Annotated in this window: 56 protein-coding genes (1 of these 56 only partly in view); 22 read left to right on the top strand and 34 right to left on the bottom strand. The window is 73.6% G+C overall.

The window, feature by feature from the left end; genetic code table 11:
* From AC1WTP_RS23775 to AC1WTP_RS23760, 4 genes are all read left to right on the top strand, one after another.
* A protein-coding gene (locus AC1WTP_RS23775) for a hypothetical protein (protein ID WP_481651481.1) crosses the window boundary here: on the top strand, positions 1 to 589 show its 3' portion. It extends 212 nt beyond the left edge of the window; 589 of the gene's 801 nt are visible here — the last part of the coding sequence; its start codon lies beyond the left edge, outside the window; the stop codon is at positions 587 to 589.
* A gap of 61 nt (positions 590 to 650) precedes the next feature.
* Entirely contained in the window at positions 651 to 992 is a 342-nt protein-coding gene (locus AC1WTP_RS23770; protein WP_481651480.1) for a YkvA family protein, read from the top strand.
* A gap of 57 nt (positions 993 to 1049) precedes the next feature.
* Positions 1050 to 1454 (top strand): pyridoxamine 5'-phosphate oxidase family protein, encoded by a 405-nt coding sequence (locus AC1WTP_RS23765; RefSeq protein WP_481651479.1) that lies wholly within the window; start codon positions 1050 to 1052, stop codon positions 1452 to 1454.
* A gap of 353 nt (positions 1455 to 1807) precedes the next feature.
* Complete coding sequence (locus tag AC1WTP_RS23760) at positions 1808 to 2485, top strand: C39 family peptidase (protein WP_481651478.1); 678 nt, start codon at positions 1808 to 1810, stop codon at positions 2483 to 2485.
* A gap of 10 nt (positions 2486 to 2495) precedes the next feature.
* Here AC1WTP_RS23760 and AC1WTP_RS23755 read toward each other — a convergent pair whose 3' ends face one another.
* The gene (locus AC1WTP_RS23755; RefSeq protein WP_481651477.1) at positions 2496 to 3812 is read right to left on the bottom strand and encodes an FUSC family protein; all 1317 of its coding nucleotides are present in this window, start codon (positions 3810 to 3812) and stop codon (positions 2496 to 2498) included.
* 121 nt (positions 3813 to 3933) lie between these two features.
* On the opposite strand from AC1WTP_RS23755, the gene AC1WTP_RS23750 reads away from it, so the two are divergent.
* The gene (locus AC1WTP_RS23750) at positions 3934 to 4533 is read left to right on the top strand and encodes a hemerythrin domain-containing protein (protein ID WP_481651476.1); all 600 of its coding nucleotides are present in this window, start codon (positions 3934 to 3936) and stop codon (positions 4531 to 4533) included.
* Positions 4534 to 4611: 78 nt separating this feature from the next.
* On the opposite strand, the gene AC1WTP_RS23745 is transcribed toward AC1WTP_RS23750, so the two are convergent.
* On the bottom strand, positions 4612 to 4794 hold the full coding sequence (locus AC1WTP_RS23745) for an antitoxin (protein ID WP_481651475.1): 183 nt from the start codon (positions 4792 to 4794) through the stop codon (positions 4612 to 4614).
* Positions 4795 to 5124: 330 nt separating this feature from the next.
* Between AC1WTP_RS23745 and AC1WTP_RS23740 the strand changes: the two genes are divergently transcribed.
* Positions 5125 to 6237, top strand: coding sequence for an AI-2E family transporter (locus AC1WTP_RS23740; protein ID WP_481651474.1), 1113 nt, complete (start codon positions 5125 to 5127; stop codon positions 6235 to 6237).
* 23 nt (positions 6238 to 6260) lie between these two features.
* Here AC1WTP_RS23740 and AC1WTP_RS23735 read toward each other — a convergent pair whose 3' ends face one another.
* On the bottom strand, positions 6261 to 6926 hold the full coding sequence (locus tag AC1WTP_RS23735) for a dienelactone hydrolase family protein (RefSeq protein ID WP_481651473.1): 666 nt from the start codon (positions 6924 to 6926) through the stop codon (positions 6261 to 6263).
* A 161-nt stretch (positions 6927 to 7087) separates the two neighbouring features.
* Between AC1WTP_RS23735 and AC1WTP_RS23730 the strand changes: the two genes are divergently transcribed.
* Positions 7088 to 7267 (top strand): hypothetical protein, encoded by a 180-nt coding sequence (locus tag AC1WTP_RS23730; RefSeq protein ID WP_481651472.1) that lies wholly within the window; start codon positions 7088 to 7090, stop codon positions 7265 to 7267.
* A 63-nt stretch (positions 7268 to 7330) separates the two neighbouring features.
* Here AC1WTP_RS23730 and AC1WTP_RS23725 read toward each other — a convergent pair whose 3' ends face one another.
* From AC1WTP_RS23725 to AC1WTP_RS23680, 10 genes are all read right to left on the bottom strand, one after another.
* The gene (locus AC1WTP_RS23725; RefSeq protein ID WP_481651471.1) at positions 7331 to 9703 is read right to left on the bottom strand and encodes a glycoside hydrolase family 65 protein; all 2373 of its coding nucleotides are present in this window, start codon (positions 9701 to 9703) and stop codon (positions 7331 to 7333) included.
* A complete protein-coding gene (locus AC1WTP_RS23720) occupies positions 9700 to 10452 on the bottom strand; it encodes a beta-phosphoglucomutase family hydrolase (protein WP_481651470.1) in 753 nt (250 codons plus the stop codon). Before AC1WTP_RS23720 ends, AC1WTP_RS23725 begins: the two co-directional genes overlap by 4 nt.
* 58 nt (positions 10453 to 10510) lie before the next feature.
* Positions 10511 to 10975: a DUF4442 domain-containing protein gene (locus tag AC1WTP_RS23715; RefSeq protein ID WP_481651469.1), complete on the bottom strand. Its 465-nt coding sequence runs from the start codon at positions 10973 to 10975 to the stop codon at positions 10511 to 10513.
* Between the two features lie 83 nt (positions 10976 to 11058).
* Complete coding sequence (locus tag AC1WTP_RS23710) at positions 11059 to 12120, bottom strand: hypothetical protein (RefSeq protein WP_481651468.1); 1062 nt, start codon at positions 12118 to 12120, stop codon at positions 11059 to 11061.
* A 66-nt stretch (positions 12121 to 12186) separates the two neighbouring features.
* Positions 12187 to 13494 carry an ABC transporter ATP-binding protein gene (locus AC1WTP_RS23705; RefSeq protein WP_481651532.1) on the bottom strand — a complete coding sequence of 436 codons (1308 nt, stop codon included), beginning with the start codon at positions 13492 to 13494 and terminating at the stop codon, positions 12187 to 12189.
* A 145-nt stretch (positions 13495 to 13639) separates the two neighbouring features.
* On the bottom strand, positions 13640 to 15850 hold the full coding sequence (locus AC1WTP_RS23700) for a bifunctional glycosyltransferase/CDP-glycerol:glycerophosphate glycerophosphotransferase (RefSeq protein WP_481651467.1): 2211 nt from the start codon (positions 15848 to 15850) through the stop codon (positions 13640 to 13642).
* Between the two features lie 16 nt (positions 15851 to 15866).
* Positions 15867 to 17855, bottom strand: coding sequence for a DUF5941 domain-containing protein (locus AC1WTP_RS23695; protein ID WP_481651466.1), 1989 nt, complete (start codon positions 17853 to 17855; stop codon positions 15867 to 15869).
* A complete protein-coding gene (locus tag AC1WTP_RS23690) occupies positions 17852 to 18598 on the bottom strand; it encodes an ABC transporter ATP-binding protein (protein ID WP_481651465.1) in 747 nt (248 codons plus the stop codon). Before AC1WTP_RS23690 ends, AC1WTP_RS23695 begins: the two co-directional genes overlap by 4 nt.
* Complete coding sequence (locus AC1WTP_RS23685) at positions 18599 to 19426, bottom strand: ABC transporter permease (RefSeq protein ID WP_481651464.1); 828 nt, start codon at positions 19424 to 19426, stop codon at positions 18599 to 18601.
* Between the two features lie 70 nt (positions 19427 to 19496).
* Positions 19497 to 20867 carry an L-serine ammonia-lyase gene (locus AC1WTP_RS23680; protein ID WP_481651463.1) on the bottom strand — a complete coding sequence of 457 codons (1371 nt, stop codon included), beginning with the start codon at positions 20865 to 20867 and terminating at the stop codon, positions 19497 to 19499.
* A 322-nt stretch (positions 20868 to 21189) separates the two neighbouring features.
* Here AC1WTP_RS23680 and AC1WTP_RS23675 point away from each other — a divergent pair, with 322 nt between their 5' ends.
* Positions 21190 to 21399, top strand: a complete 210-nt coding sequence (locus tag AC1WTP_RS23675) for a PspC domain-containing protein (RefSeq protein ID WP_481651462.1) — start codon at positions 21190 to 21192, stop codon at positions 21397 to 21399.
* Between the two features lie 660 nt (positions 21400 to 22059).
* Here AC1WTP_RS23675 and AC1WTP_RS23670 read toward each other — a convergent pair.
* The 7 genes from AC1WTP_RS23670 to pdxH all read right to left on the bottom strand — a co-directional run bounded on the left by AC1WTP_RS23670 (position 22060) and on the right by pdxH (position 28201).
* Positions 22060 to 22824, bottom strand: coding sequence for a DUF4230 domain-containing protein (locus AC1WTP_RS23670; protein ID WP_481651461.1), 765 nt, complete (start codon positions 22822 to 22824; stop codon positions 22060 to 22062).
* 178 nt (positions 22825 to 23002) lie between these two features.
* The gene (locus tag AC1WTP_RS23665) at positions 23003 to 24172 is read right to left on the bottom strand and encodes an acyl-CoA dehydrogenase family protein (protein WP_481651460.1); all 1170 of its coding nucleotides are present in this window, start codon (positions 24170 to 24172) and stop codon (positions 23003 to 23005) included.
* Between the two features lie 44 nt (positions 24173 to 24216).
* Positions 24217 to 24522, bottom strand: coding sequence for a type II toxin-antitoxin system VapB family antitoxin (locus tag AC1WTP_RS23660; protein ID WP_076470742.1), 306 nt, complete (start codon positions 24520 to 24522; stop codon positions 24217 to 24219).
* Positions 24523 to 24711: 189 nt separating this feature from the next.
* Positions 24712 to 25314 carry a nitroreductase family protein gene (locus AC1WTP_RS23655; RefSeq protein WP_481651459.1) on the bottom strand — a complete coding sequence of 201 codons (603 nt, stop codon included), beginning with the start codon at positions 25312 to 25314 and terminating at the stop codon, positions 24712 to 24714.
* Positions 25315 to 25325: 11 nt separating this feature from the next.
* Positions 25326 to 26255, bottom strand: a complete 930-nt coding sequence (locus AC1WTP_RS23650; RefSeq protein WP_481651458.1) for an aldose 1-epimerase family protein — start codon at positions 26253 to 26255, stop codon at positions 25326 to 25328.
* 18 nt (positions 26256 to 26273) lie between these two features.
* A complete protein-coding gene (locus AC1WTP_RS23645) occupies positions 26274 to 27542 on the bottom strand; it encodes an MFS transporter (RefSeq protein ID WP_481651531.1) in 1269 nt (422 codons plus the stop codon).
* A gap of 29 nt (positions 27543 to 27571) precedes the next feature.
* Positions 27572 to 28201, bottom strand: coding sequence for a pyridoxamine 5'-phosphate oxidase (gene pdxH / locus AC1WTP_RS23640; protein ID WP_481651530.1), 630 nt, complete (start codon positions 28199 to 28201; stop codon positions 27572 to 27574).
* Positions 28202 to 28485: 284 nt separating this feature from the next.
* Between pdxH and AC1WTP_RS23635 the strand changes: the two genes are divergently transcribed.
* The 3 genes from AC1WTP_RS23635 (at position 28486) to sepH (ending at position 32310) form a co-directional block, all read left to right on the top strand.
* The gene (locus AC1WTP_RS23635) at positions 28486 to 29592 is read left to right on the top strand and encodes a citrate synthase 2 (RefSeq protein WP_447136498.1); all 1107 of its coding nucleotides are present in this window, start codon (positions 28486 to 28488) and stop codon (positions 29590 to 29592) included.
* A gap of 325 nt (positions 29593 to 29917) precedes the next feature.
* Positions 29918 to 31045, top strand: coding sequence for a phosphoserine transaminase (gene serC, locus AC1WTP_RS23630; protein ID WP_481651457.1), 1128 nt, complete (start codon positions 29918 to 29920; stop codon positions 31043 to 31045).
* A gap of 185 nt (positions 31046 to 31230) precedes the next feature.
* Positions 31231 to 32310 carry a septation protein SepH gene (sepH, locus tag AC1WTP_RS23625; RefSeq protein WP_481651456.1) on the top strand — a complete coding sequence of 360 codons (1080 nt, stop codon included), beginning with the start codon at positions 31231 to 31233 and terminating at the stop codon, positions 32308 to 32310.
* A 139-nt stretch (positions 32311 to 32449) separates the two neighbouring features.
* Here the strand turns inward: sepH and AC1WTP_RS23620 are convergent, their stop codons facing one another.
* Complete coding sequence (locus tag AC1WTP_RS23620; RefSeq protein ID WP_481651455.1) at positions 32450 to 33493, bottom strand: sodium:calcium antiporter; 1044 nt, start codon at positions 33491 to 33493, stop codon at positions 32450 to 32452.
* Between the two features lie 249 nt (positions 33494 to 33742).
* Between AC1WTP_RS23620 and AC1WTP_RS23615 the strand changes: the two genes are divergently transcribed.
* Positions 33743 to 34729 (top strand): aldo/keto reductase, encoded by a 987-nt coding sequence (locus AC1WTP_RS23615; protein ID WP_481651454.1) that lies wholly within the window; start codon positions 33743 to 33745, stop codon positions 34727 to 34729.
* A 7-nt stretch (positions 34730 to 34736) separates the two neighbouring features.
* Here AC1WTP_RS23615 and thpR read toward each other — a convergent pair whose 3' ends face one another.
* The 5 genes from thpR to AC1WTP_RS23590 form a co-directional block, all read right to left on the bottom strand.
* Positions 34737 to 35315 carry an RNA 2',3'-cyclic phosphodiesterase gene (gene thpR, locus AC1WTP_RS23610; protein WP_481651453.1) on the bottom strand — a complete coding sequence of 193 codons (579 nt, stop codon included), beginning with the start codon at positions 35313 to 35315 and terminating at the stop codon, positions 34737 to 34739.
* Positions 35316 to 35322: 7 nt separating this feature from the next.
* Positions 35323 to 35832 carry a hypothetical protein gene (locus AC1WTP_RS23605; protein WP_481651452.1) on the bottom strand — a complete coding sequence of 170 codons (510 nt, stop codon included), beginning with the start codon at positions 35830 to 35832 and terminating at the stop codon, positions 35323 to 35325.
* Between the two features lie 121 nt (positions 35833 to 35953).
* Positions 35954 to 37237: an MFS transporter gene (locus tag AC1WTP_RS23600; RefSeq protein ID WP_481651451.1), complete on the bottom strand. Its 1284-nt coding sequence runs from the start codon at positions 37235 to 37237 to the stop codon at positions 35954 to 35956.
* Between the two features lie 74 nt (positions 37238 to 37311).
* Positions 37312 to 37761: a MarR family winged helix-turn-helix transcriptional regulator gene (locus tag AC1WTP_RS23595; RefSeq protein WP_447136505.1), complete on the bottom strand. Its 450-nt coding sequence runs from the start codon at positions 37759 to 37761 to the stop codon at positions 37312 to 37314.
* A gap of 117 nt (positions 37762 to 37878) precedes the next feature.
* Positions 37879 to 39357: an NCS2 family permease gene (locus AC1WTP_RS23590; RefSeq protein WP_481651529.1), complete on the bottom strand. Its 1479-nt coding sequence runs from the start codon at positions 39355 to 39357 to the stop codon at positions 37879 to 37881.
* A gap of 88 nt (positions 39358 to 39445) precedes the next feature.
* On the opposite strand from AC1WTP_RS23590, the gene AC1WTP_RS23585 reads away from it, so the two are divergent.
* A complete protein-coding gene (locus AC1WTP_RS23585) occupies positions 39446 to 39697 on the top strand; it encodes a DUF2530 domain-containing protein (protein ID WP_447136507.1) in 252 nt (83 codons plus the stop codon).
* Positions 39698 to 39715: 18 nt separating this feature from the next.
* Here AC1WTP_RS23585 and AC1WTP_RS23580 read toward each other — a convergent pair whose 3' ends face one another.
* A complete protein-coding gene (locus AC1WTP_RS23580; RefSeq protein ID WP_481651450.1) occupies positions 39716 to 40555 on the bottom strand; it encodes a DUF3027 domain-containing protein in 840 nt (279 codons plus the stop codon).
* 86 nt (positions 40556 to 40641) lie between these two features.
* Between AC1WTP_RS23580 and AC1WTP_RS23575 the strand changes: the two genes are divergently transcribed.
* Together AC1WTP_RS23575 and AC1WTP_RS23570 are read left to right on the top strand one after the other, a co-directional pair.
* A complete protein-coding gene (locus AC1WTP_RS23575) occupies positions 40642 to 42255 on the top strand; it encodes an MFS transporter (protein ID WP_481651449.1) in 1614 nt (537 codons plus the stop codon).
* Complete coding sequence (locus tag AC1WTP_RS23570; protein ID WP_481651448.1) at positions 42252 to 42902, top strand: futalosine hydrolase; 651 nt, start codon at positions 42252 to 42254, stop codon at positions 42900 to 42902. The genes AC1WTP_RS23575 and AC1WTP_RS23570 overlap by 4 nt, the downstream gene beginning before the upstream one ends.
* A gap of 19 nt (positions 42903 to 42921) precedes the next feature.
* Here AC1WTP_RS23570 and AC1WTP_RS23565 read toward each other — a convergent pair whose 3' ends face one another.
* Positions 42922 to 43722 carry a GNAT family N-acetyltransferase gene (locus AC1WTP_RS23565; protein ID WP_481651447.1) on the bottom strand — a complete coding sequence of 267 codons (801 nt, stop codon included), beginning with the start codon at positions 43720 to 43722 and terminating at the stop codon, positions 42922 to 42924.
* A gap of 709 nt (positions 43723 to 44431) precedes the next feature.
* Here AC1WTP_RS23565 and AC1WTP_RS23560 point away from each other — a divergent pair.
* Positions 44432 to 45280, top strand: a complete 849-nt coding sequence (locus AC1WTP_RS23560) for a 1,4-dihydroxy-6-naphtoate synthase (protein ID WP_481651446.1) — start codon at positions 44432 to 44434, stop codon at positions 45278 to 45280.
* Here the strand turns inward: AC1WTP_RS23560 and AC1WTP_RS23555 are convergent.
* Both AC1WTP_RS23555 and AC1WTP_RS23550 read right to left on the bottom strand, forming a co-directional pair.
* Positions 45241 to 45627 carry a cold-shock protein gene (locus tag AC1WTP_RS23555; protein ID WP_088997128.1) on the bottom strand — a complete coding sequence of 129 codons (387 nt, stop codon included), beginning with the start codon at positions 45625 to 45627 and terminating at the stop codon, positions 45241 to 45243. The two genes, AC1WTP_RS23560 and AC1WTP_RS23555, sit on opposite strands and share 40 nt — an antisense overlap.
* 28 nt (positions 45628 to 45655) lie before the next feature.
* Positions 45656 to 46279 (bottom strand): HAD family hydrolase, encoded by a 624-nt coding sequence (locus tag AC1WTP_RS23550; RefSeq protein WP_481651445.1) that lies wholly within the window; start codon positions 46277 to 46279, stop codon positions 45656 to 45658.
* Between the two features lie 83 nt (positions 46280 to 46362).
* Here AC1WTP_RS23550 and AC1WTP_RS23545 point away from each other — a divergent pair, with 83 nt between their 5' ends.
* The gene (locus AC1WTP_RS23545; protein WP_481651444.1) at positions 46363 to 48840 is read left to right on the top strand and encodes a helicase-associated domain-containing protein; all 2478 of its coding nucleotides are present in this window, start codon (positions 46363 to 46365) and stop codon (positions 48838 to 48840) included.
* A 7-nt stretch (positions 48841 to 48847) separates the two neighbouring features.
* Here AC1WTP_RS23545 and AC1WTP_RS23540 read toward each other — a convergent pair whose 3' ends face one another.
* Positions 48848 to 49084: a hypothetical protein gene (locus AC1WTP_RS23540; protein ID WP_481651443.1), complete on the bottom strand. Its 237-nt coding sequence runs from the start codon at positions 49082 to 49084 to the stop codon at positions 48848 to 48850.
* 129 nt (positions 49085 to 49213) lie between these two features.
* Complete coding sequence (locus AC1WTP_RS23535) at positions 49214 to 50086, bottom strand: L,D-transpeptidase family protein (protein ID WP_481651442.1); 873 nt, start codon at positions 50084 to 50086, stop codon at positions 49214 to 49216.
* A gap of 176 nt (positions 50087 to 50262) precedes the next feature.
* Here AC1WTP_RS23535 and AC1WTP_RS23530 point away from each other — a divergent pair, with 176 nt between their 5' ends.
* The 4 genes from AC1WTP_RS23530 (at position 50263) to AC1WTP_RS23515 (ending at position 52985) form a co-directional block, all read left to right on the top strand.
* The gene (locus tag AC1WTP_RS23530; RefSeq protein WP_481651441.1) at positions 50263 to 51942 is read left to right on the top strand and encodes a DNA repair helicase XPB; all 1680 of its coding nucleotides are present in this window, start codon (positions 50263 to 50265) and stop codon (positions 51940 to 51942) included.
* A gap of 66 nt (positions 51943 to 52008) precedes the next feature.
* Positions 52009 to 52200 carry a type II toxin-antitoxin system HicA family toxin gene (locus AC1WTP_RS23525; RefSeq protein ID WP_481651440.1) on the top strand — a complete coding sequence of 64 codons (192 nt, stop codon included), beginning with the start codon at positions 52009 to 52011 and terminating at the stop codon, positions 52198 to 52200.
* Positions 52201 to 52216: 16 nt separating this feature from the next.
* Positions 52217 to 52660, top strand: coding sequence for a hypothetical protein (locus AC1WTP_RS23520; protein WP_481651439.1), 444 nt, complete (start codon positions 52217 to 52219; stop codon positions 52658 to 52660).
* Between the two features lie 88 nt (positions 52661 to 52748).
* Positions 52749 to 52985, top strand: a complete 237-nt coding sequence (locus tag AC1WTP_RS23515; protein ID WP_481651528.1) for a hypothetical protein — start codon at positions 52749 to 52751, stop codon at positions 52983 to 52985.
* Positions 52986 to 53130: 145 nt separating this feature from the next.
* Here AC1WTP_RS23515 and AC1WTP_RS23510 read toward each other — a convergent pair whose 3' ends face one another.
* Positions 53131 to 54090: a zinc metalloprotease gene (locus AC1WTP_RS23510; RefSeq protein ID WP_481651438.1), complete on the bottom strand. Its 960-nt coding sequence runs from the start codon at positions 54088 to 54090 to the stop codon at positions 53131 to 53133.
* A gap of 379 nt (positions 54091 to 54469) precedes the next feature.
* Between AC1WTP_RS23510 and AC1WTP_RS23505 the strand changes: the two genes are divergently transcribed.
* The gene (locus AC1WTP_RS23505; RefSeq protein ID WP_481651437.1) at positions 54470 to 54697 is read left to right on the top strand and encodes a hypothetical protein; all 228 of its coding nucleotides are present in this window, start codon (positions 54470 to 54472) and stop codon (positions 54695 to 54697) included.
* A 24-nt stretch (positions 54698 to 54721) separates the two neighbouring features.
* On the opposite strand, the gene AC1WTP_RS23500 is transcribed toward AC1WTP_RS23505, so the two are convergent.
* Positions 54722 to 55477: a TIGR03089 family protein gene (locus AC1WTP_RS23500; RefSeq protein ID WP_481651436.1), complete on the bottom strand. Its 756-nt coding sequence runs from the start codon at positions 55475 to 55477 to the stop codon at positions 54722 to 54724.
* Between the last annotated feature and the right edge of the window lie 107 nt (positions 55478 to 55584).

Here is a 55584-nt window from a genome sequence, read left to right as displayed (position 1 = left end):
GGAGGTCGCGGTGGCGGCCGAGCGGGCGACCGCCACCGCCCAGCGCCGCCGGGCCGAGTGGCTGGCCGCGCAGGAGGAGGTCGAGCAGGCCTGGCAGGCGTACGAGGCCGCCGAGGCGGACGTCCGACGGCTGGCGGCGGCCGCGGCCCTGCCGCTGCCCCGCACCGCCCGCACCCCCGCCGAGTACGCCGACCGCGAGCGCTTCCTGCACCGCGCCGCGCTGGACGCGTACTGGCGGCGGGAGCTGTCGGTGGATCAGCTCAGCGATGTCTTCGCCCACCGCAACGGCTGGGACCCGCGGCGGCACCCGGTCGAGCAGGAACTGGTGCTGCGCCGGGCGATCCGGGACAACCTGCTCGCCCGGCAGGAGGCGGCCCGGGAACGGGAGCAGGCCGCCTGGCGGGCCGCCGAGCTGGCCGTAGCCGCCGCGCGCAGCCTGCGGGAGGAGGCGTTCGCCGCGACCGACCGCCGTCCGGAGGAGGCCCCGTCGCTGCTGCCGCTGACCGAGGGCCCGCGCACGTCCGCGATCGAGCAGACCCGGGAGCTGCCCCCGGTCGCCCGGGGTCGGGCGGCGGCGGCCGCGTACTGAACCCGGCGCGGTTCGCTCCCCGACCGGTGCGGGGGTGGGCGGGCCGGGCTAGCGTGAGGGTATGTCCCGTGAGGCGTGGCTCATCGCGGTGGTCGTCGGCGTCCTGGTGGTCGCCATGCTCATCGGCGCCGTGTGGCTGGCCGTCCGGGTGGTCCGGGCCCGGCGGCTGCTCGGCGATCTCGGCGGGGGCGGCAAGGTCGCCTTCTACGGCGCGCTGGTCTACGCCATCTTCCCGGTGGACCTGCTCCCCGACCCGATCTACCTCGACGACATGGGCGTGCTGGCCGGCGCGTTGATCTACCTCACCCGGCTGGCCGCCAAGCGCCGGGCGGCGACCCGGCCGCTGCCCGGCCAGCCCGGCACCCCGCCCGGTCCCGGCCGGGTCCGTCGCCCCGTCTCCTGAGCCGCGCCCGGCGCCGCATGTCATGATCGGTGCCGCACCGCGAGACAGGGGACGGGCATGCCGGCGCATCGGTTGGACCTTCGGGACGAGCGGGTCGTCGCGTTCTGCCGGGAGCGACACCTGGCCACGCTGACCACCCTGCGCGCGGACGGCACCCCGCACGTGGTACCCGTCGGGGTCACCGTCGACCCGGAGGCGGGTCTGGCCCGGGTGATCACCAGCGGTGGCTCGCACAAGGCCCGTCAGGTCGCCGCCGCCGGCTCCGAGGGGGCGCCGGTGGCCGTCTGCCAGGTGGACGGACGCCGCTGGCTGACCGTGGAGGGGCGGGCGGTGGTCCGGTCGGAACCCGACGCCGTCACCGAGGCCGAACGCCGGTACGCCGAGCGCTACCGGACGCCGCGGGCGAATCCGGAGCGGGTGGTCATCGAGATCTCGGTGACCCGGGTGCTGGGCGCGCTCTGACCGGGTCGCACCGCCCGACCCGGATCACCGCCTGACCGGCGAGTCCGACGTCCCCTACCGCGCTTCCGCGTCCCGGTCGCGCCCGTTGACCGGAGCGTGCCCGTTTGGGGGGTTCACCGACGGCTTCCCGGCACCCCGGAATCCTGCCGCTGCTGCCGCTGTTGCACCTGGTCGTACTGCCGGGGCGCCCACCGACCGAGCGGAATGCCGGTCGGAGCAGGGCCGTTACACCCCCCGGTACGCCCGTGGCCGACCGGCCCGGGCCTGCCCGGATCCCTTGAGCCGAGCGCCTTTCCCGGTGCACGCGGCGCCGGTTTCCCGGAGCCGACAACCCCCCGATTGGAGCCCGACCCATGAACCCGATCCTGAAGAAGAGCGGTCTGTCCGTCGCCGGGCTGCTGGTGGCCGGCGGGTGCGTCGCGGGCCCCGCGATGGCCGCCCAGGCCGCGCCGGCCGAGACCACCCCGGTCGCCTCGCCGCACAGCGACAAGGGCGGCCGCGCCGACAAGGGCGGTCGCGCCGACAAGCGCGCCGAGCGCACCGTCGGCATCGAGTACCAGGCGCAGCCCAACTTCTACTACTGTGGCCCCGCCGCGACCCGGATCGCACTGTCCGCCCAGGGCAAGGCGCTGTCCCAGGACGAGGTCGCGAAGCGGCTGGGCACCACCGAGGCCGGCACCGACTCGGCGCTGGACACCACCCGGGTGCTCAACGAGCTGACCGGCGGCCGGTACAAGACCACCGAGATCCCCGGTTCGGTCGCCAAGCCGGAGGAGGTCGACCGGCTGCGTGTCGACGTGCTGGACGCGCTGGACGCCGGCCGGCCGGTGGTGGCCAACGTCAAGGGCACCGCGGTGGACACCGAGGGCAACCCGCACTCGTACGAGGGTGGCCACTACCTGACCCTGGTGGGCTACCGCGACGGCGGTGACCTGATCCGGGTCGCCGACCCGGCCAGCCCGCTGGCCGAGTACTGGATGACCCTGGAGAAGGTCGCCAACTGGATCGCCGAGCGCGGCTACTCGTCCTGACCTGGACGGATCAGCGGGCCGGTCTCCCCCTGGCGGGGAGGCCGGCCCGTCCGCGTCGGCCGTGCCGGCGCGTTCGCCGGGCACGGCCGGACGACTTCGGCCGCACCCGGCGTTCCAGCCGGCCCCGGGCGAGTGGCCGCCGGGCGAACTCGCCGGCGCCGGCGGCCTGCCGGACCAGCCGATTGGCCTCGTCCGGCTCGCACCCGATCGACCGGAGCAGGTCGCTCGCGGCGGTACGCAGGTCGGTCACCACGGTGTCGCCGAAGTTGCCGACCCCCTCGGCCCAGGCCCGGCCGGCCAGTTCGGCCGCCTCCAGCACCAGTTGCCGGCTGCGCTCGGGCGATTCGCCGCGCTGGCACTCCCGCCGCAGTTCGCGGATCGCGTTCGCGAACCGGGACACCGCGTCCGCCAGCTCGACCGGCGCGTGTTCGCCGTACTGGAGCAGCGTGGCCGACCGGCGGGCCATCGCCCGACTGTCGAGCACCATCCGCTCCAGATGCTGGGCGCTGCGGGCGTAGCGGTGGAAGTCCTGCCGCCGGTGCCACCGGGCCGGCGCCACCGTGACCACCTCCTCGGCACCGCTGAGCGACTCGTTCAGCCGCCCGATGTCGGCGTCCAGGCCGCGCATCTGGTCCAGGGCCCGCACGATCCGGTCCGGGTCCCGCCGGGCGAGGCCCCGGGCCACCTCGTGCAGCTGCTCGGTGATCTGCGTGAAGATCGGCGCGGCGGCCCGGTCCAGCACCCGCAGCGGGTTGACCGGCAGCAGCAGGGCCACCACCAGCAGGCCGACCACGCTGCCGATCAGCGCGTCGAGGATCCGGGGCACCTCCAGGTTGCGCTCGGACGGGGAGAGCGTGGCGATCAGCACGGCGGTACCGCCCGCCTGACCGACCAGGGAGCCGCTGCGGCCGGCGACCAGCAGCGCCGCCGCGATCGCCAGCGTGACCACCAGGCCGGTCTGCCACGGGCCGAACCCGAGCCAGTACAGCAGCACGTCGCCCACGATGATGCCGAGCGCCACCCCGACCAGCAGCTCGAACGTCCGCTGGGCGCGCTGCCCGATCGCGGAGGCGATGGTGCCGACGGCGGCGGCCGGGGCGAAGACGTGCGGGCCGGCGCCGAGCAGCTTCTGCGCGAGCAGCGCGGCCAGCGCGGCGGCCAGCCCCGCCTGGAGGGCGATCATCACGGTGACCTCCAGCTGCCGCAGCCGCAGCCGGCCCGCCCGCGCGCCGCGCTCCCAGGCCCCGGTCACCACCCGGCCGCCCCGCTCCCCGACCGCGTCCAGCGGAGACCGGACCGAGTCGCCCGTCGGGCGGTTGTCGGTCATGGCGGCGGTTACCCGCGCCGGAGCGGGTGAATCGCGCGGTGCCTCGTGGTGGATTCACCCGTCCGCCCGCGGGTACCAGCCCGGTCAACCGACCGTTTCCGCAACCGGTAAGGGGCCAACCATGACCGAGGCACAGACCACCGGTCAGGACGTCGTCGACGTACTGACCGCCGACCACCGCGAGGTCGAGACGCTCTTCGTCGAGCTGGAGAGCCGGCAGGGCACCCCCGAGCACCGCCGGCAGCTGGCCGACGTGGTGATCGCCGAGCTGGTCCGGCACGCCGTCGCCGAGGAGATGTACGTCTACCCGGCCGCGCGCAGGGCGCTGCCGGACGGCGACCAGCTCGCCGAGCACGAGATCGCCGAGCACTCCGACGCCGAACGGACCATGAAGGAACTCGAGTCGGTGGATCCCTCCGACCCCCGCTTCGACGAGCTCCTCGCCCACCTGACGGGCACGATCCGCCACCACATACGGGACGAGGAGGGCGACCTGTTCCCCCGGCTGCGCGCCGCCGTGGCCAAGGAGGAACTGGTGGAGTTGGCCGGCAAGGTGACGGCGGCCAAGAAGGCCGGGCCGACCCGGCCGCACCCGGCCGCCCCGGACCACCCGCCGGCCAACAAGCTGCTCAACCCCGGTGCCGGCCTGGTCGACCGGATGCGCGACGCGCTCAGCAGCCGGCCCACCTCGATGGCCGAGCTGCGCGACCGGCAGAGCTGACCGCGCCGGCACCGCCGCGCTCGGGAAAGGACGGTCCCGGGCCGCCGACCACGAGGCGACCCGGGACCGGTCGGGCTGTCAGCGGACCTGGTCACCCTCGCCGGTACGCGCCTGGGCCTGGTCGACGCCCTTGTCGATCTGTTCGTCGTACTTGCCGCCGGTGCGCTGGTCGGCCATCTCGCCGCCCTTCTCCATCCCCTGGTCGACCTGCTTGTCGTGCTTGTCGGCGAGGTCCTTGGCCTTGTCCGTGAAGTCGCTCATCGGGGAATCTCCTCCGGTCGGGGTCGAACCTTCTGCCTTCCCCGTGGCCTGGGCACAAACGCCGCCGGCGGGGCCGGACCTCCGCGGGCGCCCTGGAGCTGATGTCGCAGCCGATCCACCACCGGACCGTCGGGCGACGTCGCAGACCGGTCAGCCGCAGCAGCAGCGGCCACACGCCCGGGACGGACCCGAGCGCGGTGACCGACCCGCGCCCCCCGGACCAGGGCGCGGAACGGCGCGCCGGCCACCGCCGGGCGGCCTAGCGTGGGCACGGGTGTCGGACGGACGCCGGCCGGGTACCGACCACGCCGGAGATCGAGGAGGGCCGACGTGAGTGACGACGGTGCCGGGCGTACGCCCGAGGAGACGACGGGCCGGGACGCCAGCCCCCGGCAGGCCTGGGCGGCGCTGCCGTGGCTGGTCCGCTCGGCGGTGGTCTGGAGCGCCTGCCTGGTGGTCGTCGCCGCCGGGCTCTACCTGCTCGGCCGGATCGCGGTACTGCTAGCGCCGCTGGCCATCGCGCTGGCCGCGACCGTGTTCCTGACCGCGCTGCTCGACCCGGTGCTGCTCCGGCTGCGCCGGCTCCGCCTGCCGCCCGCGCTGGCCGCCCTGCTCACCGTGCTGCTGCTGCTCGGCATCCTGGTCGGGGTCGGCGTGCTGGTGTGGAACCTGACCGCCAGCCAGTTCAGTGAGCTGAGCGAGGAGCTCCAGCGCGGCCTGCAACGCACCCGGGACTTCGTCACCTCCACCCTCCCGGTCAACGACCAGCAGCTCGACCGGCTCATCGGGCAGGCCCGCCAGGCACTGAGCCAGGGTTCGGTGGACCCGGTGGCCGGCGCGCGGACCGTCGGCGAGGTGCTCGGCTCCGCGCTGCTCGCGCTGGTGCTCCTCTTCTTCCTGCTCAAGGACGGCCGGTCGATGTGGCACTGGGTGCTGACCCGGACGACCGGACCGAACCGGGCGGTGACCGCCGAGGCCGGCCGGGTCGGCTGGCGCACGCTGGGCGCGTACAGCCGGGGGACGATGATGATCGCGGCGATCGACGCGATCGGCATCGGGCTAGCCCTGGTGGTGCTCCGCGTGCCGCTCGCCCTGCCGCTCGCGCTGATCACCTTCATCGGCGGGTTCGTGCCGATCATCGGGGCCACCGTGGCCGGCACGGTGGCGGTGCTGGTGGCGCTCGCGGCCAAGGGGCCGGTCACCGCGCTGCTCACCCTGGCCGCCGTCATCGCCGTGCAGCAGATGGAGGGCAACCTTTTGGAGCCCCTGATCATGAAGCGGCAGGTCCGCCTGCATCCGGCGGTGATCCTGGTCGCGGTCACCGCCGGCACGCTGGTCGCCGGGATCGCCGGCGCCTTCGTCGCGGTGCCGATCACGGCCGTGGTCTGGCGGATCGTGGAGACGGTCCAGGAGCACCGCGACGCCCGCCCGGCCACGGGCTGACCGCCGCCCCGCGCCGGCCGAGGTCAGGACGGGATCGGGTGGCCGAGATGGGTGGTGAACCAGTTGGCCGCGGAGTCGGCCACCTGCTCCATCGTGCCGGGCTCCTCGAAGAGATGGGTGGCGCCGGGGACGACCCTCAGCTCCGCGGTGTCCGGGAGTGCCGCCTGGGCCTGCTCGTTCAGCGTGATCACCTGCTCGTCGAGGCCGCCGACCAGCAACAGCGTCGGAGCGCGTACCTGGCCCAGGGCCGGCCCGGCCAGGTCGGGCCGGCCGCCCCGGGAGACCACCGCGCCCACCAGGTCGGGTCGGGCCGCCGCGGCGACCAGGGCAGCGGCGGCCCCGGTGCTGGCGCCGAAGAGGCCGATCGGCACCGGCCCGAAGGGTCGCTCGACGGCCAGCCAGTCGACGATGGCCGCCAGCCGGCCGGCGAGCATGTCGATGTCGAACCGCAGCTCGGCGGTGCGGGCGTCCAGTTGGTCCTCGGTCGCGGTGAGCAGGTCGACCAGCACGGTGCCGAGTGCCTGCCGGTTGAGCACGTGCGCCACCGCGACATTGCGGGGGCTGTGCCGGGAACTGCCACTGCCATGTGCGAAGAGCACCACCCCGGTGGGTTCCGCCGGAATGAGCAGATCGGCGGTGAGCTCGACCTCCCCCGCCGGGATCGTCACCTCGCTGCTGCGCACGTCCATCTCGACCTCCACCCCGCCGGCCGGTCCGCCGGCTGCGCCAGCGGGCTTACCCGGCGGTGCCCGCCGCACTCCGGCGTTTGCCGGCGGGGTGGTCGGGTAGCCGACGGGCGACCGCAGACCGTACCGGCGCGAGGGCGCCCCGACGGATCGCGAGGATCGCCATGGCGCAGCAGCAGCGAGGGTCCCGACCGCAGAGCGCCGAGCGGGACCGGCGGGAACAGGACGAGGAACGCAGCCGGGACTGGGCGGACGAGGCCGCCCAGGCGCGGGTCGCCGACGATCCGCGGGCGATGGCCCCGCGCGACGCCGGGGGTCGGCCCTCCCAGGGCAAGCCGCTCTGACCGGTCGCCGCCGGCCCGCGTGCGTCGCGGGCCGGCGGCACGGGCCGGCACGGACGCCGGAGCCTACGGCTCGTTCTCCGGCAGCCGCAGCAGCGGCGTCCGGCCCTGGGCCTGTTCCGGCGCCGGACCGGAGACCTCCAGCGGCGGCACCGGCAGGGTCACCGGCTCGTCACAGGTGACCCGCACCTTCTCACCGTGGTGGCGCAGCTCCAGCACGTCGTCCGGGTCGCCGTGCCGCAGCGCGTAGGTCACCTGGTGCGGCCCCACGTCGACCCGCAACCGCAGGTTCCGCCACTGCAAGGAGAACTCCAAGCGGCTGAGCCGGCTGGAGAGCCGGGGCGAGAAGGACAGCGTGCCGTCGTGGTCGCGCAGCCCGCCGAAGCCGGCGACCAGCGCGATCCACGCGCCGGCCAGCGATGCCATGTGCACGCCGTCCCGGGTGTTCTCGTTCAGGTCGTGCAGGTCCATCAGCGCGGCCTCGCGCAGGTAGCTGTGCGCCAGTTCGGGGTGGCCGACCTCGACCGCCAGCACCGCCTGGGTGGAGGCCGACAGCGAAGAGTCCCGGACGGTACGGCGCTCGTAGTAGAGGAAGTTGCGCAGCTTCTCCTCCGGGGTGAACGCGTCGCCCCGCCAGTGCATGGCCAGCACCAGGTCGGCCTGCTTGATCACCTGCTTGCGGTACAGGTCGAAGTACGGGTAGTGCAGCAGCAGCGGGTACTTCTCCGGCGGGGTGTGCTCGAAATCCCACTCCTGCAACCGGGTGAAGCCGTCCACCTGTTGGTGGACGTCGAGTTCCTCGTCGTACGGGATGTGCATGTCCATCGCCGCGTCCCGCCAGGCGGCCGCCTCCTCGTCGGTCACCCCGAGGTGGAACGCCTCGTCCCGGTGGCGCATCACCGCCTCGGCGGCGGTGAGCAGGTTCCGCTGCGCCATCAGGTTGGTGTAGATGTTGTCGTTCTTCACCGCGGTGTACTCGTCCGGGCCGGTCACCCCGTCGATGTGGAACCGGCCGTGCCGGTCGTGGTGGCCGAGCGAGCGCCACAGCCGGGCGGTCTCCACCAGCAGCTCCAACCCGATCTCCCGTTCCAGCTCGACGTCCCCGGTGACCAGCACGTAGCGCCGCAGCGCGTCGGCGACGTCGGCCGCGATGTGGAACGCCGCGGTGCCCGCCGGCCAGTAGCCCGACGACTCCGGACCCTCGATGGTCCGCCAGGGGAACGCGGCGCCGTGCAGGTTCAACGTCCGGGCCCGCTCGTGTGCGCTGGACAGGGTGCGGTGCCGCCAGTGCAGCGCGTTCCGGACCGCGGGAGGGTGGGTGTAGGTGAGCACCGGCAGGACGAACATCTCGGTGTCCCAGAAGGCGTGCCCGTCATACCCCGGGCCGGTAAGCCCCTTCGCCGCGATCGGCCGGCGCTCCGCCCGGGCGCCCGCCTGTAGCACGTGGAAGAGCCCGAAGCGCACCGCCTGCTGCACCTCCGGGTCGCCCTCCACCACCACGTCGGCGGCGTCCCAGAACTCGTCGAGGTACTCCCGCTGCTCCCGGCACAGCCCCTCCCAGCCGTCCAGCTTCGCCCCGGCGAGCGCCGCGCCGACCTGGTCGCGCAGCGCCGGCAGCGAGCGCCGGCTGGACCAGCCGTACGTCAGGTACTTGACCACCCGCAGCGTCTGACCCGGCTTGAGCACGCACCCGACGGTGGTCCGGACCCAGTCCTGGTAGCCCTCGGACTCGATGGTGGTGCGCGTGGAGCTCTGCACCTCGTGGTCCATCGCGGCGGCCACCCGCAGCCCGGAGACCTTGGTCCGGTGGATCAGCAGCCCGCCGTCGTCGGTGGTCAACTCCTCCTCGGCGAGCAGCGGCGACTCGAGCACCGCCGCCACCCGCGGGTCCTTGCTCTGCGCCGGCAGCGTCTCGTTCGCCACCAGCTCCGACTGGAGGATCAGCCGCAGCGGCCCGTCGACCGCCTCCACCTCGTAGTTGATCGCCGCGACCGCCCGCTGGGTGAACGAGACCAGCCGGGTGCTGCGCACCTTGACCTCGCGCCCGGCCGGGGAGCGCCAGTGCAGCTCCCGGTGCAGGGTGCCGGCGCGCATGTCGAGGATCCGCTCGTGGGCGAGCAGCTCGCCGTAGCGGACGTCGAGCGGCTCGTCGTCGACCAGCAGCCGGATCAGCTTGCCGTTGGTCACGTTCACGATGGTCTGACCCGACTCGGGGAAGCCGAACCCGGCCTCGGCGTACGGCAGTGGTCGCAGCTCGTAGAAGGAGTTGAGGTAGGTGCCCGGCAGGCCGTGCGGCTCGCCCTCGTCGAGGTTGCCGCGCAGCCCGACGTGGCCGTTGGAGAGCGCGAAGACCGACTCCGACTGGGCCAGCACGTCCATGTCCAGCCGGGTCTCCCGGACGTGCCACGGCTCGACCGGATAGGCCCGTTCCCTGATCATGCGCTCCGCCCCTCGTCGAGCAGTTCGGCGAGGTCGCCGACCACGATGTCCGCGCCGTGCGCCCGCAACTCGTCGGCCTGTCCCACCCGGTCGACCCCGACCACGAAGCCGAACCCGCCGGCCCGCCCGGCGGCCACCCCGGCCAAAGCGTCCTCGAAGACGGCGGCGTGCGCCGGGTCCACCCCGAGCAGCTTCGCGCCGGCCAGGAAGGTGTCCGGGTGCGGCTTGCCGCGCAGCCCCTGGGCGCGCGCGACCAGCCCGTCCACCCGCGCCTCGATCAGCGGCTCCAGGCCGGCGGCGGCGACCACCTCCCGGCCGTTCGCGCTGGCCGTGACGACCGCGCGGCGCAGGCCGGCGGCCACGGCCGCCTTCAGGTACGTGACCGAGCCCGGGTAGACGTCGACACCGTGGGTGCGTAGCTCCTGCAGGAGCCGGACGTTCTTGCGGTTGCCGACGCCGTTGACCGTCTCCGCCTCGGGCGGGTCGTCCGGCGCCCCGTCGGGCAGTACGACCCCGCGCGAGGCGAGGAAGGCCCGCACCCCGTCGGCGCGGGGCCGCCCGTCGACGTACCGGTTGTAGTCGGGCCCCGGATCGAAGGGCCGGAAGGACTCGCCGGTGACCGTCGCACGCTGCCGGAGGAACTCGTCGAAGGTCGCCTTCCAGGCGGCGTTGTGCACCCGGGCGGTCTGCGTCAGCACACCGTCGAGGTCGAAGAGACACGCGGTCACGTGAGCAGGTAGGCCCAGCACGGTACGAATCTATCCAGACCACCGCCGGGAGAAACGCGTTTCCGCCCCGCCGCGCGGTTCAGTTCGGCCGCAACGTCCAGATCACGGTCATCGCCGAGGTGGGCTTGCCCTCCTCGGTGGCGATCTCCACCTGCACCGGGAACTCCGGCCGCTGCCCGGCCGCCAGCTCGGCGACCACCTCGGCGGCCGGCCGGCCGAGCCGGGCGGTGGCCAGCACCGGCCCCATGGCCAGCTTCCGGTAGGCGATCTCGGCGCGCACGGCCAGCGGCACCGCGCGGTCGAGCAGCTGCCCGAACGCGGCCAGCACCACCGCGCCGGAGGCGGTCTCGCCGAGGGTGAACATCGCCCCGGCGTGCGGGCCGCCGACGTGGTTGTGGGTGGCCGGCGAGTCGGGCAGCCGGACGACCGCCCGCACCCCGCCCTCCGCCTCGGGGGCCACCTCGACGAACTCGAGATTCAGCGTGCGGGCGAACGGCACGGCCTCGAGCATGCCGGCCGCGACCTGGCGCGAGTCGATGGTCATACCCGGACGTTACTAGCCAGTAACTTCGCCGGCAAGACCCGCGCCCGCCCCCGGTGCGGGGACGGGCGCGTCGCGGTCGGCGATCAGAGGTTGGCGATGGTGCGGAGGATCTCGGCGTAGAAGTTGCCGTCGATGCTGCGGAACAGCGCGAAGCCCTGCCCGGGGTCGCCGAAGAAGGGGCGCAGCGTCCAGGCCAGCTGGGTGCCGACGAAGCCGAAGAGCAGGATCCAGATGTAGAGCAGGGTCATGCTGGCCGGGCGCTGGCCCGGCTCGCCGCGCCGCGCCGGCGGGGTGGCCCACGGCCGCTGCGCGTAGCCGGGCGGCAGCAGCCCGGGCGGGTACGCGGCCATCGGCTGCCCGCCGACCGTGACGAGCGCCGGCTGCCCGACGAATGCCGGCTGCGCGACGGGAGCGGGCTGCTCGGGCTGGCCGGTGGCGGCCGCTCCGGACCCGGCGCCGGCCGGCGCGCCGCCGTTCGCGGCCACCGCCGCACCGCTCACGGCCGCCCCGGCCGGCACCGGTTCGGCGACCGCCGGGGCCGGCTGCGCCGCGTCGACCGTGGCCGGCGCCGCCTGCGCGGGCACGGCCTGGGCGGGCACGGCCTGTCCGGCGCCGGTCGTTGCCGGGGCGGCGGTGGCCGGGGCGAGCAGGCCGTGCTCGTTGAGCACCTGCATGCCGCCGGTCAGGAAGCGCAGGCCGACCACGGCGGACAGGGTCAGGATCGCCACGTTCAGCAGCTTGAAGAAGCCGTAGTCGGGGGCGGTGATCAGGAAGAAGAGGCTGATCGGCGCGAACGCCACGGCGAGCATGGAGGTGACCGTGATCGCCACCATCACCAGGGCCAGCGACTGCCGCACCGAGAGCCGGGCCCCGAAGACCAGGTTGAACAGGTAGAGCGTGGGCAGGCAGATGACCAGCGTGACCAGGAAGAGCAGCGGGAGCTTCACCGCCGAGGTCAGGGCCATCAGCGCGCTGTGGAACGCGCCCAGCACCGCGCCGTAGCAGGCGAGGGCGACGGCCGAACTGGCCAGCATCCGGCCGGTCAGCGCGTTCAGGTCGCGCTCGGCCACGATCTGCTGCCAGATGCCCTGGCGGTCGCGCAGGATGCGCTCGATGACCAGCGGGCTGGGACGGTCACCCGACACGGGCGCACCCCTTCCGGATCGATGCTCTGTGGATTGTGGTGGGCTGACCGTAGGGCACCGCGTGGATCAGCGCCACCCCACGTCGATCCGGTCGCCGCGCTCGTCGAAGAAGTGCAGCGCGTCCATGCGTACCGCGACCGACAGCGGGTGACCGGCGGTGACCGCGGGGTACGGGGCGAGCCGGACCGCCAGCTCGGCCGGGCGGCGGTGGTGCCGGCCGGGATCGTTGAGCACGCTGGTCCGCGTGCCGCTCCCCGCCGCGCCCCCCTCCTCCCCCTCCCCGGCACGGCCGGTGAGGCGCTGCATGACCTGCCCGAAGCGGCGCAGCCCGCGCTGCCCGCCGGCGTCCGAGGCGTTTCCCCGGGCGCCCATCTCGTCCACCACGATCGCGGTGGCCCCGATGTCGAGGAACGCCAGCGACTCGTGCCCGTGGTGCTCCAGGTAGCGGATCCGGCCGTGCAGCACGTCACCCGGGCTGTCCGGGGTGACCGGGGTGAGCGCCTCGGCGCGCATGCCGACCACGATCCGCTCACCGTGGTAGTGCGCCACGGCCCGGCTGCGGATGTCGTCCCAGGGCAGGTAGAGCGCCTGCTCGCCGAGGGTCAGCGTGACGTAGCGGTCGAGGTGGACGTAGACCGAGGCCTCCAGCAGGTTCATCCGCGGGCTGCCGAGGAACGCGGCCACGTAGAGGGTGGCCGGCCGGCCGTACACCTGGGTGGGGGTGCCGACGTCCTGCAGGACGCCCTTGCGCATGATGGCGACCCGGTCGGCCATGGTGAGCGCCTCGGCCTGGTCGTGGGTGACGTAGATGGTGGTGACGCCCAGCTCGCGGGTGAGCCCGGAGATCTCCGCCCGCAGCTCGGCGCGGAGCCCGCTGTCCAGGTTGGACAGGGGCTCGTCCATCAGGAACAGCCCCGGCCGGCGGACGATCGCCCGCCCCATCGCCACCCGCTGGCGCTGGCCGCCGGAGAGCTGGCTGGGCTTGCGAGCGAGCACGTCGCCGATGCCGAGAGCGCTGGCCACGTCGCTGACCCGCTCGCCGCGCGGCACCGGTTCGACGCCGGCCAGCCGCAGCGGGAAGGCGATGTTGTCGCCGACCGTCATGTGGGGGTAGAGCGCGAAGTCCTGGAAGACCATGGCGATCTTCCGCTCCCGCGGCGGCAGGTCGTTGGCCAGCTCGCCGCCGAGCATGATGGCGCCCGAGGTCGGATCCTCCAGCCCGGCCACCATCCGCAGCACGGTGGACTTGCCGCAGCCGGACGGGCCGAGCAGCACCATGAACTCGCCGTCGTTCACGTCGAGGTTGACGCTGTCGACGGCGAGTGTGCCGTCGTTGAAGACCTTGGTCACATCCTTGAGCGCGACGGTGGTCACCGTCTCCTCCCCCAGCTCGTCGGCCGAACCCCGAATGACTGTGACGAAACTCATGCGATCCGCACATCGGGTAAACGTGCCATGTTCAGCCAGTGACAGACCTATTACGCCGTATCGAGCGCCGGCGATCCGGCTGAGCGATGGCTCAGCAGGCCGGACGGGGCTCCGGCGGCTCGCCGAGGAAGACCCGGCGGACCACCCGCTCGGCGGCGTGGCCGTCGTCCAGCGCACAGAACCGGGCCCGGAACTGCTGCCGGGCCTTGCCGGCCGCGTCCGAGCCGTACTCGCCGGAGCGGAACAGGTCGAGCAGGTCGGGGAAGGTGCGGGCCACCGCGCCCGGCGGCTCCGCGGTCACGTCGAAGTAGACGCCCCGGGCCAGCCGGTACGCGTCCCAGTCCGGGGCGTAGAGGACGATCGGCCGGTCCAGGACGGCGTAGTCGAACATCGCCGACGAGTAGTCGGTGACCAGCACGTCGGCCGCGAGGTAGAGGTCCTCCACCCGCGGGTGGTCGCTGACGTCGCGCACCCGGTCGCGGTCCACCGGCCGCCGGAACCGTCGGTCCCGGTCGTGGAAGTAGTGGCTGCGGATCAGCAGCCGGCCGGACGGCCCGAGCACGTCGAGGATCCGGTCCGGGTGGAACGGCGGCCGGTAGCCGGGCAGGTGTTCCCGGTGCGTCGGCGCGTAGAGCACGACCTGCTCGCCGGGGTCGACGCCGAGTTCCGCGCGGACCCGGAGCACCTCCTCGGCGGTGGCGGTGACCAGCCGGTCGTTGCGCGGGTAGCCGACCTCCAGAGTGGTGTACCCGGCGGGGTAGGCGCGCTCCCACATCTGGGTGGAGAAGCTGTTCGCGCTGATGCTGTAGTCCCAGCGGTCCACCCGGCGCAGCAGCCCGGCGAAGTCCATCCCGCCCGCGCCGAGCGGGTAGCGCTGCTGGTCGAGCCCCATCACCTTGACCGGCGTGCCGTGGTGGGTCTGCACGTGCACCGAGCCCGGTCGCTTGCGGACGTGGTCCGGGAAGTTGACGTTGTTGACCAGCCACCGGGCCCGGGCCAGCACCCGGTAGTACGCCGGGGTGCCGGCGACGACGTACTCGACCCCCTCGGGCAGGGTGGGCACCCGGTCCCGGCGGACGATCCACACCCCGCGCACCTGCGGCGCCAGCCGCCGGGCCGCCTCGTAGACGGCGGCCGGGTTGCAGGCGTAGCCGCGGTACCAGTAGGCCGCGTAGACGGCCAGCGTCGGGTCGACGGGCCGGCGCAGTTCGGCCCGGTAGTACTCGCGCAGCAGCACGTCCCGGCCGGTCCGGGCGGTACGCCGGGCCGCCGGCACCACCCGCCGCTTGGTGCCCCGGGCGGTGCTCCGGGCGGCGTCCCGGGCCTGCCCGGCGGTCCGCAAGGCGCTGAACGTCCGCCAGCGCCCGGCCGCCACCAGCCGGTACTTGAGCCCCTCGACCCCGGTGGGGACCGGGCAGCCCGCCGGCGGGACCCAGCGGGCGTAGTCGGCGGTGATCTGGCGGAAGAAGCCCGGGCGCAGCTCGGGGGCGATCCGCTGGCCGTTGCCGAGCACGGTCAGGTAGTGCCAGATCATCCGCTCGAAGACCGCCGGGCGCAGGTCGTCGACCGCCGGCCCCCAGGAGTCCATCAGCCGGAACACCCGGTGCCACTGTTCGAAGACCTCGAAGTGCCGGTCACCCCGGGTCCGGGTGATCGCGCCGGCCCGCCGCTGCCGGTAGTTGACGCAGACCCGGTCCAGCACGCCGATCCGCTCGGCGGCCATCAGCACCGGATAGCTGAACGAGACGTCCTCGTACCAGCCGGGGGCGAACCGCAGCCCGAGGTCGACCAGGTACCGCCGGCGGACCAGCCGGTTCCAGGCGGTGTGCAGCAGTCGCAGCGTCTCCGGCCGGTCCCGCAGCCGGAAGGTCCGCTCGCCGGGTGGCTCCGGGAACACCTCGGCCATCGCGCTGCCGGTCGCGCGGTCGTCCCAGTGCTTCCGTACGTGGTCGACCAGCAGCACGTCCGGCCGGGTGGCGCGCAGCCGCTCGGCCACCTCGACCAGGCAGTCCGGCGCCAGCCAGTCGTCGCCGTCGACGAACCAGACGTACTCGCCGACGGCCCGGTCCAGCCCGATGTTGCGGGCCGGACCGAGCCCCACGTTCCCGGCCAGCCGGACGGCGTGCATCCGCTGGTCGCGGGCCGCGTACTCGGCGAGGATCTCGCCGCTGTCGTCCGGCGAGCAGTCGTCGACCCCGATCACCTCGATGTCGGTGACCGGCTGGCCGAGGATGGAGTCCAGGCATTCGCGCAGGTAACCCTGCACCCGGAAGGCCGGCACGACGAAACTGATCAGGGTCATCCGGCCGGCCCCTCCGTCAGCCCGGCGAGCGACCTCCCGCCACCTCCGGACCCACCGAGGCCCGCGCGACACGGGCGGGCAGGACGACCCAGGCGAGGACCACGCTCCCCACAAAAACCACGAGAAGGTACGTACCGAGTGTAGCCATCCCGATACCCGCAATTCCGACGATCGCCGCCAGGGCCAGCACCGCCGAACGCCCCTCCCAGCCCAGCGTGGCGGGGTGCAGCGGCGGCGCGGCCTGCCGCTTCTCCAGCCGCGCGGTCAGGTCGTAGTGGTGCAGGGTGAGCACGAAGACGTAGCCGAAGACCAGCCACGCCGGCGCCGCACCGATCACCCCGACGGCGATGGCGAAGAGGAACTCGGCGGCCCGCAGCGCGGCCGGCACCAGCCAGTCCAGTGGCCCGTTGTGCGCCGCGCCGGCACCCAGGCCGCCGACCAGCAGCACCAGCAGCCCGACCGGCACCGCCCAGCGCAGCCCGTCCGCCCCGCCGTCGTCGCCGGCGGCGGCCAGCGCCGCGGCCAGCAGCGCCGCCGCGCCGAGCGCCGCGATCACCGCCAGGGTCAGCGGCCCGATCCGGCGGACGACCGGCAGCCGGCCGGCGAGCGGGCCGTCGTCGCGGTGCAGGGTGGCGTCGACCGTGTCCAGCACCGGCACCCACATCCAACGGGCGCGCAGCGTGCGCAGCGCCCCGGTGTACGCGAACGCGAGCACCCCCCAGGTCAGCACGGCGAGCAGGCTGACCAGCGGGCCGAACAGCGCCACGGTCAGCGCGATCAGCGCCCACCGCTCGCCGATCGGGAACACCACGGTCCGCTTCAGCCAGTACGACACCGACCCGGTGTCGGCCTGCACCCGGGTGGAGGCGGCGTTGAGCTTTCCGCCGATCCCGCCGGTGGCGCCCGTCGCGGGGCGGGGGCGGCGGGCCGCCTCGTCGTGCAGCACGCCGTACCAGGTGTCGGTCATGTGCCGCACGGTCTGCAGGGTCATCGCGGCGATCGCCAGCGCCCAGCCGTACCGGAACCCGGCCTGGGTCGCGCCGTAGCCGAGGCCGGCGTAGACCAGGTATTCCTTCGCCCGGTCGGCCATCGTGTCCAGCCAGCCGCCCCAGGCGCTGAAGTGCCGGGTGTAGCGGGCCAACTGGCCGTCCACGCAGTCCAGCACGAAGCCGAGGTAGAGCAGCACCGCCCCGGCGACCAGCGCCGGCCGGCCCCCGACGCCGAAGAGCACCGCGGCGGCCACCGCGAAGGCCACCGAGATCATCGTGACGGCGGTCGGGCCGAGCCCGATCCGGGCCGCCGCCTTCGTGACGTACGGCGACCAGGTGCTGACGAAGAAGGTGGTGAAGAAGTCGTCCCGCTCCTTGACCGAGAGCTTCAGCTCGGCCCGGTCCTCGTCGACGGCGGCCACGGCCGCCTCCGCGGCGGCCAGCCCGGCGGCGTCGGCGACCCGGTGCGCGACGAGCAGGCGTACCCGGTGGGCGAAGGTCAGCGTGCCCAGCCCGGCGAGGCCGGCGAAGAGCCGGTCCACGGCTGGCCCGGCGACGGCCGGCGCGGTGCCGGCGGCGACCGCGCGGGCGGCGGCGGCGAGCACCGGCAGGTCGTCGACGCCGACCCGCAGCGCGCCGCCGAAGATCCCGGTGGCCGCGCCGTCCAGTTCCGCCGGCGGCCCGGCGTCGACCACCTGGCCGCGCTCCTCACGCACCGCGACCCGCCCGTCCCCGGGCGGGTCGGTGAGCACCAGCGCCACGGTCGGCCCGACCGGGCTGGTGGCCAGGTGGCGCAGCACGGCGGTGTGCGCGACCAGGTCCGCGCCGGTGACGATCACCGGCCCGGCGGCCGCGTCGGCCAGCGCGGCCAGGTCGTCGAGGTCGGCCGCGAACCGCACCTCGGCCGCCCCGGCCCGGCGCAACTGGCCGGCCAGCCGGTCGGCGAGGGACCCGCCCGTCGTGGTGGGGAGGCTCGCGGCCGGCGCACCGGCGGCGAGCACGATCGCGAGGGTCACCGCGGAACCGCGCTGTGGTAGGCGTCCAGCGCCTCGGCGATCGTCCCGTCGACGCTCAACCGGCCGCCGTCGAGGAAGAGCCCCCGACGGCAGAACCGGGTCAGGTCCTTTTCGTTGTGTGACACCAGCACCAGAGTGCGCCCCTCCCCGAGCAGACGGTCGATCGTCGCATAGCACTTCTTCCGGAACTCCGCGTCCCCGACCGCGGTCACCTCGTCCATCAACAGGATCGGGTGCGGCAGGTGGGAGATGATCGCGAAGCCGAGCCGGACCTTCATTCCGGACGAGTAGTGCCGCACCGAGGTGTCGATGGCCCGTTCCACCTGTTCCCCGGCGAACGAGACGATGTCGTCGAAGTGCCGCTTCAGGTAGCTCGACGACAGCCCGTGCAGCCCGCCCACCAGGTAGAGGTTCTCCCGTCCGGTCAGGTCGTTGGAGAACCCGGCGGAGAGCTCCAGCAGCGGCGCGACGTCGCCGCGGACCTGGATCCGGCCCTCGTCCGGGATCAGCACCCCGGCGATCAGCCGCAGCAGGGTGCTCTTGCCGGTGCCGTTGCGGCCGATCACGCCGACGGTCTCCCCGGCCCCGATCGCGAACGACACGTCCCGCAACGGCCAGAACCGGCCGTCCGCGGCGCCCCGCTTCCCGCGGTGGATGAAGAGCTCCCGCAACCGCAGCTGCCGCCGGCGGTTGCGGACGAACCGGATGCCGAGGCCCTCCGCCTCGATGATCGGGTCGGCCATTCAGAGTTCCTTGAGCACGGCGGGTTCCAGCCGGCGGAACGACCACCAGCCGGCGACCAGCACCAGCAGGCTGCCGCCGACCGTGGTGGCGAGCAGTCGGGCGTCCGGGAACTCGGCCGGGTACCAGATCGCGTGGTGCAGCTGGAAGATGCCGACCAGCGGGTTCAGCTCGTAACCGATCTTGAGCCAGCCCGGCAGGTCGGAGTCGCGGACCAGGCTCAGCGGATAGATGATCGGCGTGGCGTAGAAGAGCACCCGGATGATCAGCCGCATGAACCGCTCGACGTCCCGCATCAGCACGTTGCACGCCGACAGCAGCAGCGCCAGCCCGACCAGCAGCACGGCCTGGACGGCCACCGCCAGCGGCAGGGCCAGCAGCGACCACCCGGGGGCGATCCGGTCGTACGCGGCGTAGCCGACCGCGATGGCGGCCAGGATCGGCAGGCCGGCGGCGTACTCGGCGAACCGGCCGGCGACCCGGCCGATCGGGAAGACCTGGCGCGGCACGTTCATCGTGGTGATCAGCCGGGACTGGCCGGTCAGCGCGTTGGTCGCCTCGCTCAGCGCGGAACTGGTCCACATCCAGGCGAAGATCCCGGTGATCAGGAAGAGCGGGTACGAGTCGGCCGCCTCGCCCAGGTGCCGGGTGGTGTCCCGGGAGTAGAGCACACCGAAGACGAACCAGTAGATCGCGCCCATGCCGAGGGGTTCGATCAGCGACCAGAGGTAGCCGAGCACGGACTGCTGGTACTTCACCGCGAGGTCGCGCTTGACGAGGATGCGCAGCGAATTGCGGTGCGACCACAACGCCGGAACGCCAGAGGTCACCGTCGCCTCCCGCCTCACGAACGGACGACAGGTTAGCAGTCGGTGAACGAACGCTCCGAGTCGGACGGACTCAGCACTCGATCACGTTGACGGCCAGGCCGCCGCGTGCCGTCTCCTTGTACTTCACCTTCATGTCCGCGCCGGTCTCCCGCATGGTCTTGATGACCTTGTCGAGCGAGACCGCGTGCACCCCGTCGCCACGCAACGCCAGCCGGGCGGCCGTGATCGCCTTGATGCTAGCCACCGCGTTCCGCTCGATGCACGGGATCTGCACCAGGCCACCGACCGGGTCACAGGTCAGCCCCAGGTTGTGCTCCATGCCGATCTCAGCGGCGTTCTCCACCTGCTCCGGGGTGCCGCCGAGCGCCTCGGCCAGCCCGGCGGCGGCCATCGAGCAGGCCGACCCGACCTCACCCTGGCAGCCGACCTCGGCACCCGAGATGGAAGCGTTCTCCTTGAACAGCACCCCGATCGCGCCGGCGGCGAGCAGGAAGCGCACCACCCCCTCGTCGGAGGCGCCCGGCACGAAGCGGGTGTAGTAGTGCAGCACCGCGGGGATGATGCCGGCCGCGCCGTTGGTCGGGGCGGTGACCACCCGGCCGCCGGCCGCGTTCTCCTCGTTGACCGCGAGCGCGAACAGGGTCACCCAGTCCATCGCCCGCAGCGGGTCGGTGGTGCCGGCGTCCGCCTCCAGGCTGCGGCGCAGCTCGGCGGCGCGGCGGCGGACCTTCAGCCCACCCGGGAGCACCCCGTCGCGGTCGCAACCCCGCTCCACGCACTCCCGCATCACCCGCCAGATCTCCAGCAGGCCGCCGCGCACCTCGGCCTCGCTGCGCCAGGAGAGCTCGTTGGCCAGCATCACCTCGCTGATCGACAGGCCGGACCGCCCGGTGACGTCGAGCAGCTGCGCGCCGGTGAGGAACGGGTACCGCACCTGGGTGGTGTCCGGAACGATCCGGTCCGCCCCGGCCGCCGCCTCGTCCACCACGAACCCGCCGCCGACCGAGTAGTACGTCCGGGAGCGCAGCTCCGCGCCGGCGCGGTCGTACGCGACGAAGGTCATCCCGTTCGGGTGGTACAGCAGCGACCGGCGGCGGTGCAGCACCAGGTCCCGGTCCGGGTCGAAGTCGATCTCGTGCGCGTCGAGCAGGCTGATCCGGTGCTCCGCCCGGATCCGGGCGACCCGCGGCTCGACGGAGTCGGTGTCGACCGTCTCCGGAGCCTCGCCGGCCAGCCCGAGCAGCACCGCCCGGTCGCTGCCGTGGCCGTGCCCGGTGGCGCCCAGCGAGCCGAACAGCTCCGCCTGGACCCGCGCCGTGTCGGCGAGCAGCCCGTCGGCCTTGAGCCCGGTGACGAAGGTACGGGCGGCCCGCATCGGGCCCACCGTGTGCGAGCTGGACGGCCCGATGCCCACGCTGAAGAGGTCGAAGACACTGATCATGGCTGCTCTTCCTCGCCGTCGTCCCGTCGTGCAGGTTCGCCCGGCCCGGTCGTGGCCGCCCCCGGTCGGGCGGCCGTCGGGGCATCCGGGGGTGTGGGTGCCCGACCGACCAGCCTACCCGCCCAGGTCAGCCGCTGTGCGGCGAGCCACCGGCGGGGCACCTCGCGGCATGCGGCGGTGACGCGTCGCGCCGGGCCGGACCGGGTAACCACCTACGGGTAGCCGGGTCGCCGATCCTTCCGCAGGCCGAGGGCGCGGTGGCCACCCCTTCCTACCGTTGATTCCAGACGCGGCGGATCCGCCGCAGAGTGGGAGTACGACGATGAGTCGCAAACTGGTCCGACCCCGCCAGGGGCGCATGCTCGCCGGTGTCTGCGCCGGCCTGGCCCAGCGGTTCGGCAGGTCCGCCAACTTCGTCCGGCTGCTGTTCCTGCTGTCGCTGCTGCTGCCCGGCACCCAGGTGATCGTCTACCTGGTGCTCTGGATCCTGATGCCGAACGAGGACCGCTACCTGGCCACCACCCGCCACTGACCCATTCCCGCCCCATCCCCACCCCGCCCCAGCGCCGGTGTCGAGGCGCCGGGCTCAAGGCGCCGGGCTCGAGGCGCCGGGCTCGAGCCGCAGGCTCGAGGCGCCGGGTTGGAGGCGACAACATCCCTGAAGTAGTGCCCTCCCGCTCGCAGGAGGGGACTATTTCCCTGAAGTTGCGCGGATCATGAGAGCGGACCGGGTGGCGAGAGGGCGGGGTCAGGCGGGACCGCGAGCCGAGGACCCGGGTCAAGGCCGCCGGTCATGTCCGCGGGGTCGGGGGCCCCGGGGCGAGGTGCCACGGTCGAGGCACGGTGTCGAGGCGACAACATCCCTGAAGTAGTGCCCTTCCACGCGCGGGAGGGCACTACTTCCCTGAAGTTGCGCGGATCATGAGAGCGACCGGGCGGCGAGTGGGGTGGGCCGTGCTCCGGCGCGCCAGGTCCGGCGCGGGGGCGGGCGGGCTCCCCGCACACAGGCCTCCGACCGGCAGGCTCCCCGCACACAGGCTTCCGACCGGCAGGCTCCCCGCACACAGGCTCCCGACCGGCAGGCTCCCCGCGCGCAAGCTCCCGACCGGCAGGCTCCCGACCGGCAGGCTTCCCCACGGGCGGAAGCGCCCACCCCGGGGCAGGGGCGGGCGCTTCCGGTCGGGTGGGGGTGTCAGGGGGCGGTGTAGGTGACGGTCACCTTCTCGTAGCCGAGGGAGCGGAGCAGCCCCTCCAGCATCTTGCGGGTGTTCTCCTCGGCCCGCTGGGTCAGCCCGCTGTCCCGGGCGGCGGCGGTGATCCGTTCCTCGGCGAGCTGGTAGACCTGCTGCTGGCGGTTGGGGTCGCCAGCGACCAGGTCATTGAGCCGGTTGAGCAGGCCGCGCTGCTCGGCGAAGACGTAGCTCTTCTCCAGGTCGAGGTTGGTCTTGCCGAGCTGCGGGGCGGGCAGCTTGATCTCCACCGACCTGCCGTCGGCCGACTCGACCATCGCGCCCTCGGAGATCTTCGTGAAGTCGACGTACGCCTCGACGCTGCCCGCCCCGACGAAGAGCGTCCGCTCGTTGAGCAGGAAGTCCGGCACGTTGCGCCGGTCGTTCTGCAGGTCGACCACGACCTGGAAGTTGCCCTCGGCGGCGACGTAGCGGCTCAGGTCCTGGATCGACTTGAGCAGCGTCGGCTGGCTGCGGTCGGTCTGCTCCTTGGCGAACGGGTTGCGGAAGTCCGGCAGGATGCCGGTGGCCTGCACGCCGAGCAGCACCACCACGGCGAGCGCCGCCGCGCCGAGCACCCAGAGCAGGCCGCGGGCCGGCCCGCCGGCGGACGGCGGCACGCCGTCGGCCGGCTCGGGCGGGGCGGCCGACCGGTCGCGCAGGTCGTCGCCGGTGGGATAGCCAGGGAACTCCCTGGTGGGCTCGTTGATGCCACCGTCGCGGGCCATCGCCCTCACCGTCCTCGTCAGACACGTCGTCTTCAGATGACGGTACGTCCCCGGTACGACACGCGCGCGCCGAGCGACCGGAACGCCCGTCTGCCCAGCTCAGCGGGGGTGAACGGGACAGCCCGGTCGGGTCGGGCAGCCGCAGGCCGGCGGCCGAGTCGCCGGAGCCGCGCCGCCGTCAGGCGAAGGCCGAGAGCCCGGTGAGCTGCTGCCCGATCACCAACTGGTGGATCTCGGAGGTGCCCTCGTAGGTGAGCACGCTCTCCAGGTTGTTGGCGTGCCGCATCACCGGGTAGTCGCCGGAGACGCCGTTCGCGCCGAGGATGGTGCGGCACTGCCGGGCGATCGCCAGCGCCTCCCGCACGTTGTTCAGCTTGCCGACGCTGACCTGTGCCGGGCGCAGCCGGCCGGCGTCGGCGAGCCGGCCCAGGTGCAGCGCCAGCAGGTAGCCCTTCTGCAACTCGACCGTCATGTCGGCGAGCTTGGCCTGGGTGAGCTGGAAGCCGGCCAGCGCCCGGCCGAACTGGGTGCGGGTGCCGGCGTACGCCAGGGCGGTCTCCAGGCAGTCGCGGGCCGCGCCGAGCGCGCCCCAGACGATGCCGAAGCGGGCCTCGGTGAGGCAGCTCAGCGGGGCCTTGAGGCCGATCGCCTCGGGCAGCCGAGCGTCGGCCGGCAGCCGGACGTCGTCGAGGGAGATCTCCCCGGTGACGGAGGCGCGCAGCGACATCTTGCGGGTGATCTCCCGCGCCGTCACCCCGGGCGTGTCCATCGGTACGGCGAAGCCGTTCACCCCGTCGTCGGTGCGGGCCCAGATCACCGCCACGTCGGCGATCGGCGCGTTGGTGATCCACATCTTGCCGCCGCTGAGCACCCAGTCGTCGCCGTCGCGCCGGGCCCGGGTGGTCATCGACGCCGGGTCGGAGCCGTGGTCCGGCTCGGTGAGCCCGAAGCAGCCGATCGCCTCGCCGGTGGCCATCGACGGCAGCCAGCGCTGCTTCTGCTCCTCGCTGCCATAGCGCCAGATCGCGTACATGGCGAGCGAGCCCTGCACCGAGACCAGTGAGCGCAGGCCCGAGTCGCCGGCCTCCAGTTCCAGGCAGGCCAGCCCGTACGCCACGGCGGAGGCGCCGGCACAGCCGTAGCCGTCCAGGTGCATGCCGAGCAGGCCGAGCTTGCCGAACTCGCGGGCCAGCTCGCGGGCGGGCACCCGGCCCTCCTCGTACCAGCCGGCGACGTGCGGGCGGACCCGGTCGTCGACCAGCTGGCGCACCACCGCCCGGATCTGCCGCTCCTCCTCGCTGAGCGACGAGTCCAGGTCGAGCAGGTCGAGGGGGGCGGTAGGACTCATGGCAGCCACCTTAACGAAGGCTCAGGCGCGGACGCGAGGGCTGGTCACTCCACCGGCTCGGAGAGCACGAGCACCCGGGCGTGGATCTGGTTGCGCTGCTGCAGCGCGGCGCGCAGCGCGCGGTGCAGCCCGTCCTCCAGGTAGAGGCCGCCGTTCCACTGCACGACGTGCGGGAAGAGGTCACCGTAGAAGGTGGAGTCCTCGGCGAGCAGCTTGTCCAGCGCGAGCTCACGCTTGGTGGTGATCAGCTGGTCCAGGCGCAGCGGCCGCGGCGGGATCTCCGCCCACTGCTTGAGCGTCAGGTTGTGCTCGGGGTAGGGACGCCCGTCCCGAACCGCTCTGAAGATCACGACGGCACGCTCCCCTCCCCGTGGCCGGGCCGACCCGCGGCGCCGAGCCGGGTCGCGGCGTGGTGCCGCGACTCGCGGCACCGATGACCGTGCCAGCCTAGCCGCCCGCGCCACACCGCGTTCTGCTCCCTGATGTCAGTTTCGCTACCGCTGGTCCGTTCCTCAACCGGATGAATGCCCACCGACCGGTCAGCTCCACCGCCCGCGTCGGACCACCTCGTCGACCGGACGCCGACCCCGGCGCAGCGATGGTGACCGATGGTCGAGCGCCCGGTAACCGATGGTGATCGCGCCGACCGGTTGGTACTCCCCCGGCACCCCGAACGCCTCCCGGTAGGCGTCCAGCCGCTGGGGCGGGATGCCGAAGAAGCACGCCCCCAGCCCCTCGTCCACCGCGGTCAGCAGCATCAGCAGCGCGGCGAAGCCGGCGTCGACGTACCAGTAGGGCACCGGCCAGCGCTCCGGCGAGCGGTCCGTCCAGCCCTTGTCCGGCTCGGCGTACCGGTCCAGGTAGGCCGAGCGGTTCGCGTGCGGGACGACGATCAGCGGCGCCCGGCGCATCCCGGCCAGCCAGCGCTCCCGGCCACCGCCCGCGGGGGTGGTCGCCGCCCAGAACCGCTCCCGGTCCGCCGGGGTCTCCAGCAGCAGGAAGCCCCAGCCCTGGGCGAACCCGGCGGACGGCGCGCGGACCGCGTGGTCGAGCAGGCGCTGGACCACGTCGGGCGGGACGGGGCGGTCCGGGTCGTAGTTGCGCACCATCCGGCGCCGCCGGACCACCTCGGCGAACTCCACGCCGCCCCCGTTCAGGCCCCCGGCCGGACGCCCCAGGCGCCCCGCCAGGCCCCGCCCGGCGGCAGGGTGATCACGTCGCGGCCGGAGCGGAACGCGTCCGGCGGGCAGGTCATCGGCTCGATCGCCACCGAGCGGCGGTGCCGCTCCCCGGTGAGCGAGTCGCCGGTGAAGACCTGCCACCAGCCGAACTCCCGGTCGGCCCAGATCCGCACCCCGGACGAGCCGTCCGGGGCGGCCAGGCTCACCGCGGAGCCGCCGTCGTCGTCCCGGATCACGTCGCCGAAGGTGAGGTCGAGCCGGGCGTCGCCGATCCGGCGCCGGCTGGTCCAGTCGTACTCGGTGCCGGCGACCGGGGTGGCCCCGATCGGCAGCAGCCGCGAGTCCAGCAGCAGCCGGCTGCGGGCCGGCAGCCGCATCGCCAGGTCGTCCACCGCCACCCCGGGCAGTCGCAGGTACGGGTGCACGGCGAAGCCGAACGGCGCGGCCTCGCCGCCGGTGTTGGTCACCTCGTGCTCGGCCCGCAGCCCGTCCGGCCCGACGCTCCACCGGCTGCGCAGCCGCAGCGGCCACGGGTAGCCGGGCTGCGCCGGCAGGTCGTAGCCGAGGGTCACCGCGTCGGCGGACTGCTCCAGCAGCTGCCAGGGCACCCAGTTGACCAGCCCGTGGATGGCCACCCCCCGGTCCGGCTCGCTCAGCGTCAGCTGCAACGACCGCCCGCCGAAGGCGTACCGGCCGTCCCGGATCCGGTTCGGCCAGGGCGCCAGCACCTGGCCGGCGCAGCCCGGGCAGAGCTCGTCCTCGGCGTACCCGTCGAGGTAGTCGACGCCGTCGTGCCGGTAGGTCCGCACCCCGCCGCCCACCTCCACGACGACCGCCTCGTGCCCGGCGGCGGCAATGGTCCACTGCGCGCCCGAGGGCGGGCGCTGGTCGGGGCTGTCCATGCCGGGGACCCTAACCGTTCAGTCGCGGTCGGCGCTCGACGCGGTCGCCGCCCGGTAGCGCAGCAGCGCCGGGAAGGCCACCGCGAGCAGCACCGCCAGCGCGGCGGAGACCAGGCCGCCGCTGACCCAGGCGACGCCGCCGCCGAACCCGGCGGCCACCGCACCGGCCCGCAGGTCGCCCAGGCGCGGCCCGCCGGCGATGACCACCGTGTTGACACCCTGGAGCCGGCCGCGCATCCGGTCCGGCGCGTAGACCAGCAGCATCGACTGCCGCAGCACCGCGCTGACCAGGTCGGCCGCGCCGGCCACCGCGAGCAGCACCACCATCAGCCAGAGCTGGCCGGCCAGCCCGGCCGCCGCCACGGCCAGCCCCCAGCCGACCACCGCGACCACCAGCGCCAGCCCCTGCCGGTGCAGCCGGCCGATCCAGCCGGAGGTGAGGCCGCCGAGCATCGCCCCGATCGCGATCGCGCTGTAGAGCCAGCCCACCGCCGCACCGCCGCCGAACCGCTCCTCGGCGATCTCCGGAAAGAGCGCCCGGGGCATGGCCAGCACCATCGCGATCAGGTCGATGGCGAAGGAGAGCAGCAGCACCGGGGTGGTGGCCAGGTAGCGGAAGCCGTCCACGATGCTGGCCAACCCGGCCCTGCGCGGGGTGCCGTCGCCGTCCGGATCCGGCTCCGGCGGCATCGCCGGCAGCCGCACGGTGGCCCAGACCGCGACGGTGAAGAGCAGGGCGTCGAGCGCGTACGCGATCGGCAGGCCGAGGCCGGTGTCCCACTTCGCGAAGATCAGGCCGGCGGCCAGCGGCCCGAAGACCGAGGCCGCGGTGTAGGTGGTGAAGTTCAGCGTGCTCGCCGCCGGCACCAGGTCCAACGGCACCAGCCGGGGCAGGATCGCGTTGCGGGTGGGCGAGCTGATCGCGAAGGCGATCGACTGCACCGCCACCAGGGCGAGCAGCAGCACCGGGCTGCCGACCCGCAGCAGCGCCTGCACCAGCAGCCCGAGTGTGGAGGCCCAGAGCAGCGCCGAGGTGACCAGCAGCACGCTGCGCCGGTCCCGCACGTCGGCCACCGCGCCGCCCCAGAGCCCGAAGACCAGCAGCGGTACGAACGCCGCGATCCCGATCAACCCGACCCAGAGCGAGTCGCGGGTCAGCGCGTACATCTCCACCGGCACGGCGACCGCGGTGAACTGCATGCCGAACATGCCGATGCCGTTGCCGAGCCACATCCGCCGGTACGCCGGCACGGCCAACGGGCGCAGGTCGATGGCCCAGCGGCGCATCCCGCGCGGCCGGGAGTCCTTGAGCTGGGTCACGGGGCCAGCCGCTCGACGGTCCAGGCGCCGGTGTCGGTGAGCCGGAACCGCAGCCGGTCGTGCAGCCGGCTGGCCCGCCCCTGCCAGAACTCCACCGACTCCGGCCGCACCCGCAGCCCGCCCCAGTGCGGCGGAGCGGGGATCGGGTCCACGTCGGCGAAACGCTCCGCCGCCGCCCGGTAGCCGGCGTCCAGCGCGGCGCGGTCCGGGATCACCCGGGACTGCTCGCTGGCCCAGGCGCCCAGTTGCGAGCCGCGCGGCCGGCTGGCGAAGTACGCCTCGGTCTCCGCCCGGTCGACCCGCTCCACCCGGCCGGCCACCACCACCTGGCGCTGCATGGCGAACCAGGGGAAGACCAGGCTGGCGTACGGGTTGCCGGTCAGCTCGACGCCCTTGCGGGAGCCGTAGTTGGTGAAGAAGACGAAGCCCGCCGGGTCGTACCCCTTGAGCAGCACCGTCCGGGCGCTCGGCCGGCCGGCGGCGTCCGCCGTGCCGACCACCATCGCGTTCGGCTCGGGCAGCCCGGTGGCCACCGCGGCGGCGAACCAGCGGTCGAACTGGCCGTGCCAGTCGCCGGCCAGATCGGCCTCGGAAAGGCCCAGGTCGGCGTCGTACTCGTTACGCATCGCGGCCGGGGGCACTGTGTCGCCCGTCACGTTCTCTCCCCTCCCCGTGAGGCCTTCCGGCACCACCCGGCGCAGGCCAGCCCGTGGGACCCAGTCTTCCTCGTCCGTCCGGGCCGTGCCCGGCGGGGGATGTCGCGCGCGGCACAGGCGCCGTGGGTCGCGGATCCGGTTACCCAGCAGGCAAGATGTCACGAACACATCCCTGAGGGGTCGCCTGAGGCGCTCGGCCGGCTGGGCCGGATGAGAGCCCGAGCGGGCGCACCGAGCAGATCCAGGAGAGCGACATGGCCGATTTCAAACCCGGGCTGGAGGGCGTCGTAGCCTTCGAGACCGAGATCGCCGAACCCGACCGTGAGGGTGGCGCCCTGCGCTATCGCGGGGTGGACATCGAGGATCTCATCGGCCAGGTCTCCTTCGGCAACGTGTGGGCGCTGCTGGTGGACGGGCGGTTCGGCCCCGGCCTGCCGCCGGCCGAGCCGTTCCCGGTGCCGGTGCACTCCGGCGACATCCGGGTCGACGTGCAGTCCGCGGTGGCGATGCTGGCCCCGTACTGGGGGCTCAACCAGCTGCTCGACATCTCCGACGAGCAGGCCCGCGAGGACCTCGCCCGGGTCTCGGTCACCGCGCTCTCCTTCGTCGCCCAGTCCGCCCGCGGCCTGGGCCTGCCGGCCGTGCCGCAGAAGGAGATCGACAAGGCCTCCACCATCGTCGAACGCTTCATGAAGCGCTGGCGGGGTGAGCCCGACCCGCGGCACGTCAAGGCCGTCGACGCATACTTCATCTCGGCCGCCGAGCACGGCCTGAACGCCTCCACCTTCACCGCGCGGATCGTCGCCTCCACCGGCGCGGACGCCGCGGCCTGCATCTCCTCCGGCATCGGCGCGCTCTCCGGCCCGCTGCACGGCGGCGCCCCGTCCCGGGTGCTCAGCATGCTGGAGGCGGTCGAGCGCAGCGGCGACGCCGAGGGCTACGTCAAGGGCGTGCTCGACCGCGGCGAGCGGCTGATGGGCTTCGGCCACCGGGTCTACCGGGCCGAGGACCCGCGCGCCCGGGTGCTCCGCCGCACCGCCAAGGAGCTGGGCGCGCCGCGCTTCGAGGTGGCCGAGGCGCTGGAGAAGGCCGCGCTGGCCGAGCTCCAGGCCCGCCGCCCCGACCGGGTGCTCGCCACCAACGTCGAGTTCTGGTCGGCCGTGGTGCTCGACTTCGCCGAGGTGCCGGCGCACATGTTCACCTCGATGTTCACCTGCGCCCGGATGGGCGGCTGGAGCGCGCACATCCTGGAGCAGAAGAAGCTCCAGCGGCTGGTCCGCCCGTCGGCCCGCTACGTCGGCCCGGGCACCCGCAAGCCGCAGGAGGTCGAGGGCTGGGACGCCATCCCGCACGGCGTCTGAACCGCGTACCGCCAGGGGCCCCGTCCGCCACGGACGGGGCCCCTCGCGCGTCTTCCGCCGACCGCGCCGCCGGGGTCACTTCGGGTGCAGGTGTCGTCGCCGCAGCAGCGCCAGTCGCACCCGGATCCCGGCGGCATGTGGTGCAGACCTCAGCTGCCCGGACGGGACCAACCGGCGGGCCGGCCGCCCGGGATGGGAGGATGAAGGCTCGGCAGTGCCGCCGGACCAGGCTCGGATCCCGGCCGCCGTGCGCCCACGCGCCCGCCGCCGGTCCGCGCCCGCCAGCTCACCGGGCCCCGGCCCATGCGGAAGGATCTTGAAGACCGTGGCTGACGCACCGACCATCCGGATTCCCGACGAGATCAAGCCCGCCGACGGGCGGTTCGGCTGCGGGCCGTCCAAGGTCCGTCCGGCGGCCGTGTCCGCTCTCGCCGACGTGGCGACCAGCTACCTGGGCACCTCGCACCGGCAGAAGACCGTCCGCGACCAGGTGGCCCGGCTGCGCCGCGGCATCGCCGACTTCTTCGCCCTCCCCGAGGGCTACGAGGTGGTGCTCGGCAACGGCGGCACCACGGCGTTCTGGGAGGTCGCGACGTTCGGCCTGATCCGGGACCGGGCCCAGTTCGCCAGCTTCGGCGAGTTCGGCGCCAAGTTCGCCAAGTCAGTCGCCGACGCGCCGTTCCTCGGCGAGCCGACCGTGCGCAAGTCGGCCGCGGGCAGCGCGCCCACCCTGGTCGCGGAGGCCGGGGTGGACGTCTACGCCACCCCGCACAACGAGACCTCGACCGGCGTCGCGGTGCCGATCAGCCGGGTGCCCGGGGCCGACCCCGGCTCGCTGCTGCTGGTCGACGCCACCTCCGGCGCGGGCGGGCTGGAGGTCAACGTCGGCGAGACCGACGTCTACTACTTCGCCCCGCAGAAGTGCTTCGGTTCGGACGGCGGCCTCTGGCTGGCGCTGATGTCGCCGGCCGCGCTGGAGCGGGCCGCCGAGATCAAGGCGTCCGGCCGCTACATCCCGGCCTTCCTGGACCTGGTCACCGCGATCGACAACTCGCGGCTGGAGCAGACGTACAACACCCCGGCGCTGGCCACCATCTTCCTGGCCGCCGAGCAGACCGACTGGATGAACTCCCAGGGCGGGCTGGCCTGGGCGGCCAAGCGGACCGCGGAGAGCGCGGCCATCGTCTACGGCTGGGCCGAGCGCTCCACGGTGGCCACGCCGTACGTCACCGACCCGGCGCTGCGGTCCAACGTGGTCGCCACCATCGACTTCGCCGACGGGGTGGACGCCACCGCGATCGCCAAGGCGCTGCGCGCCAACGGCATCGTGGACACCGAGCCCTACCGCAAGCTCGGCCGCAACCAGCTGCGGGTGGCGCTCTTCCCGGCCGTCGAGCCGGCCGACGTCGAGGCGCTCACCGCGTCCATCGACTACGTGGTCGAGCGCCTCTAGGCATCGACACGGTGGGTGACCGCCGGGGTGACGGCGGCCACCCACCGTGATCATCGCCGCAGCTCAGTCGCGACATGCGGGCGTGGCGTCTCCCACCTCTCGGCGGATACGCGTACCGTGGGGCGAGACGCCCGGGTGGCCGACCCGTGGCGTGCGGCCAGCGAAGCGGGACGGAGGCAACGCTAATGCGCCCAGTACGCTTCGTCGCCCTCTCCGAGGACGGCCAGGCCCTGGTGCTCGCCGACGAGGTCGGGCGACTGCTCGCCCTGCCCATCGACGAGCGCGTCGCCGGCGTGCTGCACGCCGAGCCCGGCGCGCCGCCGCTCGCGGTGGCCCCGGCGGCGGCCGCCGACCCGGCGCCCTCACTGTCCCCCCGCGACATCCAGGCCCGGATCCGCTCCGGCGAGTCCGCCGAGGACGTCGCCCGGATCGCCGGCGTGCCGGTCGACCGGGTGCTGCGCTACGCCGGCCCGGTGCTGCAGGAGCGCGCGATGCTCGCCCAGCACGCCCGGCGCACCCGGCTCAAGGGCGCGGAGAAGCCCACTCCGCTGGCCGAGGTGGTCAACGGTCGGCTGGCCCAGCACGGCATCGACACCGAGAAGATCTCCTGGGACGCCTGGCGGCGCGACGACGGCACCTGGCGGATCGTCGCCACCTGGCCGTCCGGCAAGGCCACCGCGCAGGCCGTCTGGGATCTCGACAAGACCCGGCAGGCGGTCACCCCGCACGACGACATGGCGCAATACCTCTGCGCCGAGCGTCCCACGCCGATCCTCGGCCAGGAGCCGGCGCCGGAGCGGGGCGGGCACGCGCTGCCCGGCCCGTCGCGCGGTGAGCCGAGCCGGGGCGGGCACGGCCTGCCGACGCCCGCCGAGCACGGCCGCCCCGGCCGGGACCCGATCCGGGCCGGGCGCGACGCCCTGCTCGCCTCGCTCGACCGGCCGCTCGGCGCGTCCTCCGGCCGCGGGCTCGACCCGCGCTCCCCGGCCGCGCACGCCGGGCCGGACGCGCCGCGGCAGCGGGCCATCGGCGGGGGCGCCGCGGCGCTGCTCGGCGGTGGCCAGGGGTCGGCCTTCGACGACGACTCGGACGCGCCCAAGGAGGTGCCGGCCGTGCCGTCGCTGGCGGTGCTCCGGCCCCGCCGCACCGGCGCCGCGGCGGCGGCCGGCGATTCCACCGAGGCCGGTGGCAAGCCGCGCAAGCGCCTGCCCAGCTGGGACGACGTGCTCTTCGGCAGCGGCCCGGCGGCCCGCGAGTCCTCCTGACCCGCGATCGGCTCCGGCGACCACCTTGGCGCCGGAGTCATCGCGAGGCACTCGCAGCGAGGTCATCACCGTCCAGATCCTCGCGTCCGGCAAGGCATCGGCCAACGCGCGTCAGCCGAGATCCCGACGGGATGCCCGGTTAGAAGGCGAGGATGAGGGTCATCGCGGCGTAGGTGGCCAGGAGCAGGACGCCTTCGAAGCCGAGTCGTCCCCAGCCGCAGGCCTGACGGACGAGGAGACCGCCGAGGAGGGTGGCGGTCATGAACAGGGCAGTGGTGGTGACGAAGAGTTCCTCGGTTCCGGCGGCGTGGTAGATCGATCCGCCGCGGTAGGCGATGTCGCCGACGATGAGGTTGAGGGCGTCGAGGCTGTTGCCGCCGAGGACGGCGGCGATCGCGAGGGTGGGGGCACCGCGCCGGACGGCGGCGACAGCGGTGACCGTCTCCGGCAGCGCGTTGACGGCGCCCATCAGAATCGCGCCGATGAAGCCGGCGCTGAGCCCGGTGATGGCGACGAGGCTCTCGGCCGCCAGGGCGATGGCCCACCCGCCGGCGGCGACGACCAGGCCCACGGTGGCGAACCGGGTCCACAACCAGGCAGTGCTGCGCTGGTCGAGGTTTCCGTGGGCGTGCGGAACATCGGGGAGTGTCTCCGTGGTGGCGACGGCCTGCCACAGCGGGCTCGCCCCCGCTTTGCGGATGAGATGCAAGCCCCCGAGGTAGCAACTGATCATGGCGAGGGAAGCGGGGTGCAGGCCGGCGAGAGTCGCGTCCGGGGCGAAGGTGCCGAGCAGGGCAAGGGCGAGCAGGGCCATGAGCAGGGTGCCGAAGAGCACGTTCGACAGCGACGCGGCGGCGTGTTCGAGGTTGACCCGACGGTGAAAGGCGTCGGCGACCGCGACGGCGGTGGTCTGGGCGGCGATGCCACCGACGGCGTTGCTGTAGCCGAGTTGCGGTTGGTCGGCGGCGGCGGTGACGGCGGTCATGACGATGCCGGACAGGGAGGTGGCCAGACCGAAGAAGACCGCGCCGAAGAACGCCTCACCCCAGCCGGTGCGGTCGGCGAGGGTGTCGCCGAGGTTGACCAGCCGGATGCTCCCGACCACGGTGAGGGCGCCCGCGACCAGGAACACGGCGACGCTCCATCCCAGCGGCCAGGGCAGAGCGGTCAGAACCTCCGGCACCGGCCGGGGGTTCCCACAACTGCTCACCTGAATCCGGCCGGTTCGCTGGCATTGCGGCGCCGAGGTGTCCGGTGTCGCCTCGACTGGTCCGAGGGGTTCGGGGCGAGGAGCCGTGGCACTGGTTGTGGACGGCCACATGTGCAGGCCGCGCTGGTGTTGGTGATGGTGTACGCGGTGTTCGCGGGCAACGAGACACCGTTGGTGCCGCTGCGGCGGCGCTCCGGGTCCCACCGTGGCAGGGTGGGGCGCATGGAGTACACGAACCTCGGCCGCACCGGCCTGTCCGTCAGCCGCCTCTGCCTCGGCACGATGAACTTCGGGCCGCAGACCAGCGAGCCGGACAGCTTCGCGATCATGGATCGGGCCCTCGACCACGGGATCAACTTCTTCGACACCGCCAACGTCTACGGCTGGCAGACCGGCGAGGGGATCACCGAGCAGATCATCGGGCGCTGGTTCGCCCAGGGCGGCGGCCGGCGGGAGAAGGTCGTGCTGGCCACGAAGGTCTACGGCAAGATGGGTGACTGGCCCAACGAGCGGGGCCTCTCCGCCCGGCACATCGTCCGGGCCTGCGAGGACTCGCTGCGCCGGCTGCGGACCGAGACCATCGACCTCTACCAGATGCACCACATCTCGCGGAGCACGCCGTGGGAGGAGATCTGGCAGGCGATGGAGACCCTGGTCGCGCAGGGCAAGGTGGTCTACGTCGGATCGTCCAACTTCGCCGGTTGGCACATCTCGGTCGCCCAGGCGGCGGCCGCCCGGCGCAACTTCCTCGGCCTCGTCTCCGAGCAGTGCATCTACAACCTGCTCACCCGGCACGTCGAGCTGGAGGTGATCCCGGCGGCCGAGCACCACGGCCTCGGCATCATCCCGTGGTCGCCGCTGCACGGCGGGCTGCTCGCCGGGCTGCTGCGCAAGATGGCCGAGGGCGGCGCGGCGCGGGGCACCAGCGGCCGCTCGGCCGAGGCGTTGGCCGCGCACCGGCCCACCATCGAGGCGTACGAGAAGCTCTGCGCCGACCTCGGCCACGACCCGGCCGACGTGGCGCTGGGCTGGCTGCTCTCCCGGCCCGGGGTGACCGCCCCGATCATCGGTCCACGCACCGTCGAGCAACTCGACCGCTCCCTCGGCGCGCTCGACGTCCGGCTCGACGAGGCGACTCTGGGCCGCCTCGACGAACTCTTTCCCCCGCTCGGCAACGGCGGCCCCGGCCCCGAGGCCTGGGCCTGGTGAACCGGGGTCAGAGCGGCCAGGCGGCCAGCCGGTCGTAGGTCGGCCGCGGGCCGGGGTGGCTGCGCATCAGCACCATCTCGGCCGCCGGCCAGGCCGGTCCCTGGTAGCCGTGCAGCGTCTCGACGTCGGCCGCGACGTCCTCCGGGGGCACCCGGTCGCCGGGGCGGGCGATGGTCAGGTGCGGGCGGAACGGCTTGTCGTCGTGCGGCAGGCGGGCGTTCCGCAGCCGGGAGCGGATCAGCCGGGCGAGCACCTGCAGCGCCTCGACCTCGCCCTGGACGTCCACCCAGAGCACGGTGAACCGGTTCCGCCCGAACCGGCCGCCGCCGCCCAGCCGGAGTCGCGGCGTCGCCGCGCGCCCGTCCCGGGACCATTCGGCGGCGAGCCCGAGCGAGCTCTCCACGTCGACCAGCCGGTCGGCCTCCACGTCGCCGAGGAAGGCGAGCGTGACGTGCGCCTGGGCCGGGTCGGCGAGCCGGACGTTGATTCCGGCGGCCGCCACCGCGCCGACCCGCAACCGGGCCACCTGCGCGGTCAGGTGGTCGACCGCCTCGGGTGGCGGGTAGACCGCGACGAAGAGCCTCAACCGCCGCTCACCGGTGGCGCTGGCGGTTGTCGGCCCGGGCGGCCGGCAGCGTCAGCCCGGCGGCGTGCAACAGGCCCTCCACCCGGACCCGCTCGATCTCCAGGTCGACGCCGGTCAGCTCGGTGAGGTGCTCCGGGATGCCCAGCGCCCGGCAGGCCCGGCGGAGCCGGTCGTCGTACGCCTGGAGCACCGCGCCGTGCCAGACCATCGAGCGGCCACCCACGCCGATCCGTTGGCTGCCGAGGCGGCGCAGGTCGGCGGCGAGTTGTTCCAGCGGACGGCGGTCGGTGCGGTCGAAGTCGCTGAGGTCGATGTCGCGGGTGAGCGCGTCGGCCTCGATGGCCCGGTCCAGCCGCGCGATGGTGCGCCGCTCGCGCCGCCGTTCGCGCCATTCGGCGACGCCGCAGACCACCCGGTCGATGATCTCGTCGGCGCAGAAGAGCAGGGCGATCGCCGCCGGCAGGCTGGCCACCGCGAGGAACGCCAGCGCCAGCAGCAGCACGCGTCCTAGCTCCACACATAGACGCTAGGCCGCATCGTGCCGGCTCGCCACCGGTTTGCCGGCATTCGCGCCCCATCCGGAGAACGGGACGGATCGGCCGGGCCCCGTGGGCACGCGCCCACGGGACCCGGTCCGTTCAGCAGTCGGCGGAGGTGACGTAGAAGCGGGGCATCGGCAGCACCCGGAACCGGAGCCGGGCGCCGGAGCGACGCAGCTGCCAGGTCAGCGCGAGCAACGCGGTGGCCAGCGAGATCAGCCCGCCGATCCAGATGCTGGCGCCGGCGCCGTAGGTCTCCGCGACCCAGCCGATCACCGGTGCGCCGACCGGGTTGGTGCCGAGGAACACCAGCACCCAGAGCGCCATCACCCGGCCGCGGAAGGCGGCGTCGGTGCCCAGCTGGATCCGCTGGTTGGCGGCCTGGGCGAAGAACACCATGAAGAACCCCGTCGGCAGCAGCAGCGCCACGACCAGCCAGTACGCGGGCGCGAGCCCGACCAGGGTGCCGAAGGTGGAGCAGGCGACGGCGGCGCCCAGCACGAGCCAGACCGACGGCCGGCTGCGCCGGCCGGTGCCGGCGAGCGCCCCGGCGAGCGCGCCGATCGCGAGCGCGCTGCTGAACAGGCCGAACGAGGCCGCCCCGGTGTTGAAGACGGTCTTGGCCAGCGCGGCGAGGGTGAGCTGGAAGTTGAACAGCGAGGTCGCGATGATCGAGATCATCACCATCGGCAGCAGCAGGTCGGGGCGGCGCCGGACGTAGCGCAGCCCGTCGATCACCTTTGCCGACGCCCGCTCGTCGCGGGGCAGGAGCGCCTCGCGGTGCAGCTCGGCGGGGCGCATCCGGACCACGTTGACCAGCGGGGCGATCGAGCTGAGCGCAGTGACCAGGAATACCGGCCCGACGTCGAAGGCGGCGATGGCCAGGCCGGCGACGGCCGGCCCGACGATCCGGGCCGAGTTGAAGGTCGCCGCGTTCAGCGAGAGGGCGTTCGGCAGCAGTGAGGTGCCGACCAGTTCGGAGACGAACGCCTGCCGGACCGGGGTCTCCACCGCGTTGGCCGTACCGAGCAGGGCGGCGAACGCGAAGACGTGCCAGAGCTCGACCAGGCCGGTGATGACGAGCAGGCTCATGGCGAGCGCCAGCACGGTCCAGAACGCGTTGGCGACGAAGAGCAGCATCCGCTTGTCGTAGCGGTCGGCGAGGCGCCCGGAGAGCAGGGTGAGCAGCAGCACGGGGGTGAACTGGAGTGCGGTCACCACGCCGAGCGCGGTGGCGGAGTTGTCGGAGAGCTCGAGGACGAGCCAGTCCTGGGCGATGAACATCATCCAGACGCCGATCAGTTTGATCAGCTGCCCGGACGCGAATAGCCGGTAGTTACGGACCTGTAGGGACTGGAACATCGTGCTCAGCTTCGCCTGCACTCTTGGTGCGCCTCCTCGCCGTGGTACGCGTCATCGACGTCGGACGGCGCGGGCGGCGGTGGCGCTGAGCGCGGTCAGCCGCGGGCGATCTGCTGGAGGATCTCCGCAGCCTGCTGCAGGGTGTCCCGTTCGGCCTCGGTGAGTTCGGCCAGCCGGTGGGCCAGCCACTCGTTACGGGCCCGCTCGAACTGGTCGAGCACCGCCCGTCCCCCCTCGGTCGCCGCCAGGATGACCTGCCGGCCGTCGGTCGGATGGGGGGTGCGCTGCACGAGACCGCGCTCCTCCAACTTGGCGACGATCTTGGTCATCGTGGGCGGTTGCACCCGCTCGATGTCGGCCAGTTCCCGCGGCGTCAGCGCGCCCGCCAGCTTGAGGCTGGTGAGCGCGGAGAGCTGGGTGACCGTCAGGTCGCCGACCGGCCGGGCCTGGCGGACCCGTCGGTTGAGCCGGGTGATCGCATCACGCAGCTGTGGTGCCAGCTGCGCCGGTGGCACGCGTTTCGCCGTCACCGTCCGCTCCGTCACAATAGTTAGCCTAACTAATAAGCCTGGCTAACGACACCTGATATGACCACGCTCACGAGAAGTTCGCCCTGCTCCGGGCCGGGTGTCCGATCTGGTCACCCGGCCCGGAGCGGACCCTCAGAGCAGCACGGACTCGATCGGCCCGCGCAGGAAGTACAGCACGAAGAGCGCGGCCACGGCGTACAGCAGCGGGTGGATCTCCCGCGCCTTGCCCTTGGCCAGCTTCACCACCACGTATGTGATCAGGCCGGCGCCGATGCCGTTGGAGATCGAGTACGTGAACGGCATCAGCACGATGGTGAGGAACGCCGGGATCGCGATCTCGTAGTCGGACCAGTCGATGGTCCGGACCGCGGTCATCATCAGGAAGCCGACCACCACCAGCGCGGTGGACGCCGCCTCGAACGGCACCACCACCACCAACGGCGCCAGGAACATGGCCAGCAGGAAGAGCCCGCCGGTGACCAGGTTGGCCACGCCGGTCCGGGCCCCCTCCGCCACACCGGCGGCGCTCTCGATGTACGAGGTGTTGCTGGAGGTGCTCGCCGCACCGCCGGCCGCCGCCGCGATCGAGTCGACCAGCAGGATCTCCTTGGCCCGCGGCGGGGTGCCCCGCTCGTCGAGCATGCCGCCCTCCTGGCCGACCGCGACCATCGTGCCCATGGTGTCGAAGAAGTCGGTGATCAGCAGGGTGAAGACGAACATCAGCACGACCACCCAGCCGGCCCGGCCCCACGAGTCGAGCACGTTGAAGTTGCCGAGCAGCGACAGGTCCGGCACGTCCACCACGGTCTTCGGCAGCTCCGGGACGTTCAGCGACCAGCCCTTCGGGTTCGGCTTGCCGTCGACGAAGGACGGGCCGATGTTTCCCACCGCCTCGACGATCACCGCGAGCACGGTGGAGGCCAGGATGCCGATCAGGATGGCGCCCTTGACCCGGCGCACCACCAGCACCAGGGTCAGCAGCAGACCCACCACGAAGACCAGCATCGGCCAGCTGACCAGCTTGCCGCCGATGCCCAGGCCGACCGGCACGGTGGTGTTCGCCTCGTCCGGGATCCGCCGGACGAAGCCGGCGTCGACCAGGCCGATGATGGTCAGGAAGAGGCCGATGCCGACGCCGATCGCGGTCTTCATCTGAGTCGGCACCGAGCGGAACACCGCGGTCCGCAGGCCGGTCAGCACCAGCACCGCGATGATCACGCCCTCGATCACCACCAGGCCCATCGCGTCCGCCCAGGTCATCTCCGGAGCGATCTCGTACGCGACCAGCGCGTTGACGCCGAGGCCGGCGGCGAGCGCCAGCGGGAACCGGCCGACCACCCCCATCAGGATGGTCATCAGGCCGGCGACCAGCGCGGTCGCCGCGGCCAGCGCGGGAATCGGGAGGGACTTGCCGTCGCCGTCGACGGCACCACCGAGGATGAGCGGGTTCAGGACCACGATGTACGCCATCGTGAAGAAGGTCGCCAGGCCACCGCGTACCTCGCGGCTCATCGTCGAGCCACGGGCGGAGATCTCGAAGAACCGGTCGAAACCGTTACGCGGATGAGCGGGGTCGGGTGGTGTGCCGTTCTCGGGCGGCTCTACTGCCATCAGGTCCTCGCAGGTGATCTTCCGTTTGTCGCGCGCATCGTCGCAGATCACCGGCGGGCAGGGAAAGCCGGTCGCGTACGCTGGCCGGGTGCCGAAGCAGCAGCCGCCGCGGCCGGAGCCGCTCGACCCGCCGATGGTGCCGTTCGCCCTCGCCGGGATGGCCGTCTGGGCGGTCGTCGGGCTGGTGCTGCTGATCTTCTTCCGCGACTGGCTCACCGAGCATGGGCGTCAGAACTGGCTCTGGATCTGCCTGGCCGGTTTTCTGTGGGGTATCCCCGGTCTCGCGGTGATGATGCGGCACGACGCGCACCGGCGCCGCCGCCGGGCCGCCGCCCGCTGAGCGGCGTCGCCGGACCCGTCAGGGGTGCCCGTACGGCTCCGCCGGCTCCGCCGCCTCGACCGAGCCGGGTGCCCGGCTGACCGCCACCGTCTCCACCGCGCTGTCGTCGTAGACCGTGGGCATCTCGTCGACCGGGGTCTCGGCGGCCTCGATCAGGGTCTCCGAGTGCGCGCCGCAGCCGTGGTCGGCGCTGACCACCCGGCCGTCGTCGGGGGCGTAGAAGTTGCCGCAGACGCCGAAGCACCGCCGCAGGGCGCCGGCGAGCGGCAGGTAGAAGCCGCAGGTCCCGCAGCGGGCCGCGGCCGGCGCGGCGGTGGAGATGGGCGCGGACGGGCCGTGGTCACCCTCGTACCAGCGCTGGGCGGCCTCGGTGCGCCCCTCGCGGGACAGCACCCGGGCGCGGCCGAGGCCGAGCTCCCACGCGGTCTCCTCGACCGCCGGGTCGTCGGAGAGGAGGTAGCCGGGCTGGAGCCGCTCGTCGTCGGGCGGGGTGGGGAGCAGGTCACCGGGGCCGAGGTCGCCCGGCTTGAGCCGCTCCTGCCAGGGCAGCCAGCCGGGGGCGAGCAGCGCGTCCGGGCCGGGCAGCAGCACCGTCTCGCAGACCGTCACGTGCCGGCTGCGGGGCACCCGGGTGACGGTGACCGCCCAGCGCCAGCCCCGGTAGCCGTCGAGCCGGCACTCGAAGTAGTGCGTGACGAGCCGGTCACCCTCGGCCACGGCCTGGAGGTGGTCGCCGACGTCGGCGGGCTCGACCTCGGTGATGGCGTCGCGCGCCAGCTCGACGGCGGCGGCGCAGACCTGGTCGAGACGGGCGGCACGGGCGGAGGCGGGCCTGGTCACCCCACCATTGTTCCCCATGGGCACGGCCGACTGTCAGGCACTCCCCGAGGACGTTCTCGGCAGTGGTGCGGCGTGTGCCGGTCGGATGGGCGAGGATGGTGCACATGCCGCTGTTCTCCCGCTCCGAGCGGTCCCTCCTCGGGCGGACCGTCGGCACCGGCATCAAGGCCGTCCGCCTGCTGCTGCGCGGCTCGTTCAGCGGTGGACGCTGGATGACCCGGCGGGCCGGCCGGGCCCGGGCCCGGGGCGCCGGCGGCGAGGTCGGCATGGTCCGGCTCTTCGACCTGCACGCGATCTCCTGCGCCGGGGACACGCTGATCGCCATCGGCCTGGCCGGGACGATCTTCTTCAACGTGCCGCTCGGCGAGGCGCGCAGCAAGGTGGCGCTCTACCTGCTGGTGACCATGGTGCCGTTCGCCATGCTCGCCCCGGTGGTCGGGCCGCTGCTCGACCACTTCCGGCACGGCCGCCGGTACGCGCTGGCCGCCACCATGCTCGGCCGGGCGTTCCTGGCCTGGCTGATCTCCGACTACATCCACGGCTTTGGGCTCTACCCGGCGGCCTTCGGGGTGCTGGCGCTCTCCCGCGCGTACGGGGTGGCCCGTTCGGCGGCCGTGCCGCGACTGTTGCCGGAGGGGATCGGCCTCTCCCAGGTGGGCGCCCGGGCCAGCGTCTACGGCACGGTCGCCGGGGCGTTGGTCGCTCCGATCGGGCTGGCCGCGTTCTGGTTCGGGCCGCAGTGGCCGCTCCGGGTCGCCTCGGTGATCTTCCTGGTCGGCATGGTGATCTCCCTGCGGCTGCCGCCGAAGGCGGACTCGGAACCGCCGGAGCGGGTGCCCCGCCCGCTGCGCGCCCTGTACGGCCGCGACGGGGACCGCCCGCTCGGCCGGGGCCGGCCCGCCGGCCGGCTGGTGATCGCCACCCTGATCGGCGCCGCGGGGCTGCGCGCGATCTACGGCTTCCTGCTGCTCTTCCTCGCCTTCGCCATCAAGGCCGGCGACCTGACCACCGTGGTGTTCGGCCGCGACCTGGGCGCCGAGGGCGCGCTGGGGCTGGTCGGCGGGGCGCTGGCGGTGGGCACCTTCCTGGCCACCGCGGTCGGCACCCGGCTGCAGATCCACCGCCCCACCGCCATCCAGTCCAGCGGCATGATCATCGTGGCCGGCGTGGCGGTCCTCGCCGCGCTCAAGTTCTCGCTGCCGATGGTCGCCCTGCTCTGCCTGGTCGCCGCCCTGATCAGCGGCATCGCCAAGCTGGCCGTGGACGCCTCGATCCAGGAGCGCATCCCGGAGCGGCTGCGGGCCAGCTCGTTCGCGCACTCGGAGACCGTGCTGATGCTCGCCTTCGTCGCCGGTGGCGGCCTGGGGCTGGTGCCGTTCGAGGGCCGGGTCGGGATCGCCGTCGCGGCGGGGGTGGGCGCGCTGGCCGCCGCCCGGGGCGTCGTGGTGGCCGGCCGGCTGCGCGCCGAACGGCTGCTCGGCCGGCCGCTCGCCGACGACGAGCTGGCCGAGGACGAGTCCGACGCCGACGACCGGGACCGGGCCGGCCGCCCGCCGGACGCCGCCCCCACCTCGCCGGCCCCCACCCAGGGCAGCTTCCTGGACGACCCCGGGCTGGCCCCGCCCGGCTACCACATCTACCGCCCGTCGTCCGCGGTGGGCGGGCCGGGCGGGACCGACGACGAGAACCGGCGGGAGCCGCGGGGGCCGGTGTCGTGAACGGTCTGCTGGTGGTGACCGCGGTGCCGGCCGAGGCGGAGGCGGTCCGGGCCGGTCTGCCGGATCCCGACGTGACCGTGGTGCCGGTCGGCGTGGGCCCCGCCGTCGCCGGCGCGGCCGCCGCCCGGCTGCTGGCGCTCGCCGAGGCCGCCGGTCGGCCGTACCGGGGCGTGGTCAGCGCCGGGGTGGCCGGGGGCTTCACCGGTCGGGTGGCGGTCGGTGGCACCGTGCTGGGCAGCCGGGCCGTCGCCGCCGACCTGGGCGCCGAGTCACCGACCGGGTTCATTCCGATCGACGAGCTCGGCATGCCGCCGGAGCTGCTCGGCGGCGGCATCGCGGTCGCCGCCGACCCGGGCCTGCTGGCCACCCTCCGGTCGGCCCTGCCGACGGCCACGGTGGGCGCGGTGCTGACCGTCAGCACGGTGACCGGCACCGCCGTGAGCACCGAGGAGCTGCTCCGCCGGCACCCGGACGCGGTGGCAGAGGCCATGGAGGGGTACGGGGTGGCGGTCGCCGCCGCGCACGCCGGCCTGCCCTTCGCCGAGCTGCGTACCGTCTCGAACCCGATCGGCCCCCGCGACCGCGACGCCTGGCGGATGCGCGACGCCCTGGCCGCGCTCACCACCGCCGCCGCGGCCCTGGCTTGAGCTGGGCCGTGGCCGGCGGTCAGCGGCCGCGAGGCAGGTCGAACCGCAGCGCCGACGGCCGGGAAGCCTCCAGCTGGTAGCCGCAGGCCAGCAGGAAGTCGACGCCGCCCAACTCGGCCACCGTCTGTGCCGTCCGGATACCGACCCGCCCCATCTCCTCGCCGAGCAGCTCGACGAGCCGGCGGCCGATGCCCAAAGATCGCAGCTGCGGCGCGACCACGACACCGTCCAGCACCATCACGCGCTCGTCCTCCAGGTCCTCACCGAGCCGCAGGTCCTCGCTCCGTTCGTGGGCCCGCAACTCGCCGACCAGGTCACCACCGGGCAGCTCGGCGACGAGCCGCCAGCAGCCGGCCGGCACCGCCTCGGTCACCCGGCGGTACCCGACGAGGTCGCGGGCCCGCTCCCGCAGGCGCCGCTCGTCCCGGCGCCGCCGGTCGAGGTCGTACGTCATGTCGGGCACCCGCACCGGCCACCGTTCCCGCGGCACGAACCAGTGCCGCCACCACGCGGCCGGCCAGTCCTTCAGCGTCCGGACCTCGCGCACGTCCAGGTGCGCCGGGTACCGACGACCGGCCTCGTCCCGGCACCCGTCGTGCGGCACCTCCGGCGCACCCACCGACAGCTCGCCGCCGGCGGCGCGAACCAGCCGCTCCACCGTCCGCAACCTCGGATCCGCCTCCGGGTCCGCCTCGAGCCGGGCCACCGTGCTCTTGGGCACGCCGGACCGCCGGGCCAGTTCCCGCTGGCTCAGATCCGCCCGCCGCCGCAGCGCGCGCAGCGCGGCTCCCACGTCGATCGTCCCGGCCCGCGTCGTCACCCCTCGATGGTTCCGGCCTGGAAACCGAACTTCAACAGCCGCCCGCCGGCTGTGGAAAACCCTGTGGAAAACCGCCTCGCCGGCACCGGGCGGATGGTGGTCGGACACTGTCGAGCTGCCCCATCCATAGGACCGCGACCTGAGCGGACCCCTGCGGAAGAACCCGGACCGGCCAGCGGACCCCACACGGCCAGAGGACCTACACGGCCAGAAGAACCCGACGGCCACAAGACCCACACGGCCAGAAGACCTGCACCGCCAAGAGGCCCACACGGCCAGAAGACCCACACGGCCAAGAGACCCACACGGCCAAGAGACCGGACCTGCGAGTGAATCCGAGCCCGCCAAAGGACCCGCCCTGCCAACCCGCCGAAGGACCCCGCCCTGTCAAGAAGCCCCGACTCGCCAGAAGACCGAACCCGCTCGGGCGCCGGACGCAAGGCGAGCGTCGTCACCAGGTCCGTGCCCCACCTATGAGGGCAGCTCGACAGGGACGAAGAGGAGGCCGGCAGGTGCCCGCTACGTCACCGTTGCGGGCCGGGGCCACCTCGACGGCTGGCTTCGCAGTGCGGAGCCCCACACGGCGCGCAACCCGCGCCGCGGACCCCACACCTCGCCACAGCCCACCTCGCGACGCGGCAGGGGGGCGGGTCACAGTGGCGGGGACCGGGTGGAGCGGGGCCGGCGTACCCGGGGCTACGGTGGGGGCGTGGCGCTCTCGCTGGCGATCTCGCCCTGCCCCAACGACACGTTCGTCTTCCACGCGCTGGTGCACGGTCAGGTGCCCGGCGCCCCGCCGGTCGAGGTGACCTACGCCGACGTGGACGTCACCAACACCGCCGCCGAACGCGGCGCGTTCGACCTGGTCAAGGTGAGCTACGCGGCGCTGCCCTGGCTGCTCGACGACTACCACCTGCTGCCGTGCGGCGGCGCCCTCGGGCGGGGGTGCGGGCCGCTGGTGCTGACCCGGGGCGACCGGACCGGCGGCCCGGACCGCACCGACCTCAGCGGCGCCACCGTGGCTGTGCCGGGTGACCGGACCACCGCGTACCTGCTCTTCCGGCTCTGGTCGGCCGGCCGGCCGCCGGCCCGGGTCGAGGTGGTGCCGTTCCACGAGATCATGCCGGGCGTCGCCGCCGGCCGGTACGACGCGGGCCTGGTCATCCACGAGGCGCGCTTCACCTACCCGCGGCACGGCCTGACCGCCCTGGTCGACCTGGGCGAGTGGTGGGAGGCCGACACCGGCCTCCCGATCCCGCTCGGCGCGATCCTGGCCCGGCGGGGCGCGGTCGACCCGGAGGCCGCCGCCGGGTGGATCCGCGACTCGGTGCGCCGCGCCTGGGCCGACCCGGCGGCCAGCCGCGACTACGTGCTGGCGCACGCGCAGGAGATGGAGCCCGACGTGGTGGACCGGCACATCGGCCTCTACGTCAACGAGTTCACCGCCGACCTGGGGGACGCCGGGTTCGCCGCCGTCGAGGCGCTGCTGGGCCGGGCCGCCGACGCCGGGCTGGTGCCTCAGACCTCCAGCTCGCGGGCGACCGCGTGGACCAGCTGAGCGATCTTCTGCGCGGTCTTGCGGTCCGGGAAGCGGCCCCGGCGCAGGTCCGGCTGGACCTTCGCCTCCAGCACCTTGATCATGTCTTCGACCAGACCGTGCAGTTCCTCCGCCGGCCGGCGGCGCAGCTCGGCCACCGACGGCGGCGCCTCGAGCAGCTTGACCCCCATGGCCTGGGCGCCCCGGCGGCTGTCCACCACGCTGAAGTCGACCCGCTGACCACCCTTGAGGTCGGTGACGCCCGCCGGTAGCGCGCCCTTCGGCAGGAACACGTCGCCACCCTCGTCACTGGTGACGAACCCGTATCCCTTGGCCGCGTCGTACCACTTCACTCGACCCGTAGGCACCTGAGATCCCCTGCTTCGTTTGAACCGTCTACTGCTCCAAGGCTAGCCGGATCATGCCGTCCAGCGCCGCCGGGAATCCGGTGAGATCATCGAGCACCAGTTCGGCGCCGGCCGCGCGCAGCTCGTCCGCGGAGCACGGGCCGGTGGCGACGCCGATGCCGGGCACCTCCGCCGCCTGCGCGGCCACCATGTCGGCCACGTGGTCGCCGACGTAGTGGGTCGCCCCGTGCGCCCGCAGGGCGGCCGCCTTCTCCTCGGCGAACAGGTCGCCGGCCACCTCGTCGACGGTGATCCCGAGGTGGTCGAGGTGCAGCCGGGCCAGCCGGCCCAGCTTGGAGGTGACCACCAGGACCCGGCCGCCGAGTCCGCGTACCGCCTCGATCGCGGCGAGCGCGCCGGGCAGCGGGACGGTGGGCGTGATCGCGTACGCCGGGTAGAGCTCGCGGTAGGTGCGGACGGCCGCGTCGACCTGCTCGGGTGGGAACCAGCGGGCGATCTCGGTGCGCAACGGCGGGCCGAGCCGGGACACCGCCGCCTCGGCGTCCACCGGCACGCCGGTGCGGGCGGTCAGCGCGCGGTAGGCGGCGGCGATGCCGGGACGCGAATCGACCAGGGTCATGTCGAGGTCGAAACCGACCGTTGGTGCGGGCATGCCGAGAACCTACCCGGTCAACCCGACCGAGCCGGACGTCCGAGGGGCGGGACGGCCCCCGGCCGGGCTAGCGTGGAACGACGATGACCACCTCACTCGCCGACCACCTCCGGTCGCTGCCCGACGAGTCGCTCGCCGCCCTGCTCCAGCTGCGGCCGGACCTCGTCGTACCCGTGCCGGCCGACGTCTCCGCGCTCGCCATCCGGGCCCAGTCGCGGGTCTCGGTGGCCCGCGCCCTCGACGGGCTGGACCAGTTCACCCTGCAGATCCTGGACGCCGCCCGGCTGACCCGGGACCCGGCCGACGGCACCACCTCCACCGAGGCGGTGCTCGCCATGGCGACCGCCGGGCCGCACCCGCCCGCCCCGACCGCCGTCCGGGCCGCGGTCAACCGGCTGCGCGCGCTCTTCCTGCTGTACGGCCCGGAGAGCGACCTCCAGATCGTCGGCGGCATCGACGAGCTCTCGCCGTACCCGGCGGGGCTCGGCCGGCCGGCGGCGGACCTGGACCCGCGGACGGCGGCGCTCTGCGCGGACCCGGCGAAGCTGCGGCGCACGCTGCTGGCCGCGCCGCCCTCGGCCCGGGCGATCCTGGACCGGCTGGCCGCCGGCCCGCCGGTGGGCAGCGTGCCGCCCGGCGCGCTCCAGGCGCCGCCGGTCGGCGCGGAGGACGCGCTGCCGCCGGACCCGACCAACGGCGGGGCCCCGACCGGCTCGCCGGTGCGCTGGCTGGTCGACCACCGGCTGCTGGTCCGGGTCTCCGGCGGGGCGGGCGGCACCCCCGGCACGGTCGAGCTGCCCCGGGAGATCGGTCTGCTGCTGCGGCGCGACAGCGGCCCGCTCGGCCCGCTGCGCACCAGCCCGCCGCCGGTGGCCGCCGCGCCCCGCGAACCGAAGGCCGCCGACTCCGCCGGCGCCGGCCAGGCCATGGAGGTGGTACGCCTCGCCGAGGCGCTGCTGGAGCAGCTCGCCGCCGAGCCGGTGCCGGTGCTCCGCTCCGGCGGGCTGGGCGTCCGCGAGCTGAAGCGGCTGGCCCGCACCGGCGGGGTGGACGAGTCGACGGCGGCGCTGCTGCTCGAGGTGGCGTACGCGGCCGGGCTGGTCGGCGAGGTGGAACTGCCCGGCGCGACCACCGCCCGGTACGGCGCCGACCAGCAGGTGCTGCCGACCGCCGGCTACGAGGTGTGGCGGGCGAGTTCGCTGGCCCAGCGCTGGGAGCAGCTGGCCCGGGCCTGGCTGACCATGACCCGGCAGGCCGGGCTGGTCGGCCAGCGCGACGACCGGGACCGCCCGATCACGGTGCTCTCCGCCGAGGCGGAGCGGGTCGGCGCGCCGGCCGCCCGGCGGGCGGTGCTCGGCGTCCTCGCCGACCTGGAGCCGGCCACCGCGCCGACCCCCGAAGAGGTGCTCGAGCTGCTGGACTGGCGGGCGCCGCGGCGCAGCCGGGGCCGGGAGGCCGCGCACCGCGAGGTGCTCGCCGAGGCGGCCACGCTCGGCGTCACCGGCCTCGGCGCGCTCACCTCGTACGGGCGGCTGCTGCTGGCCGACGTCACGGCGGGCGACGAGCGCGGGGCGGACGACCCGCTCGGGCTCCGCCTGGAGGCCGAGGAGGGCGAGCCGTCCACCGCGGTGCGGGCGCTGGACGCCCTGCTCCCCGCCCCGGTCGACCACTTCCTGGTGCAGGCCGATCTCTCCGTCGTGGTGCCCGGCCCGCCCGACCCGGCGCTCGCCGCCGAACTGGAGGTGGTCGCGGAACTCGAATCGGCCGGGGGCGCCAGCGTGCACCGGGTCACCACGGCGAGCGTGCGCCGCGCCCTGGACGCCGGCTACTCCGCCGACGACCTGCACGGGCTGTTCCGAAGGCGGTCCCGCACCCCGGTGCCGCAGGGGTTGACGTACCTCATCGACGACGTGGCCCGCAAGCACGGCGGGTTGCGGGTCGGCTCGGCCGGTGGGTACGTGCGCAGCGACGACGAGGCGCTGCTCGCCGAGGTGCTGGCCGACCGGCGGCTGGAGGCGCTGGCGCTGCGCAGGCTCGCGCCGACCGTGCTCGCCACCCCCTACCAGGTGGGCCGGATGCTGATCGCGCTCCGCGACGCCGGCTACGCCCCGGTGCCGGAGGACGCCAGCGGAGCGGCCGTGCTGTCCCGGCCCAAGACCCGCCGGGCACCGGCCCGGGTGTCGGTGGCCACCCGGACGCTGGACCCGCTGGCCACCCCGAAGCTCTCCATGCCCCGCCTGCTCGGCGTGGTGGAGCAGATCCGGCGCGGGGACGCGGCGGCCCGGGCGGCCCGGCGCGCGCCGGCCGTGGTCCGGGGCGCCCCGCCGACCGGTCCGGTGGCGGTGCCCAGCCACAGCGACGCCCTGGCGGTGCTGCAACAGGCCGTCCGGGACAAGGCGCTGGTCTGGGTCGGTTACGTCGACGCACACGGGGCGACCGCGTCCCGGCTGGTCCGGCCGGTGTCGATCGGGGCCGGCTATCTGCGCGCCGAGGACGAGCGGACGGAGATGCTGCACACCTTCGCACTGCACCGGATCACCGCGGCGGTGCTGGAGGACTGAGCAGGGGTCAGCGCCGGCTGCGCCGCACCGTCCCGACCACGGAGACGATCAGCAGCAGCGCGAAGCCGGCGCCGGCCGACTCGCCGACCGAGTCGACGAAGCCCTGCTGGAGCACCAGCCAGCCGAAGAGGAACCACCCGACGAGGATCACTGCGGCGACCACGTACGCGACCACGGTGGCCGTGGAGACCTCGTCGGCCGGCGCGTCGTCGTGCTGGCGGATCGCTTCACGCTCGACGGTCATCCTCGCCCCTCCCCGTCCGGTCCGGCCCCTGCCGTCCCAGCGTGGCACCAGGGTGGCCGCAGTGACAGGGGATAAATCCCCGATCGGACGGGGTGTGCGACCCCGACAACCCTCAGGGGGTCGGTTGGCTCAGGTGCCGGGGCGGCGGCCGACCAGCACCACCCGGCTGCCGACCTTGCCGAGTTCCCAGTAGCGGACCGCGTCGGCGTGCAGCAGGTTGACGCAGCCGTGCGAGCCGATCGACTTGTTGTGCAGGTAGGTGGTGGTCTCGTGGAAGCCCATCCCCTGGGTGAAGTGCTGCCAGTAGGGCAGCCAGACCTCGTACGGGTCGGACCACTCCTTGATGTTGCGGTAGTTGATCGTGAAGGTGCCGGCCGGCGTGCGGTAGCCGGGCATCCCCGTCCGGGTCACCGTGGGCTTGACGATCACCTTGCCGTTGCGCATCACCCAGGTCGTCTGCCGGGTCAGGTCGATGCAGAACGTGGTGCCCGAGCCGGCCCTGCACCGGCTGGTGTCCGTGGTCGCCAGCCGCTTCGCCACGTCGTACGTCGTGGGCCCGGCGCGGCCCTGCACCGGGCGGATGTCGTACCGCTTCTGGAACTTCTTGATCGCGGCGCAGTCGGCGGCGGACTGCCGGCCGTCCACGGTCAGGGTGCCGAAACCGCCCAGCCGGGCGAGGTAGGTCTCCACCGCGCGCTGGTGCTCGCCCTGCGGGCAGCCGGTGAAGGACGGCGACCGGGTGGCGGTGGGCTTCGGCGCGGTGCTCCGGGTGGGTTTCGCCGTGGGGGTCGGCTTCGTGGTCGGCTTCGGCGGTGGCGTCGTGGGCCGGACACGCTGGTCCGGCCCGGGCGCATCGCTCGCCCCCGTTACCTGCTCCGCCGCACCGGCCGGCACGGGCTCCCCGCCCCCGCCGGCCTGCGGATCGAACGCACACGCACCCGCGCCGACCAGCGTGACCACTGCCAGGGCGACCAACCGGGTGGTGAACCGGACACGCTTCATGAGCCCTCCCCTGGACAGCCGTCCCCTTGATAGACGTTTGCGAGTGCCGCGATGGTTGCGTGCGGTGGGCATTTTTCTTCAGTTATCCGAGTGCGTGCAACACTGGATGGTCGGCCTGAGGCGGGTATGCACGTCTCCCATGGCGGCCGACGACCGGCCGGAGAGAGGACGCTGGCGTGAGCGGTGGACCACTGATCGTGCAGTCGGACAAGACCCTGCTGCTGGAGATCGACCACCCGGACGCGCAGGCCTGCCGGATGGCGATCGCGCCCTTCGCCGAGCTGGAGCGCTCCCCGGAGCACGTGCACACCTACCGGCTCACCCCGCTCGGGCTGTGGAACGCCCGCGCCGCCGGCCACGACGCGGAGAGCGTGGTGGACGCGCTGATCAAGTACTCCCGCTACCCGGTGCCGCACGCGCTGCTGGTCGACGTGGCCGAGACGATGGACCGGTACGGCCGGCTCCAGCTCGCCAACGACCCGGCGCACGGCCTGGTGCTGCGGGCCCTGGACCGGCTGGTGCTGGTCGAGGTCGCCAAGAGCAAGAAGCTCGCCGGCATGCTCGGCAACAAGATCGACGACGACACCATCCAGGTGCACCCGTCCGAGCGGGGCCGGCTCAAGCAGGCGCTGCTCAAGCTCGGCTGGCCGGCGGAGGACCTGGCCGGCTACGTCGACGGCGAGGCGCACCCGGTCGAGCTGGCCGAGGCCGGCAAGGAGGGCCGCAGGCCGTGGACGCTGCGGTCGTACCAGCGGGAGGCGGTCGAGGCGTTCTGGGCCGGCGGGTCGGGCGTGGTGGTGCTCCCCTGCGGCGCCGGCAAGACGCTGGTCGGCGCGGCGGCGATGGCCGAGGCGAAGGCGACCACGCTGATCCTGGTCACCAACACGGTGGCCGGGCGGCAGTGGAAGCGTGAGCTGATCGCCCGCACCTCGCTGACCGAGGAGGAGATCGGCGAGTACTCGGGTGAGCGCAAGGAGATCCGCCCGGTCACCATCGCCACGTACCAGGTGCTCACCTCGCGGCGCGGCGGCGCGTTCACCCACCTCGACCTGTTCGGCGCCCGCGACTGGGGCCTGGTCATCTACGACGAGGTGCACCTGCTGCCCGCGCCGATCTTCCGGTTCACCGCGGACCTCCAGGCCCGCCGCCGGCTCGGCCTCACGGCGACTCTGGTACGCGAGGACGGCCGGGAGGGCGACGTGTTCAGCCTGATCGGCCCCAAGCGGTACGACGCGCCGTGGAAGGACATCGAGTCGCAGGGCTGGATCGCCCCGGCCGAGTGCATCGAGGTACGCGTGACGCTCACCGACGCGGAGCGGATGGCGTACGCGACGGCGGAGGCCGAGGAGCGCTACCGGATGGCGGCGACCGCCCGCACCAAGCTGCCCGTGGTCAAGGCGCTGGTCGACCGGCACCCGGGCGAGCAGACGCTGGTGATCGGCGCGTACATCGACCAGCTGCACCAGCTCGGCGAATACCTCGACGCCCCGATCGTGCAGGGCTCGACCACCAACAAGGAGCGGGAGCGGCTCTTCGACGCGTTCCGCTCGGGTGAGCTGCGGACCCTCGTGATCTCCAAGGTCGGCAACTTCTCGATCGACCTGCCGGAGGCGGCGGTGGCGATCCAGGTGTCGGGGACGTTCGGGTCGCGGCAGGAGGAGGCGCAGCGGTTGGGGCGGGTGCTGCGGCCGAAGGCGGACGGCCGGCAGGCGCACTTCTACACGGTGGTCTCCCGGGACACGATCGACACGGAGTACGCGGCGCACCGGCAGCGGTTCCTCGCCGAGCAGGGCTACGCGTACACGATCGTGGACGCCGACGACGTGCTCGGCCCGAAGCTCCCGACGATCGACTGAATGGACGACCCCTCGACTAAGTCTAGGGCATTTTACTTGTATCATCTAGTAAGCTAGACTAGCCGCGTGAAGCGGGTTGACCTGATCAACAAGATCAGCAAAGCGGCTGCCGATGCCGGTGTGACCTTCGAAAAGGTACGCGAGGGTGGCAGCCACACGATCTACAGATTCGGCCCGCAGAACGTCGTCATACCTCGACACAAGGAGATCAACGAGCTCACGGCGCGGGGTATCCTGCGCAGCCTGGGCTTGAGGTGAAAGGGGGGCGTCGTTGATGAAGTACACCGCCAAATGCGTACGCTCGGGCGCCTGGTGGGCGATCAGCGTGCCGGAGATCAGGGGCGTTTTCTCTCAGGCTCGTCGCCTCGACCAGGTCGAAGGGATGGCACGTGAAGCCATCGCCCTCATGCTCGACGTCGACCCGCAGAGCTTCGACGTCGACGTGCAGCCCGACCTGCCGCAAGAGGTGACCCGCGCTCGCAGAGCCCGCAGCGCCCTGCGCAAGGCCGAAGAGTCCGCCGAAGAGGCGACTGTCACCGCCGCGCGCGCACTACTGGCAAAGGGCTACACGGTCCGCGACGCGGGTGCGCTTCTTGGCATCTCCCCGCAGCGCGTGTCGCAGCTAGCGCCGAAGAAGACTGCGGCCGGCGGTGCCAGCAAGATCAGCAAGGGCGGGAAAGCCGCGCTCAGGCCGGAACAGGAGACCGCTGCCGCTTGATGCGGCCCTCGCGGCTGGATCGTCCCGGCCGCGTGCACCGAGTACGCGTGACGCTCACCGATGCGGCCTACCGGTCACCGCACCGGACCTGCACCGCGCGCAGATCTTCGCCCGGTCCGCCGCGCGGTTGCTGGCCCGGCTCAGCGCACGGGTGGAGCCGGGCGGGGTGACCGTCTCGGCCGAGGACCAGCAGGGCGTACGCCACTGGGTCTTCTGCGACCGGCCCCTGCCCGGCGGCGCGCGCTGCGCCCTGCCGGCCGACCACACCGCGCCCTGCTCGCGGCGCGCCCGGAACCTCGTTCCCGGTTGGCGTCCCGGCCGATGAATGCTCCGGTCGCCAGGTCGGCGATGTGGCGGTATCCCCGTCGCCTGGATACCGCCATATCCGCGACATGGAGTCGATCAAGCGGGGCACAAGGAAGGGGTTGGCGGGCCGCTCGCCGCGACCCGTCAACCCCGACCATGCTTGGCTACTTGACGCCGCCGGCGCGGAACGCCACCCAGGCGTCGCTCATCCGGTCGGCCTGTCCGGCGGTGAACATGTTCATGCAGGAGTCCTGCGTGTAGTCCATGAAGTTGTGGATCGGGTCCAGCCCGGGTGCGGCGCAGGTGTCCGCGCCCATCGGGCAGTTGAACTGCGGGTGCGCCTCGCGCGGAGTGTCCGCCACGAAGTCGCCGGAGGCGGAGCACCCGTGCGCGAAGGTGTGCTCCAGCATCAGCCAGTGCCCGACCTCGTGCGTCAGCGTGTCACCGAGGGCGTACTTGCCCGCCGTGCCGCCCGGCATCGACTCGTCGAGGATCACCACGCCGTCGATGAAGTCCCGGCCGTTGTTGTAGCCCTTCGGGAAGTACGCCCAGCCGAGCAGGCCGCCGCCGATGTTCGCCGCGTACACGTTCAGGGTGCGGGCGTCGCCGGTGTACAGCGCCTTCTTCATGTCCCGCTCGTTCTTGCCCGGCACGACCGTGTACCAGTCGCTGTTCACCGTCCACGTGGTGTCGACCAGGTCGAACCGGAACGGCGTGTCGGAGGCGTTGGCGGCGGTGCGGCCGGCGAACGAGTCGTTGAGCACCTCCATCTGGTCGGCGATCAGGGTGTTCCACCTGGCCGTCTCGGCCGCGGTGAGCGGGTGGTCGGAGATCATGTGGAAGACCGTCGGCACGGTGACGCTGCCGTTGGCCAGCCGCGGCGAATCCTTGATCACGCCGTAGGCGTTCGCCTCGTTCTTGGAGTACAGCTCCGGCTCCTGGGCGGTGGCGCCCTCGGCGACCCGGGCCGCGCTGTGCTCGTCGGCACCCGGCTCACACTCCGCGACACCCGGGGAGACGGTCACGGGTGCCGCCGCCACCGCGCCGTAGGCGCCACCGGACGCCAGGAGCGTCGCAGCGGTGGCGGTGAGGACTGCCAGTCGGAAGATCGGTCTCCTGTGCATCGGTGCACCTTTCAGAGGATGGAGACGGTGCGGAATCGACGCGGGTCGCCATTGAGCAGGTCAATGACGTCGTCTTCCCGGTATGAGAGCACGTCGGCGGCGTCGACAACAGACCTCGGGACATGGGCTGACACCGGTGTAACGGCAGGGGGCTGAGCAGCGCTATTTGCCTCCCGCGACCCGCCGCTGCCCCATCGGCGCGGGTTGCGCCGCCGGTGGACCACGTGTCGCCCCGCGCCCGCCGGTGGCCGGCGCCGAGCGGGTGACAGGACCGGTCAGAAATCGAGAAGCACCGGTCGTCGACCCGCACCTAGCGTCATGGCATCCCGCCCGTCAGGTCGTCGGGACCTGGCGTCGCCCGACATCCGAGGAGGTCGCAGTGAACGCGAACAAGTGGATCCGGCAGTTCCACCGCTGGCTGGCCGTCACCTTCACGGTGACCGTCATCGTCACCTTCATCGCCCTGGCCCAGGAGGACCCGGTCGTCTGGGTCTCCTACGTGCCGCTGCTCCCGCTCGCCCTGCTCCTGGTCACCGGCCTGTACCTCTTCGCGCTGCCGTATCTCACCAAGCGGCACAGCGGACGGGCCGTCACCCGCGAGAGCTGAGGCCGGCGGCGCCGGCGAGAGACCTCAGAGGACCCGGGTGACCTGCTCGGCGGCGATCAGGGCGTCCCGCCGGGCGGGGTCGAGGTTGGCGCAGACGACCACCGACGCGCCGACGCTCAGCGGGGCGAGCAGCCACTTCAGCGGCTGCTCGTGCTCGGCCGCGTCGACCAGCAGCCGGTCGCCGGCGCGCAGGTCGAGCTGGTCGGCCAGGGCCAGGGCGACCCGCCCCCACTCGTCGTAACTGGTGCCGTCCGGGCTGGCCGGGTCCGTCGGGCGGATCACGGCGTGGTCGGGCGGAGCGTCGGTGTGCCGGAGCACCTCGGCGGACCAGTCGAGCCAGCCCACCGGCACCTCGGCCAGCCGGCCGGGGCCGGTGCCGACGAGGTAGCGGTGCGTCCCGTCCGGCACGTCCTCCAGCCAGTCGTCGAGGCGCTCCGGGGTCACGAACACCGCGTCGTACGGCCGGGCGGCGCCCGGTTCGAGCACCGGCAGCCCGGCGGTGGCCCGCGGCCGGTACGACACCGCCAGCCCGACCGCCCAGGCACCCAGCAGCACTGCGGCGGTACGCCAGTGCGGCGGCAGCAGCACCGCGACCCGGTCGCCGGGGCGCAGCCCGCAGCCGTCCCGCAGCAGGCCCGCGCTGCGCGCCGCCCATTCGCCGAGCTGCGCCGCGGTCAGGTCGACCCGCTCGCCGGTCGCGTCGTCGCACCAGCTGAGCAGCGGAACGTCGGCCGTGCGCACCGGGTCGGCCGCGACGGTGACGGGCGTACTGGCGGCCATCGGGCGCTCCTTCCTGCCGGTGCGTCCACCCTAGACGAGTAGTTCCGAATCCCGGTCAGTGGTCGTAGGCGATCAGTGACCGGGTGACGGGTGCGCCGGTCTTGTTG

Source organism: Micromonospora sp. R311 (genome assembly GCF_056780015.1).
This window is presented reverse-complemented; position numbering and strand designations above follow the sequence as displayed.

Excerpts from the sequence above, each read along its gene's own strand:
- AC1WTP_RS23755 (WP_481651477.1), bottom strand. The coding sequence starts at position 3,812 with ATGACCGACAACCGCCCGACGGGCGACTCGGTCCGGTCTCCGCTGGAC.
- AC1WTP_RS23765 (WP_481651479.1), top strand. The coding sequence starts at position 1,050 with ATGCCGGCGCATCGGTTGGACCTTCGGGACGAGCGGGTCGTCGCGTTC.
- AC1WTP_RS23700 (WP_481651467.1), bottom strand. The coding sequence starts at position 15,850 with ATGACCCTGATCAGTTTCGTCGTGCCGGCCTTCCGGGTGCAGGGTTAC.
- AC1WTP_RS23580 (WP_481651450.1), bottom strand. The coding sequence starts at position 40,555 with ATGGGGAACAATGGTGGGGTGACCAGGCCCGCCTCCGCCCGTGCCGCC.
- AC1WTP_RS23730 (WP_481651472.1), top strand. The coding sequence starts at position 7,088 with ATGGCGCAGCAGCAGCGAGGGTCCCGACCGCAGAGCGCCGAGCGGGAC.
- AC1WTP_RS23645 (WP_481651531.1), bottom strand. The coding sequence starts at position 27,542 with ATGCGCCGCTGGGCCATCGACCTGCGCCCGTTGGCCGTGCCGGCGTAC.
- AC1WTP_RS23635 (WP_447136498.1), top strand. The coding sequence starts at position 28,486 with ATGGCCGATTTCAAACCCGGGCTGGAGGGCGTCGTAGCCTTCGAGACC.
- AC1WTP_RS23745 (WP_481651475.1), bottom strand. The coding sequence starts at position 4,794 with ATGAGCGACTTCACGGACAAGGCCAAGGACCTCGCCGACAAGCACGAC.
- AC1WTP_RS23535 (WP_481651442.1), bottom strand. The coding sequence starts at position 50,086 with ATGAAGCGTGTCCGGTTCACCACCCGGTTGGTCGCCCTGGCAGTGGTC.
- AC1WTP_RS23545 (WP_481651444.1), top strand. The coding sequence starts at position 46,363 with ATGACCACCTCACTCGCCGACCACCTCCGGTCGCTGCCCGACGAGTCG.
- AC1WTP_RS23520 (WP_481651439.1), top strand. The coding sequence starts at position 52,217 with ATGAAGTACACCGCCAAATGCGTACGCTCGGGCGCCTGGTGGGCGATC.
- AC1WTP_RS23750 (WP_481651476.1), top strand. The coding sequence starts at position 3,934 with ATGACCGAGGCACAGACCACCGGTCAGGACGTCGTCGACGTACTGACC.
- AC1WTP_RS23540 (WP_481651443.1), bottom strand. The coding sequence starts at position 49,084 with ATGACCGTCGAGCGTGAAGCGATCCGCCAGCACGACGACGCGCCGGCC.
- AC1WTP_RS23770 (WP_481651480.1), top strand. The coding sequence starts at position 651 with ATGTCCCGTGAGGCGTGGCTCATCGCGGTGGTCGTCGGCGTCCTGGTG.
- AC1WTP_RS23680 (WP_481651463.1), bottom strand. The coding sequence starts at position 20,867 with ATGATCAGTGTCTTCGACCTCTTCAGCGTGGGCATCGGGCCGTCCAGC.
- AC1WTP_RS23510 (WP_481651438.1), bottom strand. The coding sequence starts at position 54,090 with ATGCACAGGAGACCGATCTTCCGACTGGCAGTCCTCACCGCCACCGCT.
- AC1WTP_RS23675 (WP_481651462.1), top strand. The coding sequence starts at position 21,190 with ATGAGTCGCAAACTGGTCCGACCCCGCCAGGGGCGCATGCTCGCCGGT.
- AC1WTP_RS23500 (WP_481651436.1), bottom strand. The coding sequence starts at position 55,477 with ATGGCCGCCAGTACGCCCGTCACCGTCGCGGCCGACCCGGTGCGCACG.
- AC1WTP_RS23590 (WP_481651529.1), bottom strand. The coding sequence starts at position 39,357 with ATGGCAGTAGAGCCGCCCGAGAACGGCACACCACCCGACCCCGCTCAT.
- AC1WTP_RS23615 (WP_481651454.1), top strand. The coding sequence starts at position 33,743 with ATGGAGTACACGAACCTCGGCCGCACCGGCCTGTCCGTCAGCCGCCTC.
- sepH (WP_481651456.1), top strand. The coding sequence starts at position 31,231 with ATGCGCCCAGTACGCTTCGTCGCCCTCTCCGAGGACGGCCAGGCCCTG.
- AC1WTP_RS23690 (WP_481651465.1), bottom strand. The coding sequence starts at position 18,598 with ATGGCCGACCCGATCATCGAGGCGGAGGGCCTCGGCATCCGGTTCGTC.
- AC1WTP_RS23715 (WP_481651469.1), bottom strand. The coding sequence starts at position 10,975 with ATGACCATCGACTCGCGCCAGGTCGCGGCCGGCATGCTCGAGGCCGTG.
- AC1WTP_RS23650 (WP_481651458.1), bottom strand. The coding sequence starts at position 26,255 with ATGGACAGCCCCGACCAGCGCCCGCCCTCGGGCGCGCAGTGGACCATT.
- AC1WTP_RS23550 (WP_481651445.1), bottom strand. The coding sequence starts at position 46,279 with ATGCCCGCACCAACGGTCGGTTTCGACCTCGACATGACCCTGGTCGAT.
- AC1WTP_RS23725 (WP_481651471.1), bottom strand. The coding sequence starts at position 9,703 with ATGATCAGGGAACGGGCCTATCCGGTCGAGCCGTGGCACGTCCGGGAG.
- pdxH (WP_481651530.1), bottom strand. The coding sequence starts at position 28,201 with ATGCGTAACGAGTACGACGCCGACCTGGGCCTTTCCGAGGCCGATCTG.
- AC1WTP_RS23575 (WP_481651449.1), top strand. The coding sequence starts at position 40,642 with ATGCCGCTGTTCTCCCGCTCCGAGCGGTCCCTCCTCGGGCGGACCGTC.
- AC1WTP_RS23735 (WP_481651473.1), bottom strand. The coding sequence starts at position 6,926 with ATGGACGTGCGCAGCAGCGAGGTGACGATCCCGGCGGGGGAGGTCGAG.
- AC1WTP_RS23760 (WP_481651478.1), top strand. The coding sequence starts at position 1,808 with ATGAACCCGATCCTGAAGAAGAGCGGTCTGTCCGTCGCCGGGCTGCTG.
- AC1WTP_RS23665 (WP_481651460.1), bottom strand. The coding sequence starts at position 24,172 with ATGAGTCCTACCGCCCCCCTCGACCTGCTCGACCTGGACTCGTCGCTC.
- AC1WTP_RS23670 (WP_481651461.1), bottom strand. The coding sequence starts at position 22,824 with ATGGCCCGCGACGGTGGCATCAACGAGCCCACCAGGGAGTTCCCTGGC.